The organism is uncultured Thioclava sp. (assembly GCF_913064665.1).
In the GTDB taxonomy this organism is placed as follows: domain Bacteria; phylum Pseudomonadota; class Alphaproteobacteria; order Rhodobacterales; family Rhodobacteraceae; genus Thioclava; species Thioclava arctica.
The window spans coordinates 1-43881 of record NZ_CAJYBT010000031.1 but is presented as its reverse complement, the minus strand read 5'-3'; the positions used below and the strand labels follow the sequence as shown (position 1 = coordinate 43881).

Sequence of the window (43881 nt, the reverse complement as noted above, 5' to 3'; positions counted from 1 at the left end):
TTCTGGCCGCCGACCGCGAGCTGGCCGAAGAGGCTTGGGGCGGCGACATCATGGGCATTCCCAACCACGGCCAGCTACGCATTGGCGACGCGCTGACCGAGGGCGAGGTGCTGCATTTCACCGGCATCCCCAGCTTCGCGCCCGAATTGCTGCAATCGGTGCGCGCAACCGACCCGATGAAGGGCAAGCATCTGGAAAAGGCGCTGATGCAATTTGCCGAGGAAGGCGCGGCCAAGGTGTTCAAACCCGCGATTGGTTCTGGCTTTATCGTGGGCGTCGTCGGCGCGCTGCAATTCGAGGTACTGGCCAGCCGGATCGAGCTGGAATACGGCATCCCCGTGCGTTTTGAAGCCAGCCAATTCACCTCTGCGCGTTGGGTGCAGGGCGATAAGGCGGCAGTTGAGAAACTGGTGAATGCCAACAAGCAGCATATTAGTTATGATCACGATGGAGACGTGGTGTTCCTCACTCGTCTGCAATGGGACATCGACCGCGTGGCGCGTGATTACGAGGGCGTCACATTGTCAGCCACCAAGGAGATGATGCAGTGACACCTCTGCCCCTCGAACTGGTTTCCGTGCTGTGCAAGGCCGCCGATGCGCCCGAAGATGTGCATTCGGTCGAGGCGCTTGTGGCGCTGTGGCTGGCCGATAACCGCGATGAACCCGAGGGCGAGGATTTCCCGTGGTCGGTGCTGTGCGTGTTCGAGCTGCGCGAGCATCCGGATGTGCTTTGGGCGTTCATCCGTCAGGCGCTCGCGGGGTGCAAGACGATCTGGCAGGTGGTGATGCTTTCTGCGGGTCCGCTAGAGGATTTGATCACAGATTACGGCGCGGATTTCATCGACAAGATCGAACGCGAGGCCCGCCATTCGGCGCGTTTTGCCTATGCGCTGACCGGCGTTTGGCCCGCAGATGAGGCCGACCCCGCCCTTTGGGCACGCATCGAGACGGCGCGCGCGGGCGCTATGCCCACGGGGCTGGATATGGGCGGGCCGCTGCCGGCGCGCTGATCCTTAGCCGAACAGGATCAGATGCGAGCGTGCAATCGCCCAGATCACCGCCAGCCCGAACAGCGCAAAGCCGATCATCGACCAGACCACTTGGCGCGCGATCAGGCCGGGCAACTTGCCCTTGAGGCTTGGGATGTTTGCGAAGGGCTGCAATAGTCCCGCCCCCAGCCCCATCGCTGTTGCGAAGAACAGCGGCACATAAAGGACGTAGCCGAAATACCCGTATTCCGGCTTGAGGATGCAGAACGGGCAATGGTGGTTCGGATCTTCATAGATATAGAGCGAAATCGTCGCGACAATCGCAGTCAACCCCGCCACAAACAGCGCCCCCGAAGCCAGCGCATAGATCCAATAGCCCCGCTTGCGCAGCATCACATAGGCCCCGCTGCCCGCCACCGCCAGCGCGATGACGCTCAGCCAGACCAGTGCCGTGCCCTCACCGATCGAAGCCATGTGATTGGCCAGCCCCGGATTATTGGGCGTGAACAGTTTGGTGCAGCAGGACGTGATCACATCGGTATGCAGGTTGAGGAAATAGGCCAGCTCGGTCGCGCCATCGGCAAGGATCAGCGGCGCAATCGCCAGAAGGGCTGCGTATTTCACTTTTGTCAGCGGAAAATCCCGCCCCAACCGATCGGCGTGATCCAAAATCAGCCAGAGCGTTGCGGCGAAAAACACCCCGATCTTCAGATAAAGCGCGGGAAAGCCGTAAGCGTTCACATTCAGCGTGCCCACCGCACACATCGCGCCTACAAACAGCGAGGCCATCCGGTCGGAATTGAACACGAACAGCAATAGCGCCGCGAGTTCCGCCAGCATCACCGCGCCAAACAGGGTCGAGACCAGCTCGGCCATGCGTTCCATGCGGAGCTGCGCGCGGCTCATATTGGCCATGTCCCAGCGCGCGAGCACGCGGATCGCGAAGGCCCCACTCCAGAGCGCAACCAGCGCCGCCAAAGCCGCCACCATCAGCAGCGCGAGGATCGGAGGCTGAAAGATCATGCGACATCCTCACCCAAAACGCCCTCAGCCAATTCACCCTCGACGATGCGCCCGTCACGCAGGGTGACAATGCGGTCTACGCCCTCGGCCTCCCAGATGCGCGGGTCGTGGCTGGTGAGAATAACGGTGCGTCCGGCTGCGCGTTCTTCGGCGAGGATGGCGAGAAATTTCTCGGCCAAGGCCGTGTCGAGATTGGCGGTCGGCTCATCGGCAATCAGGATCGGCGGGTCGTTAATCAACGCGCGCGCAATCGCGGTGCGCTGCGCCTCGCCGCCCGACAGGTGTTCAATCGGCATGGCGGCCTTATCGGCCAGCCCCAGCGCCTCAAGCCGCGCCATTGCCTTGTCGCGCGTCTGGCCGTAATCCGCGCCAAGCGGCACCGTGGGCAGCATCACGTTTTCCAGCGCCGTCAATCCGCGCACAAGGTTAAAGCGTTGAAACACAAAGCCGAATGTGGTGCGCCGCAGCTCGGTCAAAAAGCGTTCCGGCAGCCCCGACACCAGCTCGCCATCGATGCTGACCCGCCCCGAGGTCGGGCGCGCCATGCAGGCGAGGATCGACAAAAGCGTGGTCTTTCCCGACCCCGAAGGCCCGCGCAGCACGCTCATCGCGCCGCGCGCCAGCGTCAGGTCGATCTCTTGCAGGGCCGCGAATTCATTGGGTCGGCCCTCATTATACAGTTTGGTAACCGCGTTCAGGGTAATCATCTTGCCGCTCCTATCGCATGACCGCATCGGGATCACCCGAGGCAGTGCGCCAGACCGGCACCACGGTCGCGGCCATGTAGGGCACGACCGTCAGCAAGGCCAGCGTCATCAGTTGCACCCCGTCGATATGCGGAGCCAGCGCGAAATCAGGATAAATCACCGCCCAGCCACGCAGCACGGGCGCGAACAGCACGCCATCGAACAAGAACACATGCGCAAACCCCGCGACCGTGCCGATCAGGAATGCGCCCAGCGAGACCAGCCCGCCCTCCCACATCTTCATCGCAATCACGTCGCGCGTGTCCCAGCCCACGGCTTTCAAAATGCCGATCTCGCGCGCCTCTTCCGCCGACAGGCCCGACGCCTTTTCAGCCGCGAAAATTGCGAAGGCCAGCAGCCCCGCGCCCGCCAGCACCACCAGCAGCCCCTCGCGCCAGTCGAACAGCTTTTGATAGGTGCGTTCGATATCGGCGCGGGTGACAAAGCGCATTTGCGGCGAGGCGTTAGAGGCTTTGGTCACGATAGTCGCGACCTCATTCTGGTTGCGCACGGTGGCGACCACATCGGTGTACAGCCCTTCGGGAATGTCAAAAAACGCACGGAAATCTTGCGGGTTCATCAACACCAGATCCGCCGTCATCAGCGCCGAGTCGCGACTGAAGGTGCGATCCACGTCAAAGCGTTTCAGATCGCCCTCATAGCGCGACAGGAACAGCGGCGCGCCCTCCCATGCCAGACCACGCGCACGCGGCACGCCCTCGCCCACCGCGACATAGCCCACGGGCGGGATCAGCGCGGGATCGTCGGGCACCATAACGGTGTAATTCGCGCCGTTAATGCGGTCGTAATAATAGCCCCACAGCCGCCCCTTGGCCGAGGTCACGCCGCGAAACCCCGCGATCGTTTCCACCACATCGCCGGGGATCAGATCCTGACGCCCCATGATCAGCTTTTGCACAACGATTTCAGGCGCATCGCGCAGCACAACCGTCGTTTCATGGCGCAAGGCGGCGGCGAAAAACATCGCCGAGGACAGCGCGAATACCACCAGCGAAAAGATCGCAACCAGCGCGATATTCTTACCCTTGCGGCGCGACAGGGCGGCCAGCGTATAATCGGCCAGCGCGCGCTGGCGTCGGGCCCAGGTCATCATTGGCCGCGCTCCTTGGGTTGAAAGATTAGCCAGCCCTCGCCGGGCAGCCGGGGCACGGGCATGATTGAGCCCGATGGGAAGTGGTCAAAGGCCATCGGATGGTCCTGAAACGGGGTGTTGAGATCGGCCAGCGACGGGTGGCGGGTGTAGCGCGCTTCGGTAAACAGCGCGATGTCCGTCAAGCCAAGATCGGCCACCAACCCGGCTTCGCGATCAAGGCGCGCGCGGGTCGCGGGGCCCGCGAAAGCGACGAAATACAGCTCGAACAGCAGCGCCGCGCCGAGCACACCAAAGCCAACAAAGACCGGGCCAGAGCGGCGGCGCGGCATGTTCATATCGCCCCGCCCGCGTCGAGCACCACAAGCATATCGGGCGTCACATCGCCGAACGCGACCTCTTTCTTGCCCTTGTGATCCTTGGTGAAATCATCGGCATCGGCCCGGTTCATCAGCGGGATCAGCTCATGCCCCATCGGGCCAAGCACATCCGATCCAAGCACGTAGATCGCGTCATGCGCGTCGATCAGCTTAAGTCCGTAATATTCGGTCACGCCCATGCCAACAATCTGATCGGCGGTACGTCCACGGGCGTATTTCCCCATATCCTGCAAGTATTTGAAGAAATCCTTGGGGCCGTCGAAATGATCGGCATGGCCATCGGCAAACAGCACCGTGGTGATCCATTCGGGGTATTTCGCCACGAACATGCCGCAGACCGGGCAGGTATCTTGCGGCCCGGGAGGGGGCAGATCGACCAGCGGCGCATCCGCGCGCGCAGGCACAACTCCCAGACCCAGCGCCGCAGTGATCGCGGCAAACTGGCCCAAAACGGCGCGGCGCGAGGGCCGGGTTTCATCGCAGGACTGACACATGAGATGTCCTTTCAGCAAAGGAGGCTTGCGCGCGCCCGGCGCGATACCGGGCGCGCATCAGGGCTTAGTTACCCGCGCGCGCGCGCCGCTCGGCACGGCGTTTGCGAATGCGGATCGTGTCCTGCGCCATGCCGTTATAGGCATCCACCAGCGCGGTATCGAAATCGGCCAGCTTGGCATCGGGGCCAGCGGCGGCCTCGGCCTGCGCCTTATCGGCATAGGCGTATTTCGACACGGCCGTCATCGTGCCGGGTCGGGCGGGGTCGATCACATAGGTCATCGCGGCGCTATCGACGAGCGGCTTGACCTCGCCTGCGGCCCCGGCGTCGCCTGCATAGATCACCTTCGGCATGCGATCGAGGTTCAGCGCCAAGCTGATCGCCGCGCAATGCAGCGAGCACGTGCCATCCACCGCGTCGTCTTCATAGACGATCAGGTGGCGGGTCTGGCTGAACATCTTGCGCATCATCCCGCAATAGGGGCAGCGGGGATATTTCTCGAACTCATTGGTCAGCGGGTCGGTGTCGGTTTTCAGAAACCGGGCGAGCCCGTTCTCATCGGTCCAAGCCATCGGCGATTGCGGCATCGTCATTTCCGCATTTGCGCTTTGGGTGGCGGCCAGCAGCATCCCGGTAGAGGTAGTGATCAGAAAGTCACGACGTTTCATGGTGTTATCCTGTGAACTTAAGGCGCGCTCGGCGACAGGCCGGCGACACGAAAATAGTCAAAATGGGCAAGAGTCGCGCGGGCCCGATCGCGGCGTTTTCACGCGCGCAGAGGGCCATCGCGAAGGGATCGCGTCACAGGATTGGGGGCGCGCGGATCGGTCGAAGGGTGCGTGCAAGCAGAATTCGCGCCGGGGGTGCGGGCAAAACCACCCGCGCGGGCACGATCAACTGCGCTTGAAAAATCGGCATCGCCATCGCGGGAGGGGCATCAAAACCGCACACACTGGCGCTGGTGCAAACCGAACATTGCCCCCCGTCATGGCCGGGATGGGCGGGCGCATTGGGCACGGTGCGCCCATCGGGCGTCATCAGAATGATGCCCTCGCCGGTACAGATCTGCAAAAGGCCCAGGCGCGCTCCTGCGGGGGCACGCCCCATCTCGGCGGCTGCGGCAGCACCGATGTGATCGGCGTAAAACAGCACCTGAACGCACATCGCAAACAGCGCGAAAACGTGCACCCAAAGCGTGCGGCGCAAACGCGCAAACCGACCCCGCAAATGCGGGCCGATCACATCACCATCCGGCTTTGTGCTTTGCGTGCAGGCGGCTGTCGCATTACGTCCCATGCCCGATTGATAGAGCCGGTTTCCAGCGCAATCAAGCGTTTGTGACACCATGTGAGCGCGACATAATGCTCAGCACGCGCGAAGAGATCGCTTTTCGCCTTCGTGTCCGCGTGCATAAAATTTACGCAAGACGATCCATAAGGGGGCACGCCGCCAGAATTTCGGGTCCGGCCACCACGCTTGCGCCGCGCGCGATTGACGTCGCAGACCAAAAAGTTTCACCACTTGATCAAATCTCTGCAATACTGCGTGAATACCCGAAACAGGAGACCTGAGTCATGGCTGCCAAGACCCGCTTCAATGCCCCCTCGCGCCGCACATTTCTTCAAACAAGCCTTGCCGGAGCCGCGCTTTACGGGGCGATGCCGGGGCGCGGTTTTGCGCAAGATGCCAAGCCGCTGAAAGTGGCGGGCATCTACACCGTCCCGGTCGAGCAGCAATGGGTCAGCCGCATCCACCTTGCCGCCTTGGCCGCGCAAGATCGCGGCGATGTCAGCTACACCTATTCCGAAAACACCGCCAATACCGATTACCCACGCGTCATGCGCGAATACGCCGAGGGCGGCTATGACCTGATCGTGGGCGAAATTTTCGGCGTCGAGCAAGAGGCCCGCGAGGTCGCAGCCGACTATCCCGATGTGGCCTTCCTGCTGGGCTCATCGTTCAAACCAGACCCGGCAATCGGCAATCTGTCGGTGTTTGACAACTACATTCAAGACGCCTCGTATCTGTCTGGAATCATTGCCGGAGCGATGTCGAAAGCGGGCAATATCGGGATGGTCGGCGGCTTTCCGATCCCCGAGGTGAACCGTCTGATGCATGCCTTCATGGCGGGCGCGCGCGAGATGAACCCGAATATCACCTTTCAGGTCGCCTTCATCGGGTCTTGGTTCGATCCGCCCAAGGCCAAGGAAACCGCCTATGCGATGATCGAGAACGGTGCGGATATGATGTATGCGGAACGCTTTGGCGTATCCGACGCGGCCAAGGAAAAGGGCGTTTTGGCCATTGGAAATGTTATCGACACCCAGACCGATTATCCCGATACGGTCGTCGCCTCGGCGCTGTGGCATTTCGAGCCAACCTTGGATCACGCGATTGAGCAAATCCGCGCGGGCAGTTTCAGCGCCGCCGATTACGGCATGTATTCCTTTATGAAAGAGGGCGGTTGTTCGCTGGCCCCGTTCGGCACGTTTGAAGGCAAGATCCCGCAAGCGGCACTCGATAAGGTCACTGCGCAAACCGCGGCGATCAAGGACGGTACGTTCACCGTTGAAATCAACGACGCCGAACCCAAGTCCGCCTGAACATGACCGCGAGCGATCAGGCGCAGCAACCCGTGCTGCGCCTTAGCAATATCACCAAACGCTTTGGGGCTTTGTGCGCCAATGACGATGTCAGCTTTTCGCTGGGCCGTGGCGAGGTGATCGCGCTGCTGGGCGAAAACGGCGCGGGCAAAACCACGCTGATGAACATCCTCTTTGGCCAATATAGCGCGGATGCGGGCGAGGTTGAGGTGTTTGGCCAGCGCCTCGCGCCGGGCAATCCGCGCGCAGCCCTCGATGCGGGCGTGGGGATGGTGCATCAGCATTTCACGCTCGCGGGCAATCTGACGGTGTGGGAAAATATCGTGCTGGGAACGCAGGCGCTGACAGCCCCGCGCCTGCGCGCCCGCGCGGCCAAGGCCCGGATTGCCGATCTGTCAAAACGCTTTCATCTCGCCGTCGATCCCGATGCCAAGGTCGGCCAGCTTTCGGTGGGCGAACGCCAGCGCGTCGAGATCCTGAAGGCGCTCTATCGCGACGCGCGCATCCTGATTCTGGATGAGCCGACCGCCGTCCTGACCCCGCAGGAAAGTGACGCGCTGTTTGCCACCCTGCGCGAGGCAATCGGGCTGGGGCTGTCGGTCGTGTTCATCTCGCATAAGCTGCATGAGGTGATGGCGATTTCGCATCGCGTTCTGGTGCTGCGTCATGGTCGCCTTGTGGCCGAGCGCGCGACCGCTGACACCTCGCACGAGGAACTGGCCGCGCTGATGGTGGGCGGCGCGGTTTCGTCGCCCAAGATCGCCCCAATGCCCCCCGGCCCCGCGCTGATGCGTCTAAGCCGCGTTTCCAGCAAGGGCGAGGGCCACGCGCCGGGGTTGCAATCGGTGACGCTGACGCTGCATGGCGGGCAGATCACCGGGCTTGCAGGCGTGTCTGGCAATGGTCAGGGCGCGCTGTCAGACCTGATTTCGGGGCTGGCGATGCCCAGCTCGGGTCAGTTGGAAATTGCGGGCGAAGCGATCACCGACTGGTCGCCGCGCCGCGCCCTTGCCCGCAGGATCGGGCGCATTCCCGAAGATCGCCACCACACTGGCACAATCGCCGATTTCGATCTGACCGAGAATGCCGTTCTGGAAACCTATGCCAGCGACTTTGCCCGCCATGGCTGGCTGGACTGGGCTGCCGCGCGCGCGCATGCCGAGGCCTTGATCCAGACCTATGACGTGCGATGCCCCGGCCCTGACACCGCCATTCGCCTGCTCTCGGGGGGCAATATGCAAAAGCTGATCTTGGGCCGCGTGTTGGAGACCAGACCGCGCATCATTTTGGCCAACCAACCCGTGCGCGGCCTTGATATCGGCGCGCTCAACTATGTGCATACCCGCTTGGCCGAGGCGCGCGAACAGGGCGCGGCGGTGCTGCTGATCTCCGAGGATCTCGATGAGATCATGACGCTGTCGGATGTGATCCATGTGATCTCGCAAGGCCGCCTCAGCCCCGCTTTCGCGCGCGGCACGATGGCCCCCGAGGCGCTGGGGCGTTGGATGGCGGGCGATGGCTTTGCCGAGGTGGCCCATGCGTCTTGAACCGATCGCCAATCCCGGCCTTATGCGCCGTCTTGCCCCACCCGCGCTGGCGATTGCGGGCAGTTTTCTGGTGGCCAGCCTGCTGGCGCTGATCGCGGGGGGCAATCCGTTTGCAGTGTTTGGCGCGATCCTCAAAGGCGCGGCGGGCAGCAAATTTGCGCTGCTCGAAACGCTTAACCGCGCGACACCGCTGATCTTTACCGGGCTGGCCGTGGCCGTCGCCTTTCGCGCGCGGCTGTGGAATATCGGGGCGGAGGCGCAGCTTTACGCGGGCGCAGTGGTGACGGTGATGCTGGGCACCGGGGCGCTGCACTGGCCCAGCCTGCCGCTGCTGGTGGTGATCGGTGTGGCGTCGATGCTCGCGGGCGCGCTGCTGTTGCTGATCCCGGCGCTGCTGAAAACCCGCTTTGGCGTCGATGAGGTCGTCACCACGCTGTTGTTCAACTTCATCTTTTTGCTGTTCGTGTCCTACCTGCTCGAAGGGCCGCTGAAAGACCCGATGGGGATGGGCTGGCCGAAATCGGCGCGTCTGATCTCCGAGGCCCGCCTGCCCCGCATCATCGAGGGTTTGCGACTGCATTGGGGGTTTGTGCTGGCGCTGGTTTCGGCGCTGGTGCTGTGGGTGATCAACACCCGCACCACGCTGGGATTTGAGATGCGCGCCGTGGGGCAAAACGCCGAAGCCGCGCGCTTTGCGGGCATTCCGGTGACGCGCGTGATCCTCAAAACCGCGCTGCTGTCGGGCGGGTTGGCCGCGCTGGCAGGGTTCTCCGAGGTGGCAGGGCTGAAGGGCTCGCTCACGCTCGATCTCAGTCCGGGCTATGGCTATACCGGGATCGTGGTGGCGATGCTGGCGCTGTTGCACCCGCTTGGGGTGGTGGTCGCGGCGCTATTCGTGGCCGCGATTTTTGTCGGGGCGGATGCGATGAGCCGCGCGCTTGGTGTGCCCAGCTATCTGGCCGATATCATGCTGGCCTCGGCCCTTTTGATGATGGTTCTGGCGATCTTGCTAAGCAAATTCCGCGTGGTGAGGGACTGATGGATCTGATCGACATCCTGACCTCAGCCGCGTTTTGGGCCGCGGCGATCCGCATCGCCTCGCCGTTGATTTTCGCCACGTTGGGAGAACTGATCTGCGAGCGCGCCGGTGTTCTCAACCTTGGCATTGAGGGGATCATGGTGGCGGGGGCCTTCGCGGGCTGGATCGCGGTCTGGGCCGGGCTGCCTTTGTGGGGCGGGGTTGCGGTGGCATTCGCGGCGGGCATGGCCTTTGGGCTGTTGCACGCCACACTTTCGGTGCCGTTCGGGCTTTCGCAGCATGTTGTGGGGATTGGGGTGACGCTGCTGGCGACCTCGCTGACCTTTTACACCTATCGCGTGGTGCTCCCCGAGGTCTCCTCGCCCCCCAAGATCACGGCCTTCCAGCCGTTTGAGGTGCCGATCCTGTCGCAAATCCCGCTGCTTGGCCCGGCGTTTTTTGCCCAGACCCCGCTGACCTATGCCGCATTTTTGCTGGTGATCGTGGTGGCGCTGGTGCTTTACCGCACGCCGCTGGGGCTGGCGGTACGCGCGGCTGGCGAGAACCCGCAGGCGGTCGCGGCCCAAGGCTTGTCGGTCACCGCCATCCGCATGGGCGCGGTGATCGTGGGATCGGGGTTCATGGCGGTGGGCGGGGCCTTCCTGACCCTTTCGGCCTTTGACAGCTTCTTTTTCGATATGGTCAACGGGCGGGGCTGGATCTGCATCGCGCTGGTGGTGTTTGGCGCATGGAAGCCGGGCAAGGCGCTGCTGGGGGCGGTGCTGTTTGCCGCGTTTGATGCGCTGCAAATCCGGCTACAACAAACTCCGATCGGCGCGGTGGTGCCTTATCAGCTATTCCTGATGATGCCCTATATCCTGTCGATCCTCGCGCTGGTGGTGATGTCGCGGCGTGCCGAGGTGCCTGCTGCGCTGATGGTGACATTCAACAAAGGGGAACGCTGATGTTCGATCTACTGGTCAAGGGCGGCACGTTGCCCGACGGGCGCGTGGCCGATATCGCGATCAAGGGCGATCGCATCGTCGAGATCGCGCCCAGAATTGCCGCCGAGGCCCACGAGGTGATCGAGGCTGCGGGCGATCTGGTCGCCCCGCCCTTTGTCGATCCTCATTTCCACCTTGACGCCACGCTCAGCTACGGGCTGCCCCGGGTGAACGCTTCGGGCACCTTGCTGGAGGGGATTTCGCTTTGGGGCGAGCTGCGCGATCTGACCACCGTGGATGAGATGGTGCAGCGCGCGCTGCACTATTGCGACTGGGCGGCCTCGATGGGGCTGCTCGCGATCCGCAGCCATGTCGATACCACGCCTGATCACCTCAACACCGTAACCGCGATGCTGGAGGTGCGTGAAAAGGTGCGCGGCTATATCGACCTGCAACTGGTCGCCTTCCCGCAGGACGGGCTGTATCGCGCCCCGAACGGGCGTGAAAACCTGATCCGCGCGCTGGATATGGGGGTCGAGGTGGTCGGCGGCATTCCCCATTTCGAGCGCACCATGCAGGCGGGCGCGGACAGCCTGCGCGATCTGTGCGAGATCGCGGCGGATCGCGGTTTGCGCGTCGATATTCACTGCGATGAAACCGACGATCCGATGAGCCGCCATATTGAGACGCTCGCCTATGAGACCCAGCGTCTGGGGCTGCAAGGCCGGGTGGTGGGCAGCCATCTGACCTCGATGCATTCGATGGACAATTACTATGTCTCGAAGCTACTGCCCCTGATCGCCGAGGCTGGGATTGCCGCCATCCCCAACCCGCTGATCAACATCATGCTGCAAGGGCGCCATGACAGCTTTCCAAAACGCCGCGGGCTGACGCGCGTCAAGGAAATGCAGGCGATGGGCATTCCCGTGGGCTGGGGGCAGGATTGCGTGCTCGACCCGTGGTATAGCCTTGGCACGGCGGACATGCTGGATGTGGCGTTCATGGGGCTGCATGTCGCGCAGATGAGCCACCCCGATGAGATGGCGCGCTGCTTCACGATGGTGACCCAGAGCAATGCGCAGATCATCGGCCTGCCCGATTACGGGCTGCACAAAGGGGCGCTGGCCTCGCTGGTGGTGCTGGATGCAGCCAACCCGGTCGAGGCCGTGCGGCTGCGCCCTGCCCGGCTGGCGGTGATCTCAAAGGGCAAGGTGATTGCCCGCAGCGCGCGCGGGGATGCGGCACTGAACCTGCCGGGTCGCCCGAACACCACGCATCGCCGCGCACCCAAACGCTAGCGGCCTCGCGCGTGGGATCAGCGCCCGAACGCGGCGCGCCAACGCGCGATGAACTGCGCGCGTTTCTGGCGATCCAGTGCCACCAGCAGAACCGGAGAAATCGCGATTGTGTGCAGGGCGCTGGCGGGGGTGGCGCTGTCTTCAGGCTCGCCGCTGACCAAAAGACCCGCTGCGCGCAGGTCCTCTTGGCCGCGCGCGGACAGCAGAAAATCCAACAATTTCTGAGCGGAGTCGACCTGCTCGGCGCTCTTGGGAATCATGTAGCCGCGCGACAGGATCAAGGTGTAGTCCTGCGGCCAGACCACCCCGACATTCGGGTCGCGACGTGCATTCACATAAGACCCCAACACATTGTAAGCGATCGCATATTCGCCTTTTGAGACGCCCTTGATGATCTCGGCCGAGCAGCAGGTCGCCACCGCGCCCGCCCGGCTGAACCCCTCCATCAAGGCGCCAAAAGTGCTGGCCTCAAGGCTGTCCTCAAAGGCAAACAGATAGCCAAGGCCCGAGGCCTCTATCTCATAGGTCGCGATCTTGCCCTGATAGCGCGCCTCGGCGCGCCGCATCAGATCAAGCAGCGCAAACCGGGTGTGGGGCACGTCTTGGGGGGGCACGAGATGGGTGTTGTAGATGATCACGGCGGGTTCTTGCGTGACGCCCCAAAGCTGATCGCGCCAGCGCCGCGCGGCGGGCAAGGCGGTACTGGCAGGCGAGCGATACGACCCCGCACAGCCGCGATTGACCAGATCGACCATCTGATGCACCGCCGAGGACAGCACCGCATCGGCGCGGCTGTGTCCCGCCTCACAATCGCGCTGGCTGATTTTATAAAGCGCGTTCGATCCCCATTGCTCATAGTTCACCGCAATGCCGGGATTGCGGGCGGTGAAATCCATGAGCGTCGGCCCCAGCACGGCAATATCGGTGGTCGAGCGCAACACCATCGCGGGCCCATCCGCAGGGCCAAACCGGGCGCGCGCCTCGGGGCCGTCTTGCTGGGCAAGCGCGGGCGCCGCCGCCGAGATCAACGCAATCACCAGCATCATGAGACGGGTCATATTTGCTCCTCTTGCGCGGGCAAGGAAATCGTTGCGCGAAAGCCCTGCGCGGTGGCGCCCAACAACAATTCACCGCCAAACGCCTGCGCGACCGCGCGCGCAATCGACAGGCCCAGCCCTGCGCTTTGGCCCACAGAGGCGGCGGTTTTCTCAAACCGCTCTCCGATGCGTTCAAGCACAGCCGCGCTGGGGCCGGGGCCGGAATCTTCGACCCACAGGCAGGCGCGCGTGCCCTCTCGGCTCGCCCCGACACGCACCCGCCCTGCCCCGTGTTTCAGCGCATTTCCCAGCAGATTGCGCAACGCTTCGCTTAGCGAAAGCGTGTCCGCCATCACCATCACCGCCGCTTCGCCGATCTCCAGCACCACATCGCGGTTGGGCGCGACCAGCTCATGATCGCGGCTCTCAATGACATCCAGCGCGACATCGCGCAGATCCAGCGACACCCGGCGCGCCGCATCGGTGCGGTGAATGACCAGCGCACGCGACAGCATCTGATCCAGCAACTCCCCCAAAGACCGGGTGCGCCGTTGCAGACGGGTCAGGATCAGATCGCGCCTTGCGTCATCTTCCTCGGCACTCGCCAGTTCGGCCTGCACCCGCAGCGCTGCCACCGGAGTGCGCAGTTGATGGGCGGTGTCCGAAATCAGGTTACGCATCGCGGCCACTTGACGATCAAGACGCGCCATAAAGCGGTTCATCGCGCCCACCATCACCGCCACCTCGGCAGGCACCGCCGCGTCCATCGGCGTCAGATCATGCGGGTCGCGCCCAGCGAGCTGATCGGCAATGTGGCGCAGCGGACGCATCGCGCGCTCAATCACCCACACCGCCGCCGCCAGCAGCGCAATCCCCCCAATCGCGGCGGCAATCAACGCATCGCGGGTCAGCCCAAGCGCCATTTCGGTGCGCGCGCGCAGGGTCTGGCCCACCGTAACCGACACAGTGCCGGAAAAACTGCGCTCGGCAAAGCGGCGCGACAGCGTGACAAAACGCGCGCGCTCATCGGCCATGCTGGCATCGAAAAAACTGGGGCTGTCGGTCGGGGTCGGGTTTGGCAGCGCGCCGGTCGCCCCGGTCAGCACCTCTCCGCCCGGCCCGCGCACCGAGTAATAAATCCGATCATCGGGCGCGAGGGCCAGCAGTTGGAACGCCGCCACCGGCAGATCCACCACCGGCGCGCCATTTTGAATCGAGATCGCCTCGGCAATGTCATTGGCCGCGCCCAAAAGCAGCCGATCATAGCTTTCGCGTGCCGCCGCCCGGCCATACCCGAATGCCGCCAGCGCCGCGACCGCGCCCCCCACCAGCAACAGCGCCAAAACACCGATGATAACGCGGCGTTTGAGCGAGGCAGTCGCGCCCTCGATCGCGGCGGACCTAGCCATCAATCTGCATCCGATAGCCCAAGCCCCGATGGGTTTCGATCACCACATGCGAGCCCGCCAGCTTTTTGCGCAGCCGCGCCACATAAAGTTCAATCGCATTCAAACCGACATCGACATCGGCAAAGGAAAACAGCCCCTCATACAGATTTTCCTTGCTCATGATCCGGTCGCTATTGCGCATCAACAGACCCAGCAAAACCGTCTCGCGCCGGGTCAGTGCAAGGGGCGTGTCATCAAGGCGCGCGCTCAGCGTTGCGGGGTTCCATGCCAGTTGCCCCAGCGTGATCTCTTCGCTTTTGGTGTCGGCACCGCGCCGGATCAGGGCACGCAAACGCGCCTCCAACTCGCGGTGATCGAAAGGTTTCACCAAGTAGTCATCCGCGCCCAGATCCAGCGCAGACACCCGATCATCGACCGAAAACAACGCCGTCAGCATCAAGACCGGCATGCGTTCACCGCGCGCGCGCAAATCGCGCAACAGCGCGGTTCCGGGGCGATCGGGCAGATGGATATCCAGCACAATCGCATCATAGCGCGTCACCGCCAGACAATCCTCGGCGCGCGCGCAATCATTGGCCACATCGCAAGTCATGCCGGCACGATGCAGATGCGTGCGCACCGCCTCGGCCATGTCTTGCGCATCTTCGACGATCAACACGCGCATCGCTTGATCTCTCCTCGTTCGGGGCGCGGCGCCGGGTGACAGGTTGTTGACAGCTTGGCCGCGTAACGTCCGTTCTAACTGATCGCGAGGAGACCGCAAAGTGCGGTGCGATCGGGGAATGCGGATCGGGCCCGCGACAACTGCCCGCAATGATGACTGGAGGACTTCACATGATCTTCAAGGCAACCCGCCTTGCGTTTGCAACGGCTGCTTTGGCTGTCGCTGGCTTTGCAGCCCCGGCAATGGCCGCTGATTTCACGGCCGAAAACCCCGAATGTATCGCGCCGGCCAATCCCGGCGGCGGCTGGGACTTCACCTGCCGTCAGGTCGGCAAAACGATGCAGGACCTCGGCCTGATCAAACAAACGATGCAAGTGTCCAACCTTGCCGGTGGCGGCGGTGGCGTGGCATTCGCCGAGGTCGTGAACAAACGCGACAGCGACAATGATCTGATCGTGGCGGCCAGCTCGGCCACCGCAACCCGTTTGGCGCAGGGCGCTTATCCGGGCAACAACATGTCTCAGGTGCGCTGGCTGGCCTCGATTGGCGCCGATTACGGTGTGATCGCGGTGGACAAGGACAGCCCCTACAAGACCCTGCCCGATCTGCTGAACGCGGTGAAGGCGGACCCGACCTCGGTCGCGTTTGCGGGTGGGTCGGCTGTTGGTGGCTGGGATCACCTCAAGGTTCTGATCGCGGCCAAGGCCGATGGAATCACCGATGTGCGCAAGGTCAAATATGTCGCCTTTGACGGCGGCGGCGAGGCGATCACGCAATTGCTGGCAGGTTCGGTGCAGGCCTTTACCGGCGATCTGTCGGAAACCAAGGGCTTCATTCAGTCGGGCGATGTGCGCGTTCTGGCCGTGCTGGCCCCCGAGCGTCTGGGCGGTGAGTTTGCCGATATCCCGACGGCCAAAGAGCAGGGTATCGACGCTGTCGGCGCGAACTGGCGTGGCTTCTACGCTCCGGGCAAAATGTCGGATGCGGCCTATGATTACTGGACCAAAGAGATCGCGGCTGTCTATGCTTCGCCCGAGTGGAAGAAAGTGATGGAGGCCAACGGCCTTGCACCGCTGGATCTGCAAGGTGCCGATTTTCAGAAATTCGTCGCCAATTCCGTGCAGCAAATTCAGGACATCTCGAAAGAGATCGGCATACTGAAGTAATCACAGATCTTCTGGGGCGGCGAAAATTTTACCGCCCCAGAGCATCGTTTTGCGCGCTGGATTACCAGCGCGCCGCCTCACTTTGACACCATTGGAGGGTTTTATGAGCGACCGGTTTTTCGGCGCCTTTGGCTTGGCTTTGGCCATCTTTTACGCCTACGCCGCCAGTCAAATTCAGGAAAGCTTCCTGAGCGATACCGTTGGCCCCAAGGCATTTCCCTATATCGTTGCCGCGATCTTTGGCGGGGCCTCGGCCTATATTGAGCAGCGCCCTGATCACGAACCGGTCTGGCCGCCCCTGGGTCGTCTGGTTGAAATCGGCGCGGCTGTGATCGTGCTGATGCTCTATGCCCAAGTCCTGCCCGAGATCGGTTTCGTGTTCGCCACCGCCTTTGCCGCCGCCTATCTGAGCTGGCGTCTGGGGTCGGGGCTGCTGTCTTCGGTCATCGCGGGCGTCTCGATTTCGGTCGGGATTTATATCGTCTTTCACCTGATCCTCGGGCTGTCGCTGGCCCGTGGCCCGTTCGACTTCTGAAGGGAACGCGCGATGGATACCCTTGCTCAACTTGCCCACGGATTTGATGTTGCTATGACGTGGCAAAATATCGGCCTGGCGCTGATTGGCTGCCTGCTGGGCACGATCATGGGCGCGCTGCCCGGTCTTGGCCCCTCTAATGGCGTCGCGATTCTGATCCCGCTGGCCTTCACGCTGGGTCTTGGCCCGACGCCCTCGATGATCTTGCTGACGAGCGTTTATTACGGCGCGATGTATGGCGGGCGGATCAGTTCGATCCTACTCAATATTCCCGGCGACGAGCCTGCGATGATGACCTGTCTTGATGGCTATCCGATGGCGCAAAAAGGCATGGCCGGCGAGGCGCTGTCGATTTCGGGGATCGCCTCTTTCGTGGGCGCGTTTCTGGCGACTTGGGGGCTGATCCTGCTCGCCCCGCAGCTGGTCAAGATCGCGCTGCTGTTCGGTCCGGCTGAGTATTTCGCACTGTTCGCGCTGGCCTTCATGACGCTGGGCGGGGTGAGTTCGTCCAATCAGGCCAAAGCCGCGTTCGCCGCCGCTTTGGGGCTAGGTCTGGCGATGATCGGGGTGGATACGCAGACCGGCGTGCCGCGCATGACCTTTGGCGAGGTGCATCTATACGACGGGATCGATTTCCTTGTCGCGATTGTCGGGCTGTTTGCGCTGTCCGAGGTCTTCGTCTTTCTCGAACACCGCCACGGCGAATCCGATGCGGCGGGGCGCAAGGTCGAGATTGGGCGCATCACCCCGCCTTGGGCGATGGTGAAAAGCTGCTTCCCGACGATGCTGCGCGCCTCGGGGCTTGGCTTTCTGGCCGGCGTCTTGCCGGGCGCTGGCGCCTCGCTGGGATCGTTTATTTCCTACTCGATGGAAAAGCGGCTGGTGGATCGCGAAGGCACATTCGGCACGGGCGATCCACGCGGTGTGGCCGCGCCTGAGGCGGGCAATAACGCGGCTGCTGGCGGCGCGCTGGTGCCGATGCTGGCCCTTGGCGTGCCGGGATCGGGCACCACAGCGGTGCTGCTGGCAGTGCTGCTGAGCCTCAACATCACGCCGGGGCCGCTGCTGTTCACGCAAAACCCCGATGTGGTCTGGGGGCTGATCGCGGCGCTGTTCATCGCCAACTTCATGCTGCTGTTGCTCAACATTCCGATGGTCGGGGTGTTCACCCGCCTGCTGCTGATCCCGCCGCGGATCTTGATGCCGATCGTTGCGATGGTCAGTTTCGTCGGGATTTACGGCATCTCGGGGTCGAGCTTTGATCTGATGGTGATGATCGGCTTTGGCGTGGTCGGCTGGGTGTTGCGCAAGTTCGACGTGCCGCTGGTGCCGGTGATCCTCGGGATCCTGCTGGGCAACCCGATGGAAAGCAATCTGCGCCGCGCGGTGCAGATATCCAACGGCGATTGGTGGGTGCTGGTGGGCAGCCCGCTGGCGATCGGGCTGTGGATCATCGCAATCCTTGGCTTCCTCGCGCCGATCTTCTTTGGCCGAATCCTGCGTGATCGCATGAAAGCGCGCAGCGACGAAGAAGGCAGCCTGCGCGATTAAGACAATGCGGGCCGCGCGGACATGCGCGGCCCGTGTTTCGGATTGAGCACCGCGCTCTCCTCCTGCCCCACGAATGAGCAGCTTTTTGACCGGACGCGACTGCGGGGCTTGGCGGCCCCGGTTTGCGGCGCTATCACGGCCCTTCGATAATCGCAGGGAGCCCCAAATGACCGCCGTCACAGACCGCATCGCCCGCACCATCGCCAGTGACATTGGCGCCCGCCCCGAGCAGGTCACCGCGACGGTCGCGTTGCTGGATGGCGGCGACACCGTGCCCTTCGTGGCGCGCTATCGCAAAGAGGCGACCGGCGGCTTGGACGACACGCAACTGCGCCAATTGGCCGAGCGGCTGGACTATCTGCGCGAGTTGGAAAAGCGCCGCGCCAGCATCCTTGGCGAGATCACCTCGCAGGGCAAGCTGACCGACGATCTGGCGCGCGCGATTGCGCAGGCGGACACCAAGGCGGTGCTTGAGGATCTGTATCTGCCCTTCAAACCCAAGCGGCGCACCAAGGCGATGATCGCACGCGAAAACGGGCTCGAGCCGCTGCTGCGCGCTATTCTGGCGGATCGGCACGCCGAGCCAAAACTGCTGGCAAGCGGCTATCTGAGCGAGGCAGTCGCCACTGAAAAAGACGCGTTGAACGGCGCGCGCGACATTCTGGTCGAAGAGCTTGGCGAAAACGCCAAACTGCTTGGCCGTTTGCGCCAGGTCTTGCAGCAAGACGCGCTGATCACCGCCCGCGTCATCAAGGGCAAGGAAGAGGCCGGCGCGAAATTCTCGGATTATTTCGATCATAGCGAGAAATGGGCCACGATCCCTTCGCATCGCGCGCTTGCCATCCTGCGCGCCTCGAAAGAGGAAATCGTGAGCGTCGATATCGGCCCCGATCCCGAAACCTGCCTGCCCCGCATCCTTGATATCATCGCCGCCGAGATCGGCATTCCCGGTCAGGCCCCCGGCGATCTCTGGCTGCGCGACGCCGCGACTTGGGCGTGGAAGGTCAAGCTCAGCCTGTCGATGTTCATCGAGCTGATGGCCGATCTGCGCAAGCGCGCCCATGACGCGGCGATCGACGTTTTCGCGCGCAACCTGCGTGATCTGCTGCTGGCTGCACCTGCGGGCGCGCGCGCGACGCTGGGCCTTGATCCGGGCATCCGCACGGGCTGCAAGATTGCGGTGGTCGATGAGACAGGCAAGCTGCTCGAAACCGCCACGATCTACCCGTTCCAACCGCGCAACGATCTGCGCGGATCGGAAGAGACGCTGAAACACCTGATCGCCAAGCATGGCGTGGCGCTGATCGCGATTGGCAATGGCACGGCAAGCCGCGAATCCGAGCGTTTGGTGGGTGAAGTGCTTAAACACCTGCCCGCCGGGGTGACGCGCCCGACGCCAGTGATCGTGTCCGAGGCCGGAGCGTCGGTCTATTCGGCCTCCGAACTCGCTTCGCAGGAATTTCCTGATATCGACGTGTCGCTACGCGGGGCGGTGTCGATTGCGCGCCGCCTGCAAGACCCGCTGGCAGAGCTGGTCAAGATCGAACCCCAAGCCATCGGGGTCGGGCAGTATCAGCATGACGTCGATCAGCGCCGCCTGGAACAATCGCTCGCCGCTGTGGTCGAGGATGCGGTGAACGCGGTGGGCGTCGATCTCAACATGGCCTCCGCGCCGCTGCTGTCCCATATCGCAGGTCTCGGGCCATCGCTGGCGCAAGCTATCGTGGCCCATCGCGACGCCAACGGGGCGTTTGCCAGCCGCAAGGCGCTGCTCAAGGTGGCGGGTCTCGGGCCCAAAGCGTTCCAGCAATGCGCCGGTTTCCTGCGCATCAATGACGGGAGCGAGCCGCTTGATGCCTCCTCTGTCCACCCCGAGGCTTACGGTGTGGCACGCAAGATCGTGCAGGCCTGCGGGCGCGACATTCGCGCGATTATGGGCGATGAAGCCGCGCTGTCGGGCTTGCGCGCCGAGCAGTTCGTCGATGACACCTTCGGCCTGCCCACCGTGCGCGACATCCTGAGCGAGCTGGAGAAACCGGGCCGTGATCCACGCCCAAGCTTTAAGACCGCCACCTTCGCCGAAGGCATCGACGCGATCACCGATCTCAAGCCCGGCATGTCGCTGGAAGGCACCGTGACCAATGTCGCGGCCTTCGGGGCTTTCGTCGATATCGGCGTGCATCAGGATGGCCTGGTGCATGTCAGCCAGCTTGCGGATCGTTTCGTCAAAGACCCCCATGAGGTGGTCAAGGCGGGCGATGTGGTGCGCGTGCGCGTCACCGAGGTCGATGTGGCGCGCAAGCGGATCGGTCTGAGCATGCGCAAGGACGGGGGCGCTGCGCCGGCCTCGGATACGCCGAAAACGGCCAAACCCAAACACACGCCGCGATCCGCGCCCGCCCCAAAAGCGCCCCCCGCCAGTCAGGGCGCATTCGGCTCCGCCCTTGCCGAGGCGTTAAAGCAGTCGCCCAAAACCCCGCGCGGTTGAACACCCCGCGCGCGCCCCTAAATCCAATCGCATGATTGGGATCGGCTATCACAAACGGCTGCGCAATTGGCGCGATGCGGCGATCCGGCGCGCCAAATACCGCCCGGTCTATGCCCATGCGCTTGTGACGGCGCATATGGGGGGCCATCTGATTGCCGACGATCACCCCGGATGGGCGCGTATTGAAGGCGCAATTGCGCGTGCCCGCGCGGGCGAGCCTGACGCCATCGACTCGATCGAACGCGAGATGCTGCGCATGCGCGACAAGCACGTCTAACGCAGAGACGCGCGCCACGAAGTCATCGCGACTGAGCCTTGAGGCGCGATCCTGCGCATCCGTTCCAACAGGTGCAAGACGCCGCTCCTCACGCCGTTGGAGAGCTTCAAACATGCCGGTTTTGCCCACCTTTATGCGCCCTCGCCCTGCCCTCACCGCAAGGGCGCCTGTCGCGGTTGTTCGTGTTCGGCCAGATTGCCGGGGGTGTGGCGGCAGGGGCCCAGGGCGAAGGCGCGCGCAGGCTGGCACGGGGCGAGTTCATTTCATGCCGCCCCAGCAATTCAGCCGCATCCTGATCGCGTAACGGGGACCCAACTGGCGCAAGCGCCTCACGACATTCGAGCCCCGCCTGATCGCGGCGACATCGATTGCGCAGGTGCATCGCGCGACGCTGCCCTCGGGGCTGCGCGAGATCGGCTTTGTCTCGGGCACGCAAACTGGCATCGCCCCCCCCAACTGCGCCAGCCGCGCCTGTGGAACATCGCTGAGCCCATCGTCAAACAGGCGTAGCGTATCGCTCACTGTGTCACGCAGCCCGCCAAAAGCCGCGCATTCACATCGCCCGCATGCCCGCCGCAGGCCCTGCATTGCTACGCGCTGGAATCAAGGCAGAATGCGGCCTGAACAGCGGGCGTTTTCGCAGCGGGGGCGGGGTGAACCCGCGCCAGGCGCGCGCTCTACGGCGCGCTCTGCGGCCTCTTGCTGCGCCAGATCAATCCGAAGATCGAGTCCCGGCTCAAGCGGCGCGGTATGGCGTTGCAGCAACGCGGCCTCCCATACCAGCGCGAACACCAGCATCTCAAAGGCGACCGGGTCGCGCGTATCCTTGGGAAGCCGCACGACAAAGCCGCAAAACCCCGCCAGCCCATGCCGCCCCGGCGACAAATCGCGCAGCGCAAACGCGCGCCACGAGTCATAGGGCGAACCGCCCGCCGAGGGCCAGAGCGCCTGCCCCGTATCAAAATGCCCACCATGCCCAAAGGCCGATCCGCTCTGCAATGAGATCGGGCCAATCGATACCGGTCTGGCAAAAGCCAGATCCTCGGGTGTGATCCGGACCTGCGCCACCCATTTGCGCCTGCTGGCGCGCGAGGATGCGGGGCTTGCGATCACGCCCGCGGGCGTGCTGGCCGATGAGTTACGCGAGGGGCTGCTGGCCTCGGCCCCGTTTGATCTCGAGATCGTCGAGGCGCCTTATGCCGTCACCTTGCAGCGGCGGTTTCCCAATGGCGTCATCAACGAATTGCTCGGGCACGCGCATTCACTGCACGCTCCTGCGCCGCTGGTTTGAGCCATGAAAACGGGGCGCAGGATCCTCCCGCGCCCCATATCGGACTAATCTGCGCCACCCAGATCAGGTATCGGCGACAACCTCGGCGCGCTGCTGGCCAAGGCCTTCGATTTCCAGCTCGACAATATCGCCGGGGCGCAGGTAGCGCGGGGTGGGCATGCCCATCGCGACGCCGGGCGGAGTGCCGGTTGAAATCACATCGCCCGGATGCAGCGTCATGAATTGCGACAGATAGCTCACCAGCTTGGCCACGCCAAACACCATTGTCGCGGTGGAGCCGTCCTGCATCACCGCGCCATTGACGCTCAGTTTCATCGACAGGTTTTGCGGATCGGCCACCTGATCGCGCGTCACAAGCCACGGCCCGAGCGGGCCAAAGCTGTCGCAGCTTTTGCCTTTGGTCCATTGCCCGGCGCGGTCTTTTTGATAGCTGCGCTCAGAGACATCATTGGCCAGCACGAAACCTGCGACATAATCGAGCGCGTCCGCCTCGCTGACATATTTCGCCGCCGTACCAATGACGATGCCCAGCTCGATTTCCCAATCCAGCGTTTCAGCGCCGCGCGGAATCACGATCGGGTCGTTGGGGCCTTGGATCGCAGAGGTCGCTTTCATGAAAATCAGCGGCTCGTCAGGCACTTTCGACCCCGACTCGGCGGCGTGATCGGCATAGTTCAACCCGATGCAGATCATCTTGCCTGTGCCCGCAATCGGCGTGCCCAGACGCGTGCCTTTGGCCACCTCCGGCAGCGAGCTCGGATCAAGGGCGGCAATCGCGGCAAGCCCGTCATCTGACAGCACCGCGCCACCGATATCGGCCACCTGTCCCGACAGGTCGCGCATCACGCCCTGATCATCCAGCAGTCCCGGTTTTTCCGCCCCTTTCGGGCCAAAACGTAGCAGTTTCATCGCCTATCCTCCCTGATTTCGCGCCATAAATGCAGCGTCGCCGGGCAAGTTCAAGACCTCAAGCGACATGGGCAATGAATATCCCTGTGAGCACCACAATCGCGATCAACAACGCCACGAGCACCACATCGGGCCAATTCCGGCTCAGCCCGTCCAGCTCGGCCTCGGCATCAATGCGTCGGCGCAAAAGATGCATCCGCAAAAAAGCGAGCACCACCACCAAGCCCCCCGAACCGATCATCGCGACATCCGACCAACCGGGCATCTGCGCCCCGGTCAGCTTTGACGCGGTCAGGCCGACCCCCACGATGGCGATAGCGGTGCGCAACCACGCCAGAAAGGTGCGCTCATTGGCGGCGTGGTCCTTGAAATTGGGGATCATCAGCCCTTCTCCTTGCCCTCGCGGCGCACCAATCCGCGCACGCCCCCTGAAATCAGCACATTGACCTCATATAGCACGCGCGGAACGGCCAGCCCGCCGGGGCTCGCCAAATAATGCGGGGACCAGACCGGGTCCCATTTTTCCTTGAAACTGCGCAACCCCTCAAATCTGTAAAGCCGCTCGCCATGTTCATACAGAAACCCGCCCAGCCGGTTCCAGACCGAGGCAAGGCGGTGACGCTCGATCCCCGAAAACGGCGCATTGCCAAGGCGGAACCATTTGAACCCGTTGGCCTGCGCCCACAGGATCAACTCGGTGAACAACTGGTTCATGCCATCGCCCGGACAGCCCGCATCATAGCGCATCAAGTCGATGCACAGCTCGCGCCCATGGCCCATCAAAAGGTTGGCAAAAGCCACGATCTTGCCGTCTGGGTCTCGCAAGACGGCGCAGTCGAAATTGACGATGTAGTCATCGGTGAACGCGCCCAGCGCAAAGCTTTTCTCTTCGCCCTGCTTTTGCGCCAGCCACGCATCGGAGATGGCGCGCAGCGCGTCGAGATGCGCGGGCACCTGCGCGGCGGGAATGATCTCAAACGTGAATCCGTCGCGCCGGCCTTTGCTCAGCGCGTAGCGGAAGTTTTTCTTCTTCGGGCCGTCCAGCGTGAAGGTCTCAAGGTCGATGCGCGCGGTCTCACCGATTTTCACAATTGACAGGCCCATATCGAGGAAAGTGGGCAAAAAGCGCGGCGAGACACCATAAAACGCGCAAAGCCGCCCGCTGCGATCGGCCTTTTCGCGCAAGGCCCAGATTAGCGAAATCGCGGCCTCCTCCTCGCCCACGGGATCAGAACGCGCAATCAGCGCCCGCCCGGTATCGGCATAGGCGATAAAGGCGCGGTTCTCGGGATCGAGCAGCACCTCTTTGTCGCCCATCAGGGTCAATTGCGCCTCGGCATCATCTGATTGCGCCAGAATATCGCGCACCGCTTGGGGGATTTGCTGGCGCATGCGCAGGCGTTTGCGCGCACTCAGGATCGAGCCCAGCGCGATGATCGCCAGCGCCACCGAGGCCCCCACCGTCGCGCGCAAGAACCGCGAGGCATCGCTTTTCCATGCGAATTGCCACCATAATGCGTCGCGATATTCGACATGTTTATAGGCGAAAAACCCGATCCATGTGATCGCTGCGACCAACGCTGTGACGGACACGAACCACCGCAGATCGAGGCGAAAGATCGACGCGTCCTGCACCCGGTAAAAGGCTTGGCGAAACAGGATCAGCAGCGCGCCCGAAATCGCCATCGTCAGTGCCTGCCCCCATTCCAGCCCCTTCACCAGCGAGGTCACCATGCCAACGCCCAGCAAGATCAGCGCCATCACCCAAGCGCGCGTCAGCCGTTGAAACAGCCCGCGCGCCAGCACGATCAGCATCACCCCCGTCACACTTGCGGTGAGATGCGAGAATTCGACCACCGGCAGCGGCAAGACATCGCGCAACAATTCAAGGCGCGAATGCTCGGCCGGAACCGAGCCCGACAGCATCAACAAAACGCCCGACACCAGTGCCACGCCCGCCGCCAAAGGCGGGATCAACGGCCCCATGATCGCAAGCGCCAGATCGGCGGCGTGATCAAGGCGATGGCGCTGCGCCCACAGCCACCCCGCCGCCAGCCCCAGCGTAGCGATTGCAAACGGATAAAGCGTGTACACCACGCGATAAAGCACCAATGCCGCCAGCAAATCAGGGCGCGCGCCAGCCCCGAGGCCCGCGATCACCGTCGCCTCGAACACGCCCAAACCGCCGGGCGAATGGCTGGCAATGCCAAGGCCAATCGCGGCCATGAAGATCACGAAGAAATAGGCGAAATTGCCCCCCAGATCGGGCGGCAGCAGCACCCAGAGCGTAAGTGAGGCAAACAGCAGATCGGCCATACCCGCCAGCATCAACAGGCTGGCCGTCGAGGCGCGCGGCAGATCCGCCTCGATCCCGCGCCAACGCACATGGCGCGCGCGCCGCCCCAAGAACACCATCACCGCGCCTAGCCCCGCAATCAGCGCAACGCCGTTGGCAGCCTCAAGCCCCGGCGCAATCGGCAGCACCGCCGAGAGGCCCTTGGGATGAAACATCATCAACAGGCCCAGCAGCGCGACAAGCCCGGTCCAAAACCCGCTCCATGAAGTGCCAAGCGCGAGGGCTGCGCGATGAAACGGCACGCCCGCGGCAACATAGGTGCGCAGCCGCACTGCCCCGCCCGTCAGATAAGACACGCCCAGCAAGTTCGAGATTGCATAGCCCGCTCCGCCCACCAGATAGGCCACGCGCGCCGCCACGATGCCCGGCGCAACCGCGCCCAGCGAAATCACATCGTAAAAGGCAATCGCAAGATAGCTGAGCGTGGTCGCGCCCAGAGCAAGCAGCAGCGCCTTGGGACTGGCCGCGGAAATATCGGCCACGACGCGTTTCGGGCTGACATCGCCCGCCAGCCTGTGCAGCACGAAAATCGCCACACCCAGCACCAGCAACGGCAAACCCAGCTTGATAAGCGGATGTTCGGCCCAGCGCTGAAGTCGGGCAAAGGGGGCTGTTTGGGCCACATCCGGGTGCGCATCGGCGCGCAGATCGGCGGCGGGATCGGCGTTGCGGGCCTTGGTCGGGTTTGCCTCGGGTTTTTGCGTCATCGCCCTATCCTTACTCACACGGGCCTCACTCACACGGGCCTTACTCACACGGGCCTCACTCACACGCTCAGGCCGTCCCTGTCACAAGCTAAAAATACGCCTTTGCGATGGCGTTTTACGCCTCCTTTGGCAAGAGCCTTCGTGCAATCTCGAACAGTGTTGATCACCACAGAATCAGCCCTGTCGGGATGGTACAAAATGACCGGGACCAAAGCGGCGCCGCGTCCCCGAGCGCGCGTCAGGAGGGTGTCATTTGACACGCCCTCAAGCCAGATCACGCGGTATGTGAGGCCAATATCACGCAGATGTGGCGTATTTGTAATCGTTCCAGCAGCCTACAGAGTGTCAAAACCGTCGACCGTGAGCCAATAAAACAAGGCGTATCGAAAGCTGCAGGCATCTCCCGTTTTTCGCCCCGCTCGCGCCGCGATCAACACCTATCATGATTGCGTGAGGTGGAGTGGTCGCGGCGCTGTGAGCACACCACCATAGCGCAGATTGAGACGCGGCCCGCCGCCGCGCCTTTGTGATCGGATCTCATCGCGCGGGGCAGTCTGCCCAATATGTGCAAAAATATGAATATAATGAATCCGATCACGCGGGCGTGATGTCTCAAAAACAATAACCGCTAACCGGGCAAGGGAGGCACGAGCAATGACGCATCATTTCGTTTTCGACCTTCCGCACCCGGGCCCTGTCTGACACCGGAGCCAGCCTATGCAAATCACCCCCACGCTCGGCCTGTTGCTTACCCTAAGCTTTGTCGTCTCGCTTCTGGCGTTGTCGGCATTGATCTGGGCGATCGCAAACAAACAGGTTCACGCGCCTGACCAAGACGATGCCCGCTCGATTTTTCAGCCCGGTGAAGGGGCCGAGATCGCCCCCCCCACCCAACCCCACCATTTCGATACCGAGCGCAGCGGCATCGACAAATCATCCTCGGGGCCAGTGATGTGGCTAATCGGGATGGGGGTATTTTGGCTGATCTACGGCTCGATTCACGGGCTTGCGGCGTCGCTGGAACTGAACCTGCCCGATTTGATGAGCGGCTCGGCGCAGATGACCTTTGGGCGGATGCGCACCGTGCATCTCAACTCGGTGATCTTTGGCTGGTCGAGCCAAGCCGGGCTGGCCGCGATCTTCTGGATCATCCCGCGGATCTTTCACACGCCGCTGCGGCTGGGCTGGATGGTCAAGCTGGGCACGCTGATCTGGAACCTCGCGCTGGTTGCCGGGGTGGCAGCGATTGCCAATGGTTGGACCGACGGGCTGGAATGGCTGGAAATCCCGTGGCAGATCGACATTGCGTTGGCCATTGGCGCGGCCTGTTTCGTAGCCCCCCTGATCGCGACGACGCGCGCACGTACGGTGCATCACATCTACGTCTCGGGCTGGTATTTCCTGGCCGCCGTGCTGTGGTTTCCCGTGCTATTCGTCATCGCCAATATCCCCGGCCTGCATTGGGGGGTGGAGCAAGCCACGATGAACTGGTGGTTTGCCCATAACGTGTTGGGCCTGTGGCTGACGCCGCTGGGCGTAGGCACGGCCTATTACTTCATCCCGAAAATCATCGGCAAACCGATCTATTCCTACGCGGTGTCGCTGGTGGGGTTCTGGGCCTTGGCGCTGTTTTACAGCCAGGTCGGCATTCACCACCTGATCGGCGGGCCGGTGCCGACATGGCTGGTAACGCTGTCGATCGTGCATTCGATCATGATGTTCGTGCCCGTCATCGCGGTGGCGATCAACCAGCACGTGACGGTGGCGCGCAATATGTGGGCGCTCAAGGCGTCGATGCCGCTGCGCTTCATCTGGTTTGGCGCGCTGAGCTACACCATCGCCTCGTTCCAGGGCTCGATTGAGGCGCTACGCTCGGTCAACACGATCACCCATTTCACGCAATACACGATCGGGCACGCGCATTTGGGGGCCTATGCCTTTGTCAGCCTCGTGCTGTTCGGGGCGATCTATCAGATCGTGCCACGCGCGACGGGCAAATACTTTCCCTTCCCGCGCCTGATCGGATGGCATTTCTGGCTGGTGGTAGTGGGGTTCGCGATCTACTTCTTCTCGCTGACCATCGGCGGCGTGCTGCAAGGTCTGGCGATGATGGATGCGACGCGCCCCTTTGCTGATAGCGTGACGCTGCTCAAACCCTATCTCGAAGGACGCTCGCTGGGCGGAGGGCTGATGACGCTTGGCCATATCCTGCTGGCGGTGAACCTGATCGCCCTCGCCTTCACCAAGCGCACGCGTGACCTTGAAACCGAAACCATGGTGGCTGCCCAATGAACCGCTATCTTCCTCTGGCGATTGTATCGCTGGCCATTTTGGCCTTTGCCACTCTGTTGCTGGTGATCGTGCCGGGCATGCAGATTGCCGCCGACGGGGTGGCCCCCGGGCTCAAACCCTACACCGCGGCCGAGGCGCGCGGGCGCGCGGTTTATGTCTCGATGGGCTGCCTTTACTGTCACAGCCAGCAGCCCCGCGATGAGGCGCAGGCCCCCGATGGCGAACGCGGTTGGGGTCGGGCCTCGGTTGCGGGCGATTACGCCTATGACGCGCCCCATCAGCTGGGCACGATGCGCACCGGACCCGATCTGATGAATATCGGGGATCGCCTGCCCTCGCAGGATTGGCAGTTGACCCATCTCTATCAGCCGCGCGCAATTTCGAACTGGTCGATCATGCCCGCCTATCCGTTCCTGTTCACCCATAAGGACAAGGCAGGCCCTACGGATGTGGTGGTCAAACTGCCCCCCGCCTACGCGCCCAAAACCGGGGTGATCGTGGCCAATCAGGATGCGCTTGATCTGGTGAGCTACCTGCAAGGCATGAAGCATGATTATGCCCCGCCCGGCGATGGGCTGCGCGACAATGGCTATGCCCAGATCGACGCCCGGCAAATGCCGCAAACCGATGCCGCCAAGGCTGCGCAGTGAGCCAAGGGAGACGAGTGATGTCCAAAAAGAACAAGCAAGACCCGCGGCTCCCCGATGAGACGTTCGAACCCTATGAAGAGCCCCGCCTGATCCCGCTGCCGGTGTATTGGATCGCGATTGCGCTGGCGATCTGGGGCGTTGTGACCTTGGTGCAAACCAGCAATGCGGGCCATTTCGCCGATAAGGAACGCGCCGCCTTGGGCGAGAAAACGGCCAGCGTCGCAAGCCCCGCCGCCAGCACGGCTGCGCCGGACACGGGCGCGGGCAAGGCGCTGTTTGCCGATAACTGCTCAAGCTGTCATGGCGATGCGGGCGAAGGGGTCGCCGATGCGATCCCGCCGCTGCATGCCTCGGATGTGATCAAAGCCGGTGGCGCGAGTGCCATCAGCCAGATCGTGATGCGCGGCATCGGCGGGCCGCTGATCGTGGACAAGGCGAATTACGACGGCGAGATGCCCAGCTTCAGCTCGGTCCTTAGCGATACCGAGATCGCGGCTATCGCCGATTACGTCGCCACCGATCTCAACGGCATGAACTCCACGGTCTCTCCAGATCAGGTGGCCGAGATCCGCACGGCGAGCGAAGATATGGACCCTTGGGATGGCGGCGCAGGTCTGGCAAGCCTGATCAATGGCCTCCCCCCGCAACCCGCCAGCGAAAACGCCAGCGCCCCAAGCCCCGAGGCCACCGCTACGGCCAGTCTGGCCAGCCAAGGCACGGCCAATATCTGGTCTTGCGCGAGCTGCCACGGCGACAAGGGCGAAGGCACGCAAACCGTGCCCCGCCTTGCCGGGCTTGCCCCTGCCTATCTGGCCAAACAACTGCATGATTTCAGCAAAGGCACGCGGATCAGCGACTCGATGGCCTATGTGGCGAAATCGCTGAGCGAGACGCAAATTACCGAGTTGGCGAATTACTACGGCGCGATGAGCAGCCCGTCGGGCGCACAACCCGCGCTCAAGGGCGATCTGGCACGCGGAGAGCAACTCGCGCTTTCGGGCGACTATTCCAAGAACGTGCCCGCCTGCTTCACCTGCCACGGCACGTCGGGCATTGGTGTGGGGGCACAATTCCCCGGCCTGGCCGCCCAGCAACCTGCCTATATCGCGCATCAACTCGCGATGTGGGCCGGTGGTGCGCGCCACAATTCCCCGCTTGGCCTGATGGCCGGGATTGGCAAAGCCTTGAGCGATGAGGATCGCCGCGCGGTGGCGGATTATCTCGCCTCGCTGCCCCCTGCTGCGGGAAATGCCAAGACGGCACTGGCCGTTTCCCCTACCCTCAAGGAGACCACGAATGTCCAGTAAGCACCCCTCTGACACCACGCCCCCTGGCCCAGATAGTGCCAAGGGCGGGCGCACCGCGATCCGGGCGATCCTTGCGGTCGGCGGGGGGCTGACGCTGGCGGTTCTGGGTTCGCTTGTGCTTGAGTTCGGCCTTGCCCCAAGCTGGTTGACGGGACAGAAATCCGTGCCGGCGGCATCGCCCAAGGGCGCGATGGCCGACCTGTTCACGCCGCCCCCCGAAAGCACCATCCCGAACGACGAATTCGGGGCCTCGGTGCGCCGCGGCATGGCGATTTTCACCGCAACCGGGACCAATGCGCATGACTTCGTGGGCAACAACCTGAGCTGTTCGAACTGCCACCTCGATGCCGGGCGACAAGCCTTTTCCGCGCCGATGTGGGCGGCCTATCCGGTCTATCCGAAATACCGCTCCAAGAATAAAATGGTGAACACCATGGAGGATCGGATCAAGGGCTGCTTCACCTATTCGATGAACGCGCAAGGCTCGCCCTCGGGTGGGCCGCCGCCCTACGGCTCGGATGTGTATCGCGATTTGCAATCGTATTTCTACTGGATGTCCAAAGGCTTACCGATTGGCGAGACGCCGGATGGCGCAGGCTTTGGCAAGATTGACAAACCCGCACTGCCCCCCTCGCGTGAGCGCGGGGCACAGGTGTTTGCCGCCAACTGCGCGGTCTGTCACGGCAAGGACGGACTGGGCCAGACCGATGTAAACGGCAAGACGGTTTTCCCACCGCTTTGGGGCCCGCATAGCTTCAACTGGGGGGCTGGCATGCACAAGGCCAGCTCGGCTGCGGCCTTTATCCAGCACAACATGCCGCTGTCGGAACCCGGCAAACTCAGCGCGCAAGAGGCGTGGGACGTGGCGACCTTTCTCGACAGCCACCCCCGGCCCAAGGATCCGCGCCAGACCGGGGCGATCACGCTGCAAGAGGCCGATAAGAAATGGCACAAAAGCAGCGAGGATTTTTACGGTGAAACGGTGGATGGCGTGGTTCTGGGCACCGGCTATCCCAAGCCCGCGCCCGCCGCGAACTAAGCCATTGCGCCAAATATGAAGCCGCGCCCGAGGGGACCCTTGGGCGCGGCTTTCTTTATTCGATCAGCCCAGCATCCGCGCCGTCATCTCTGACAGGTCGCGGCTCAGACCCTCGGTCTGCGCGATCCGCATTAGTTGTGCGCGCATCAGCGATTGGCGCTGCAAATCATAGCGCGCCCAAGTCTCGAACGCGGTCGACATCCGCGCCGCCACCTGCGGGTTGAGCGGATCAAGCCGCAGCAACCAGTCGGCATAAAAGCGATAACCCTCACCGTCTTGACGATGAAACCCAGCGTGATTGGCCGAGAACCCAGCCATCAAAGACCTGAAACGATTGGGATTTTTCCAATCATAAAGCGGGTCTTGCACCAAGCTTTGCGCCCGCGACAGGGCCGGATCTGGCTTGCTGGCGATGAGTTGGGTGTTGAACCATTTGTCCATCACCAAGCGGTCGCCCTGCCAACGCGCGCGGAACTGCGCCAGCGCCGACTCGCCCACGCCCGCACTGATGCAAAGGCCCAAAGCGGCAAGGCTTTCGGTCATGTTATCGGCCGCGTCAAACAGGGTCCGCGCGCGTGCGCCACCGTCGATCCGGCTTAGCAGCGAAAGGGTCGCAAGACGCAAGCTGCGCCGCCCTGCCGGTTCGGGATCGGGGCGATAAGGGCCGGTAACGGCCATCGCCTCATACAGCTCGCTCAGCGCCGCCTCATGGGCCACAGCCAAAGCCTGTGCAAGCGTTTCGCGCGCCTGATAAATCGCCTCTGGGTCGGGCGATTTACCCGCCTCATGCAGCGCCTGCGCGATCTGATCTTGCGAGGGCAGATGCAAGCACAGCGCGCTAAAGGCCGGATCGGCGGCCCCATCCTTGAGCAGCGCCCCGATCGCGGCACTGTAGGACGGATCCACCGCCCCGCCCTGCGCCATCGCGACGACCGTCTGCAACGCCAAGCGCCCGCCCGCATCCCAGCGGTTGAACGGGTCGCTGTCATGGGCCAGTAAGAACGCCAGATCGGGTGCGGCCTCCGGCGCGAAATCCAGCTCGACGGGTGCAGAAAATCCACGCAGAATTGAGGGCACGGGCCGCTCTGCCAGCCCCTCGAAGACAAAGCTCTGGCGCGCCTCGGTCATCTCCAAAATCGTAGTTTCGATCAAATCCTTGCCCTGCGGCGAGAGCAATCCGACCGCAATCGGGATATGGCGCGGCGGTTTGTCGTCCTGACCGGGTGTCGGAGCGGTTTTTTGTTCAAACTCAAGCGTGTATGTGCCGTTCTTAAAGCTATCCGCGATCGTCAGACGCGGGGTTCCCGCGTCCGTATACCAGCGCTTGAACTGGCGCAGATCGCGCCCCGAACTGTCCTCGAACACTTGCAACCAATCTTCGATCGTGCAGGCCTGCCCATCATGGCGTTCGAAATACAGATCCAGCGCCGCGCGATAGCCTTCTTCCCCGACCAGATGGCGCAACATCCCCACAATCTCAGCGCCTTTTTCATAGACGGTTGCGGTGTAGAAATTGTTGATTTCCTTGTAGTGATCGGGGCGTGGCGGATGGGCGAGCGGGCCGCGATCCTCACGGAACTGACGCGCGCGCAACGCCATCACATCCTCGATCCGCTTGACCGGGCCCAGCCGCATATCGGCGGTGAAATTTTGGTCGCGATAGACTGTCAGCCCCTCTTTGAGGCACAGCTGGAACCAATCCCGGCAGGTGATCCGGTTGCCTGTCCAGTTGTGGAAATACTCATGCGCGATGATGCCCTCAATACGCTCATAATCGCCATCGGTCGCCGTCTCGGGCGAGGCGAGAACCCATTTAGAGTTGAAAATGTTCAACCCCTTGTTCTCCATCGCGCCCATATTGAAGTCATCGACGGCGACAATATTGAAAATGTCCAAGTCGTATTCGCGACCGTAGACCTGCTCGTCCCATGCCATCGAGCGCTTCAACGCCTCTAGCGCAAAGGCACAGCGGGTTTCATCCCCCGCCCGCACCCAGATATTGAGCGCAACCGCGCGCCCAGACATCGTGGTGAATGATCCCGAATGCGCCACCAGATCGCCCGCGACCAGTGCGAACAAATAGGCGGGTTTGGGCCAAGGATCGAGCCATTCGGCGCGCCCAGCCTCTTGCACTACCGGGTTGCCATTGGATAACAGCACCGGCCCCGGGCCCGAAACCGTCACATGAAAGCGCGCCATCACATCGGGGCGATCGGGATAATAGGTGATCTTGCGAAACCCCTCAGCCTCGCATTGCGTGCAATACATGCCGTTCGACATATAGAGCCCCTCAAGCGCGGTATTGGACGCGGGCGCGATCTCGACCTCAGTTTCCAACATAAAGGGTTGCGCGGGCAAGGCTGCGGCATGGATCACAAGGCCCGTGTCACTTTGGCTATATTCGGTGCGCGCCAGCACGCGGCCATCGACCGAAATCTTGCGCAGCACCAAGCCCTCGCCGTCAAGTTCCAGGGGCGCGGCCGCACGCAACGGGCGCATCGAGATGCGCGCGCGCACCTGCGTCGCCTTGGGATCAAGTTGAAAATCAAGCCGCACCATTTCAAGGTCAAACGGGAAAGGCTGATACTCTGACAGCAGCTTTGTGACGGTGTTTTGAGACATGATCACCTCTGGGTCAAACCCGCGACTCGTGAATGTGCCCCATCAGTTAAAAGGCGACCTTGCATTTCACAACCAACAACGCGAACAAGAAACAGTTATCCTGCGCGTGCAGGCGCTGGTGCCACCGTGTCGCACGCTTATAAACGGGGTATCTTTGGCCAAGCTAGCGCGAAATAGTTCAAAAATCTATAAATTGGTCTAACTATTTTACCAATATTCGCAGTTGAAGCGGAAATTTTCTGGACTCTTGCGCCGTCGCGCCACATCTATGGCTTAAACATATCAGGAGGAGAGCATGGCTCAACGGGTAGAACGCGCCGGGCTGAAAGTCGCGGTCGAATTGGCGTCCTTCATCGAGGATCAGGCGCTCCCGGGCACCGGGGTTGAAACTCAGGCGTTTTGGGACGGTTTCTCGCAACTGCTGCACAGCTTGGCACCAAAGAATCGCGCGCTTTTGACAAAGCGCGAAGAAATCCAATCGCTTTTGGATGATTGGCACGCCCATCATCGCGCCAGCGGGTTTTCGTTCGACGCCTATAAGGCGTTTCTGATCGAGATCGGATATCTGCTGCCCGAAGGCCCGGATTTCACCATCGAAACCCCGGCGACCGACCCGGAGTTCGCCAGCGTTTGCGGCCCCCAGCTTGTCGTGCCGATCACCAATGCGCGCTATGCTTTGAATGCGGCCAATGCGCGCTGGGGCAGCCTTTACGATGCGCTTTATGGCACGGATGCCTTGGGTGATCTGCCTCAAGGCAAAGGCTATGACCCCGAGCGCGGGGGCCGTGTTGTGGCCCGTGCCAAAGCGTTTCTCGACGAGGCCGCGCCGCTGGCAGGCGGTTCTTGGGCCGATGTGACCGCGCTGCGCGTCGAGAATGGCGTGTTTTTCGTCGAGAATGCGGTGGGCGAGACCGGGCTGGCCGATCCAGACCAGTTTGCCGGGTTCAATACCGATGCCGAAGGCGCGTTGTCGCAGGTTTTGCTCGCCCATAACGGGTTGCATATCTGTATCGTGCTGGACCCTGACACCGACGTTGGCCAATCCGATCCGGCCGATATCGCCGATGTGATCCTTGAGGCGGCGATCAGCTCGATCATGGATTGCGAAGACTCGGTGGCCTGTGTCGATGCCGAGGACAAGGTGCAGGCCTATGCCAACTGGTTGGGCCTGATGAAAGGCGATCTGCGCGAAGAGGTGCGCAAGGGCGATGAGACCTTCACCCGCCGTCTGGAGGGCGATTTGCGCTTTACCGGAGCGGGTGGTGAACCGGTCACACTCAAGGGGCGCGCGCTGATGCTGGTGCGCAATGTCGGCCATTTGATGACCACCCCTGCGATCCTGACCCGCGACGGGGGCGAGGCCCCCGAAGGGCTGATGGATGCGATGCTCACGACGCTCTGCGCAATGCATGATCTGAAGAAAACCGAAGGGCCGCGCAACTCGATCACAAATTCGGTTTATGTTGTAAAACCTAAAATGCACGGGCCAGAAGAGGTCGAATTCGCCTGCGAAATCTTCGATAATGTTGAAAAAGTGCTAGGTCTGCCCGCCCATACCGTCAAACTTGGCATCATGGACGAAGAACGGCGCACCTCGGTCAACCTCAAGGAATGTATCCGCGCGGCGCGCCATCGGGTGGCCTTCATCAATACCGGTTTCCTTGATCGCACGGGCGATGAAATTCACACCTCAATGCAGGCAGGTGCGATGCTGCGCAAAGGCGAGATGAAGGGGCAACCCTGGATCGAGGCCTATGAAGATCGCAATGTCGATATCGGGTTGGCTTGCGGGCTGGCCGGGCGGGCGCAGATCGGCAAGGGAATGTGGGCGATGCCCGACCGGATGGCCGATATGCTGGCGCAAAAGATCGCCCATCCGCTGGCGGGCGCAAATTGCGCCTGGGTGCCCAGCCCGACAGCGGCGACGCTGCATGCCACGCATTACCACAAGGTCGATGTGCCAAAGCGTCAGGCCGAGATCGTGGCGATGAACCGCCCTGCCCGTCTTGACGATCTGCTGACGATCCCGCTGGCGGCAGGCAAGAACTATTCCGAGGCCGAAATCACCGCAGAGATCGAAAACAACGCGCAAGGCATTCTGGGCTATGTCGTGCGCTGGATCGATCAGGGCGTGGGCTGTTCGAAAGTACCCGACATTCATGATGTCGGCTTGATGGAAGACCGCGCAACCTGCCGGATTTCAAGTCAAGCGATCGCGAATTGGCTCGAACATGGCGTGGTCAATGAGATCCAAGTGATGCAAGCGCTGCGCAAGATGGCCGCGATTGTGGACCGCCAGAACGCGGGCGATCCCAGCTACACGCCGATGGCGCCGGGCTATGACGGGTTCGCCTTTCAGGCCGCGTGCGATCTGTGTTTTCTAGGCACCGTTCAGCCCTCGGGCTATACCGAGCCGGTGCTGCATCAGCGCCGCGCCCAATTCAAGGAAGAGCAACTATGATCACCCTCAAACAAGCGCAAACGATGATCGATACGGCCCTACAAACCGGGGTCGATGCGGGTTGGAAGCCGCTCTCTGCGGTGGTGCTGGACGCGGGCGGGCATTTGCAGGCTTTTGCGCGCGACGATGGCGCGGCGCCGGGGCGGTTCGAGATTGCGCGCGCCAAGGCTTACGGCGCGGTGATGCTGGGCATGGGCGGCAAGGCGCAAATGGCACGCGCCGAGGCGCAGGGCTATTTCATGGCCGCTGTGAACGGCATTTATGGCGGGCAGACCTGCCCCGTCCCCGGCGGCGTCTTGATCCGGGGCGAGGATGGCGCGGTGATCGGCGCGATGGGTGTCACGGGCGATACCTCGGATAATGACGCTGAGGCGGCTTTGGCTGGAATCGCAGCCGTAGGGTTGACGGGCGAAGCATAAGACGGGGCGCGCAGGTCAGGCAGAAAGGGGGGCCTTGCTTGGCCGTTGATTGTCATATCGTAGCGCCTTGTTTCTGAGGGCAGCAACATTTTGAAAGCCCGCCAGAACACTGGCGGGCTTTAACGATCCATTGCGCGCGATTAGCCGCGCGGGGAAGAAGCGATTGCCGTTCAGCTGTCCTTGCTATCCGCTGCACTCTCCTTAGGCTTTTCCCGAGGCGTGGCCTGCGGTGCCGCAGGTGAGGGCGAAGTGGGGGCCTCCGGTTCGGGAGGTAGTTGCGCGAGGTAATCCGCAATCCGCTTGCTGTCAGCGGCGCTGGACGCACCAGAGAGTGTTTCGAGGAAGGCCTCGACCTGAACGCGCGGCGTCTTGTCGAGCCACTTTCCGAAGGCGTCAATGACATAACGGCGCCGACGCAATTGCGCCTTGTGCTCTTTTTCTGCCACCTGTGCGACCTTGTTCTGGAGACTCAGATATTTCTGAAAGATGCGATCTTGCTGCGATTGAGGAAATTGAACGGTCATGTCGTGCTCCTATGTTTGCGGCGGGTTCGAAAGCAAAAATGGAGCCCCTGACCCCGCACGAAAGCCAATTTAGCGGTTTTTTTGATCGTTATTTTTATTGTTGTTTTTCAATTTCTTGTTCGTGATTTCGACCGCCCTTTTTTCGATCTGCGTGTCTGCGATGAAATGTTTTCGCAGGCCTGATGGGAGAGCTGCAAGCATCTTGGCGCGCAGCTGGTCGAGGGCTGTTTCCTTCTGCTCGACCGCAGCCAATCGCGCGGCGACAGACTTTTCTGCCTGTTGGGCTGCCCCTTGTCGGAAGGCTCGATAGGCACCGCCCAGATGGATCAGTAGTTTTCGTGCCGAACTGCCTGGTGCTAATAGTAAGCGCTCCAAACGATCGCGCTCCCGCGACTTCGAAGGAACGCGCGGTGAAACCGTCATTCGGTCGTTTTCGGCCGGAATGAGGTTTCCTGCTGCCGCGTGCTCGGCAATCTCGATCACTTCGTTTGCGTTAGTTTCGCGCGCTTCGGCGCGCTCGGTGGCCGCGATCAGAGATTCTCGTTGGCGCTTGGCATCACGCAGCAATTGTTCCGAGCGTTCGCGTTTCGCTTCGAGCTTCTTCTTCTCGGCCTCGACCTTGGCCTTTTCTCGCGCCAAGCGGACCTCTTCATTCGCCCGCCAGATATGCGCCGGGACATGTTTCTTGCGACGCGGAATGATGACGGCCGGGTCGTTCTTTTTCGCTTTCTTCGCCTTTCGGCGCGCCGCTGCCTGACGTTCCCCACGCGTCAGCCCCAGTGAGGCGAAAAACGCGCCGATGTCGTCCTGCGCTTTCTCGTAATCCTTCAAGAGCGGATGAGATGAGGGTTGGATAAGCCGCTGTGTGCCGCTGCGTTTCGAGTGCTTCTCCGTCCAAGGGGCGATCACCCCATGGATGTGGAATGTCGTCTCGTCGCGATCAGCGCGCGCGTGCAGAACCTGGTTGCCGAAGCGCGATCGCAGCCATTCAATCGCCAAGTCCTGAAACTGAGCTTCGCGTTCCTCGATCAGTTTCTGTCGCGCGGTCGCCTTTTCTTCGTCTGTCCCGACAAAGCGGGCGTCGTCCTGCGAGGGAACGAACCACTCTCGGCTTGCGGTGATGATGAACTCACGCAACGGACCGGATTTCGATTTGCGCCACGGATCGCGCGGCCCCTCAATCAAGCGCCGATCCGCTTCCTTGTGGCGCTTGGCCGCGCGAAGCCCCTCGACTTCCTGATTGATATTCTCAAGGCTCGCGAGGCGGACTGCTTGCGTCAGCTATTTGTGCCAGTTCGGGGAGCCGAGGATCTGCCTGTTCAGTTGAGTGCGGCTCGGATCGACATGGTCCAGTCGATCTTCCTGCTGTTTGCGATCACCGTGCATCCGATAGCGGTTCAACTGCTGCGGATAGAGTTCGGCGAAGCGCAGCACGACGGGACGGGGTGATGATACCGACGCACCAGCGGATGCGTCGATAGATTGATGCATGGACATGACGGCCTCCTGATTGGGTTGCCGTCGGGAAATGGGCGGAGGGGATGAAAGTGAAAGTTCGATTGGACAGATGGGGGGGTGTTCTGCCTTTACAGCTACGCACGTGCAGGTCGTAGCGGTGCAGCTGATGCGGGAACATCTCGCGAAAGATGAGGACAATTGGGTGCGCGCCCGATACTGGGTCAAAGCCTCCGAGCGATTGATGAAAGGACATATCGATCTCCGTTTCCGAATGGAAAAAGGAGATCGGTCGGTATGAATGGATTCTAAACCTGAGGGTGCGAAGAACGTGGCATTGTAGCTTGCTACCATCGTAGCTGAGTGTAAACTCGAAGAAAGCACAATGATCGCATTAAGAAGAGGAATCCTTATGTCATCCGAAAAAGAAATGGAGGAAATCTTACAAGACGAACTTGATGATATCAAAAATGTTCAGGACGATTCTGAGGCTACCGACGAAAGTGGATCCGGGCTGCTTTTTACTATTTCTTCTTTCGGTGTCGACCATACTGTAGAAAGTTTGGTTAAGAAAATTGAGCGCGAACAATATTATATACCAGTTTTTCAAAGGAAATATGTTTGGTCCCAGAATGACGCTTCTAAATTCATCGAGTCCTTGCTTCTAGGGCTGCCGGTGCCGGGAATTTTTCTTTATAAAGAACAGGATTCACAGCGTCATCTTGTGATAGACGGGCAGCAAAGGCTTAAGTCTCTCGAAAAGTTTTACAAAGGGTTGTTCAATGATCGGAAGTTTAAGCTTACCGGGCTAAAGACTGATTGGGATGGGAAGACATATGATGAGCTGGATGAAGACGACCAGATGCGGTTAGATGATGCCGTGGTTCATGCAACTATTTTCAAACAAGATACGCCAACAGATAATATGGATAGCGTTTATGAGGTCTTTGAGCGCATCAATACCGGCGGCATGAAACTTTCGCCACAGGAAATCAGAACCTGTGTTGCGCACGGAGATTTCAATACTCTACTTTTTGAGCTTAACGACGATTCGAATTGGCGAAGTATATTTGGCAAGAAGAGCGTTCGTCTCAAAGATGTGGAGTTGATCCTACGTTTCTTCACCTTCTATAATGAACGTCAGAAATATTCGCGACCGATGAAGAATTTTCTGACGAATTATATGACGAAACACAAAGATATTGCGCCAAAAGATGCCGACGAGATTAAGAGGGTCTGGGCTAGACTTAACGATGTGACAGTTCGCGCCTTGGGTCCGAAGCCGTTTCGGCCGGGAGGTCGCGCCCTGAATGCTGCGTTCTATGATAGTTTCAGCGTGGCGCTCGCTATTGCGCTTGAAACCAGCGCAAACGAAGATCTTGAGGCTGTCAGGGCCGCATACGCTGCGATTGAGAAAGATACGGAATATTTAGATGTGATTTCTAGTAGCACGTCTCTTGAGGATAACGTAACCAAACGATTTGACAAAGCACTTCAGGCTTTTTCCGATGCCGCTCCCTCTTGAGATACGCGCAGATATAGATCGGCTGCGTTCGATGTTAGATACCGCAAAGTTTTTGCCTGATGAGTTCACGGGTGAAGCCAATAGTATGATTTACGAATATCTTTGCGTGGCAATCGCGGGTCGCCTTGAACAAAATATAAAGCAGGTTCTCGTTTTGCATGCGAATAATAAGTCAGATGCAAAAATGGGTGCAGCTGTCTCTCGCCTTTGTCAACAGTTTCAGAATCCAGATAAAGAAAAAATCTTGTTGTTAATTGAGCTATTCGACAAAGATTACTCTCGCCGCTTGAGGCAAGATTGGAGCGAGGAGGGCTCAGTCGGCAATACGATCTCTGATCTGGTTGGCTTGCGAAAGGCTATCGCTCATCAAACTACAAACTCAAGGAATGCCACACGAACTAAAGTGGAACGTTTTTTTCAGGCATATAGGAAATTCATTGGAGATTTTGGCGCCCATTTTCTGGGGTAGATTCATTATGCAGACCGTTTTGGGTTTCCTTACGGAGAATGTTCGATCGAGGTCTGCCTGCTTCTTGCATTTTATCGATTGCGCTTCGCCGATTCAGTTTCGAAAAATTAGATGATCGTCGCTATTTTACATCTCGTGTTTTGACGAGCTTCCGAAACCTTCTTTCTTGCCCCCCCTGCTGTCGTCTTGTTTCGAGAAAGCTTTGCTCAGGAGAACGAATACGCGACTAAGGCATACCATTACTCACTAAGCATCTGACACTCCGGGCCGTTGGCCCTGCGTATCAGATGCCGTTCGCCGGGGCGCTGCCCCGGACCCCGCGCCGTCCGCGGGACCGTTGGGGCGTCGTTCGCCACTCCCCCTCCGGCCTCCCCCTGGCGTCTTCCGACGGACCATAGGGGCGCTCGGCGCCCCCTCTGGACACCCCCCGGCCGCTGTCTGCGCGACCAGAGGGTCGTCGTTCTGCACTCCCCCTCTGGACACCCCCTTCGCCCGGGGGAGGCCGCTTGGGCGCGCCTCCCCCGAACCCCCACCAGCATTGCGCCGGATCCTGACGGACCGCGGGCCAAGGCCCGAGCGGTTGCGCATGAATTGCCACCGAGGCGTCCAGGTTTTGCTCGCGCGGTCGGGATGACGCGCGACCAAAACCCGGACACCCCGTGGGGGACGGAACGGGAGCGTGTCGATCTTTCCCAAAAATGGAGAATCCCATGTTCGACAACCTTCCTGCCGCGCCCGAGAAAGCAACGCAGGCTTGGTCCGAGACCGTGCGCTCTGGCGACATCGTCTCGTTCCACTTTCCGGCCAACGAGGGCAAGAGCGGCCCCACACCAAAGGCCCGTCCTTGTCTCGTCCTTGCGGCAGCCACGATTGCCGGACAGCGCTGGCTCACCATCGCCTACGGCACCTCGGTCACCGAAAAGGTCCGCAAGGGCTATGCGATCCCGCTTGGCTCGCGCGATGCGCGGCTGGCCGGGCTTGAACGCGCGACGGCGTTTCGTGGTGATCGCATCGTGATTGTGCGCACCAACCATTCCGCTTTCGCCGTCAGCCCGATCTTTCGCACCCCGGTTCTGGGGCGCTTGACCGGACGTCCGCTGGCGCGGATGCGCGAGATCCAGGCGCGGCTTCAAGCCGAGGCCGATATCGCTGCCGAGCGTCGCGCGGAACGCCGCCGTGCCCGCGTCGATGAGCGCAAATCGCTGATTCAGGCCCGCGCCCGGGCCGCAGCGCGGGCGGTCATCACCGGCACCTGACGCTGATGCCTTCCGGCAGCGTCAGTTCGCCCGACGCTGCCGCCTTTCCCTCTCTCAACAGGAGTTCCCAAATGCGCGTTTCCAACATCATCCCCAGTGGCAATACCCACCGGATCATTCTTTCATCCCCCGATCAGCGGACCCCGGATATCGACCGGATCCAGGACATCGCAGCCGATGCGACCGGCGCCCTGCGTGCAGCTCTGCAATCTGTCTCCGAGCTATCCGAAGGGGTCGCAGAAGACATCGCCACCGAGCTGACTGCGCTCGAACGCAGACTCGAGTTGCGCGACACGATCCGCGACGGGGTTCGGGCCGAGATTACGCTCTGCATCTACCGGCTCGAAGCCTTCCTTCCCGACGAGACGGTAGAGGCGTTTCGCGATGCTCTCACGACGGCGCTGACCCTCTCGCAGCGCGTCGCGGATCTAATCGCGGCGGAGCAAGATCTCCGCCGTATTCGGTGGGGTAGCAGATAAGCCAAACCACCCAACTTGGGGCGCGGGTTCTCCAAGGGATCTGCGCCCCCTTTTTTCGAGAGGTCAAACTCGAAAATACAACGAATTTCGAATTTTCTTTTACGCAGAATCAAACAGTTAGGCCTGCACGCCTCATTTATTCCGAAAACTCGCTTTGATCAAAGGGGCCACGCGGAATGTTCGTGAATCTACGACACGAACTTTGAGGAAAAAACATGCAGGCACCAACGACCACACTGACCGCAGCCAACGATAACCCCGGCGGACCCACCCGGATCGAGATCGCGCCGACCGGCCTTGTCTCGCTTCTCGGCCGCGCCGCCGCCCGGCGTTTTGTCGAGACCGCCACGCCCGCCAACAGCACCACCGCCCCGACCGAAAGGACCGCCCAATGACACGCGCCGCCATCTACGCCCGCTACTCGTCGAGCCTGCAAAGGCTACCTCCATCGAAGACCAGATCGCCATGGCGCGCCGCGAATGCGACCGCAACGGCTGGACCGTCGTTGCGATCTTTGAGGACCGCGAGAAGACGGGCCGCAACATGCGCCGACCCGGCTTCCAGAAGATGAAGGACGCGATCGGGCGAGGCGAGGTCGATGTCGTCGTGGTGGAGGCGCTGGACCGTCTAACCCGCAAGGTCGCCGATGCGCTCGGCTATTACGATCTCCTCCAATTCCAGGGCGTCGATCTGCATTCGGTGAAAGAGGGGCCGCAGGATTTCTGCAAGGTGCTGCTTGGCGGGTTTGGCGCGCAGCAGTTCTCGGAGATGATCGGAGCTCATACGCGCCGCGGTATGCAGGGGGCTGTCTCGCGAGGACGCTTGCACACCAGCGCCTA

Annotated in this window: 42 protein-coding genes and 1 pseudogene; 25 read left to right on the top strand and 18 right to left on the bottom strand. The window is 61.6% G+C overall.

Annotated features, from left to right (window positions below; all coding sequences use genetic code 11):
• Nucleotides 1–551: pseudogene (prfC, locus tag QZ571_RS13210) on the top strand (peptide chain release factor 3); the annotation flags it as partial.
• Nucleotides 548–1012, top strand: a complete 465-nt coding sequence (locus QZ571_RS13205) for a DUF6869 domain-containing protein (protein WP_295535628.1) — start codon at nt 548–550, stop codon at nt 1010–1012. The pseudogene prfC and the gene QZ571_RS13205, both read left to right, overlap by 4 nt.
• 3 nt (nt 1013–1015) lie before the next feature.
• On the opposite strand, the gene QZ571_RS13200 is transcribed toward QZ571_RS13205, so the two are convergent.
• The 7 genes from QZ571_RS13200 to QZ571_RS13170 all read right to left on the bottom strand — a co-directional run bounded on the left by QZ571_RS13200 (nt 1016) and on the right by QZ571_RS13170 (nt 6091).
• Nucleotides 1016–2014 (bottom strand): hypothetical protein, encoded by a 999-nt coding sequence (locus QZ571_RS13200; RefSeq protein ID WP_295535626.1) that lies wholly within the window; start codon nt 2012–2014, stop codon nt 1016–1018.
• Complete coding sequence (locus QZ571_RS13195; protein WP_295535623.1) at nt 2011–2721, bottom strand: ABC transporter ATP-binding protein; 711 nt, start codon at nt 2719–2721, stop codon at nt 2011–2013. The genes QZ571_RS13200 and QZ571_RS13195 overlap by 4 nt, the downstream gene beginning before the upstream one ends.
• A 10-nt stretch (nt 2722–2731) precedes the next feature.
• Entirely contained in the window at nt 2732–3874 is a 1143-nt protein-coding gene (locus tag QZ571_RS13190; protein WP_295535620.1) for an FtsX-like permease family protein, read from the bottom strand.
• On the bottom strand, nt 3871–4209 hold the full coding sequence (locus QZ571_RS13185; protein WP_295535617.1) for a hypothetical protein: 339 nt from the start codon (nt 4207–4209) through the stop codon (nt 3871–3873). Before QZ571_RS13185 ends, QZ571_RS13190 begins: the two co-directional genes overlap by 4 nt.
• Nucleotides 4206–4745 carry a nitrous oxide reductase accessory protein NosL gene (locus tag QZ571_RS13180; RefSeq protein WP_295535615.1) on the bottom strand — a complete coding sequence of 180 codons (540 nt, stop codon included), beginning with the start codon at nt 4743–4745 and terminating at the stop codon, nt 4206–4208. Before QZ571_RS13180 ends, QZ571_RS13185 begins: the two co-directional genes overlap by 4 nt.
• 64 nt (nt 4746–4809) lie before the next feature.
• Nucleotides 4810–5412: a nitrous oxide reductase accessory protein NosL gene (locus QZ571_RS13175; protein ID WP_295535612.1), complete on the bottom strand. Its 603-nt coding sequence runs from the start codon at nt 5410–5412 to the stop codon at nt 4810–4812.
• Nucleotides 5413–5545: 133 nt separating this feature from the next.
• On the bottom strand, nt 5546–6091 hold the full coding sequence (locus tag QZ571_RS13170) for a hypothetical protein (RefSeq protein WP_295535610.1): 546 nt from the start codon (nt 6089–6091) through the stop codon (nt 5546–5548).
• A gap of 227 nt (nt 6092–6318) precedes the next feature.
• Here QZ571_RS13170 and QZ571_RS13165 point away from each other — a divergent pair, with 227 nt between their 5' ends.
• The 5 genes from QZ571_RS13165 to QZ571_RS13145 are packed head-to-tail and all read left to right on the top strand — an operon-like array spanning nt 6319 to nt 12154.
• A complete protein-coding gene (locus QZ571_RS13165; protein WP_295535607.1) occupies nt 6319–7347 on the top strand; it encodes a BMP family protein in 1029 nt (342 codons plus the stop codon).
• A gap of 2 nt (nt 7348–7349) precedes the next feature.
• Complete coding sequence (locus tag QZ571_RS13160) at nt 7350–8894, top strand: ABC transporter ATP-binding protein (RefSeq protein ID WP_295535605.1); 1545 nt, start codon at nt 7350–7352, stop codon at nt 8892–8894.
• Nucleotides 8884–9933: an ABC transporter permease gene (locus QZ571_RS13155; RefSeq protein ID WP_295535602.1), complete on the top strand. Its 1050-nt coding sequence runs from the start codon at nt 8884–8886 to the stop codon at nt 9931–9933. Before QZ571_RS13160 ends, QZ571_RS13155 begins: the two co-directional genes overlap by 11 nt.
• Nucleotides 9933–10877 (top strand): ABC transporter permease, encoded by a 945-nt coding sequence (locus tag QZ571_RS13150; protein ID WP_295535599.1) that lies wholly within the window; start codon nt 9933–9935, stop codon nt 10875–10877. Before QZ571_RS13155 ends, QZ571_RS13150 begins: the two co-directional genes overlap by 1 nt.
• Nucleotides 10877–12154, top strand: coding sequence for an amidohydrolase family protein (locus QZ571_RS13145; protein WP_295535598.1), 1278 nt, complete (start codon nt 10877–10879; stop codon nt 12152–12154). Before QZ571_RS13150 ends, QZ571_RS13145 begins: the two co-directional genes overlap by 1 nt.
• A 17-nt stretch (nt 12155–12171) precedes the next feature.
• Here QZ571_RS13145 and QZ571_RS13140 read toward each other — a convergent pair whose 3' ends face one another.
• The 3 genes from QZ571_RS13140 to QZ571_RS13130 are packed head-to-tail and all read right to left on the bottom strand — an operon-like array spanning nt 12172 to nt 15264.
• Nucleotides 12172–13212, bottom strand: coding sequence for an ABC transporter substrate-binding protein (locus QZ571_RS13140; protein ID WP_295535595.1), 1041 nt, complete (start codon nt 13210–13212; stop codon nt 12172–12174).
• On the bottom strand, nt 13209–14600 hold the full coding sequence (locus tag QZ571_RS13135) for a sensor histidine kinase (RefSeq protein WP_295535592.1): 1392 nt from the start codon (nt 14598–14600) through the stop codon (nt 13209–13211). Before QZ571_RS13135 ends, QZ571_RS13140 begins: the two co-directional genes overlap by 4 nt.
• Entirely contained in the window at nt 14593–15264 is a 672-nt protein-coding gene (locus tag QZ571_RS13130; RefSeq protein WP_295535589.1) for a response regulator transcription factor, read from the bottom strand. The genes QZ571_RS13135 and QZ571_RS13130 overlap by 8 nt, the downstream gene beginning before the upstream one ends.
• A gap of 170 nt (nt 15265–15434) precedes the next feature.
• Here QZ571_RS13130 and QZ571_RS13125 point away from each other — a divergent pair, with 170 nt between their 5' ends.
• The 5 genes from QZ571_RS13125 to QZ571_RS13105 all read left to right on the top strand — a co-directional run bounded on the left by QZ571_RS13125 (nt 15435) and on the right by QZ571_RS13105 (nt 21281).
• Entirely contained in the window at nt 15435–16430 is a 996-nt protein-coding gene (locus QZ571_RS13125) for a tripartite tricarboxylate transporter substrate-binding protein (RefSeq protein WP_295535587.1), read from the top strand.
• 103 nt (nt 16431–16533) lie between these two features.
• Nucleotides 16534–16965, top strand: coding sequence for a tripartite tricarboxylate transporter TctB family protein (locus QZ571_RS13120; protein ID WP_295535585.1), 432 nt, complete (start codon nt 16534–16536; stop codon nt 16963–16965).
• A 12-nt stretch (nt 16966–16977) separates the two neighbouring features.
• The gene (locus QZ571_RS13115) at nt 16978–18516 is read left to right on the top strand and encodes a tripartite tricarboxylate transporter permease (RefSeq protein ID WP_295535584.1); all 1539 of its coding nucleotides are present in this window, start codon (nt 16978–16980) and stop codon (nt 18514–18516) included.
• 166 nt (nt 18517–18682) lie between these two features.
• Entirely contained in the window at nt 18683–21004 is a 2322-nt protein-coding gene (locus QZ571_RS13110) for a Tex family protein (RefSeq protein ID WP_295535582.1), read from the top strand.
• A 31-nt stretch (nt 21005–21035) separates the two neighbouring features.
• The gene (locus QZ571_RS13105; protein ID WP_295535579.1) at nt 21036–21281 is read left to right on the top strand and encodes a hypothetical protein; all 246 of its coding nucleotides are present in this window, start codon (nt 21036–21038) and stop codon (nt 21279–21281) included.
• Nucleotides 21282–21884: 603 nt separating this feature from the next.
• Here QZ571_RS13105 and QZ571_RS13095 read toward each other — a convergent pair.
• Nucleotides 21885–22349, bottom strand: a complete 465-nt coding sequence (locus tag QZ571_RS13095; RefSeq protein ID WP_295535573.1) for a hypothetical protein — start codon at nt 22347–22349, stop codon at nt 21885–21887.
• Here QZ571_RS13095 and QZ571_RS13090 point away from each other — a divergent pair.
• Nucleotides 22330–22572 (top strand): hypothetical protein, encoded by a 243-nt coding sequence (locus QZ571_RS13090; RefSeq protein WP_295535571.1) that lies wholly within the window; start codon nt 22330–22332, stop codon nt 22570–22572. The two genes, QZ571_RS13095 and QZ571_RS13090, sit on opposite strands and share 20 nt — an antisense overlap.
• A gap of 63 nt (nt 22573–22635) precedes the next feature.
• Here QZ571_RS13090 and QZ571_RS13085 read toward each other — a convergent pair whose 3' ends face one another.
• From QZ571_RS13085 to mprF, 3 genes are read right to left on the bottom strand one after another with little or no spacing between them, the layout of a single operon-like run.
• A complete protein-coding gene (locus tag QZ571_RS13085) occupies nt 22636–23481 on the bottom strand; it encodes a fumarylacetoacetate hydrolase family protein (RefSeq protein ID WP_295535569.1) in 846 nt (281 codons plus the stop codon).
• 58 nt (nt 23482–23539) lie between these two features.
• On the bottom strand, nt 23540–23863 hold the full coding sequence (locus QZ571_RS13080; RefSeq protein ID WP_295535565.1) for a DUF202 domain-containing protein: 324 nt from the start codon (nt 23861–23863) through the stop codon (nt 23540–23542).
• Nucleotides 23863–26544 carry a bifunctional lysylphosphatidylglycerol flippase/synthetase MprF gene (gene mprF / locus QZ571_RS13075; protein ID WP_295535562.1) on the bottom strand — a complete coding sequence of 894 codons (2682 nt, stop codon included), beginning with the start codon at nt 26542–26544 and terminating at the stop codon, nt 23863–23865. Before mprF ends, QZ571_RS13080 begins: the two co-directional genes overlap by 1 nt.
• Before the next feature lie 717 nt (nt 26545–27261).
• Here mprF and QZ571_RS13070 point away from each other — a divergent pair.
• Genes QZ571_RS13070 through QZ571_RS13055 form a run of 4 tightly spaced genes read left to right on the top strand, consistent with a single transcriptional unit; the run spans nt 27262 to nt 31832 of the window.
• On the top strand, nt 27262–28836 hold the full coding sequence (locus QZ571_RS13070) for a cbb3-type cytochrome c oxidase subunit I (protein WP_295535560.1): 1575 nt from the start codon (nt 27262–27264) through the stop codon (nt 28834–28836).
• On the top strand, nt 28833–29486 hold the full coding sequence (locus QZ571_RS13065; protein WP_295535558.1) for a cbb3-type cytochrome c oxidase subunit II: 654 nt from the start codon (nt 28833–28835) through the stop codon (nt 29484–29486). The genes QZ571_RS13070 and QZ571_RS13065 overlap by 4 nt, the downstream gene beginning before the upstream one ends.
• A 17-nt stretch (nt 29487–29503) precedes the next feature.
• On the top strand, nt 29504–30793 hold the full coding sequence (locus tag QZ571_RS13060; RefSeq protein WP_295535555.1) for a c-type cytochrome: 1290 nt from the start codon (nt 29504–29506) through the stop codon (nt 30791–30793).
• Nucleotides 30783–31832: a c-type cytochrome gene (locus QZ571_RS13055; RefSeq protein WP_295535552.1), complete on the top strand. Its 1050-nt coding sequence runs from the start codon at nt 30783–30785 to the stop codon at nt 31830–31832. Before QZ571_RS13060 ends, QZ571_RS13055 begins: the two co-directional genes overlap by 11 nt.
• 63 nt (nt 31833–31895) lie before the next feature.
• On the opposite strand, the gene pepN is transcribed toward QZ571_RS13055, so the two are convergent.
• Complete coding sequence (gene pepN / locus QZ571_RS13050) at nt 31896–34454, bottom strand: aminopeptidase N (RefSeq protein WP_295535549.1); 2559 nt, start codon at nt 34452–34454, stop codon at nt 31896–31898.
• A 295-nt stretch (nt 34455–34749) separates the two neighbouring features.
• Between pepN and QZ571_RS13045 the strand changes: the two genes are divergently transcribed.
• Entirely contained in the window at nt 34750–36915 is a 2166-nt protein-coding gene (locus QZ571_RS13045; protein WP_295535546.1) for a malate synthase G, read from the top strand.
• Nucleotides 36912–37334, top strand: a complete 423-nt coding sequence (locus QZ571_RS13040; RefSeq protein WP_295535543.1) for a heme-binding protein — start codon at nt 36912–36914, stop codon at nt 37332–37334. Before QZ571_RS13045 ends, QZ571_RS13040 begins: the two co-directional genes overlap by 4 nt.
• A gap of 170 nt (nt 37335–37504) precedes the next feature.
• On the opposite strand, the gene QZ571_RS13035 is transcribed toward QZ571_RS13040, so the two are convergent.
• The 3 genes from QZ571_RS13035 to QZ571_RS13025 form a co-directional block, all read right to left on the bottom strand.
• Nucleotides 37505–37858: a hypothetical protein gene (locus QZ571_RS13035; protein WP_295535541.1), complete on the bottom strand. Its 354-nt coding sequence runs from the start codon at nt 37856–37858 to the stop codon at nt 37505–37507.
• Between the two features lie 69 nt (nt 37859–37927).
• Entirely contained in the window at nt 37928–39043 is a 1116-nt protein-coding gene (locus tag QZ571_RS13030) for a hypothetical protein (protein ID WP_295535538.1), read from the bottom strand.
• A gap of 96 nt (nt 39044–39139) precedes the next feature.
• Nucleotides 39140–39355 (bottom strand): hypothetical protein, encoded by a 216-nt coding sequence (locus tag QZ571_RS13025; RefSeq protein ID WP_295535536.1) that lies wholly within the window; start codon nt 39353–39355, stop codon nt 39140–39142.
• 343 nt (nt 39356–39698) lie between these two features.
• On the opposite strand from QZ571_RS13025, the gene QZ571_RS13020 reads away from it, so the two are divergent.
• From QZ571_RS13020 to QZ571_RS12995, 6 genes are all read left to right on the top strand, one after another.
• The gene (locus tag QZ571_RS13020) at nt 39699–40838 is read left to right on the top strand and encodes a DUF262 domain-containing protein (protein ID WP_295535534.1); all 1140 of its coding nucleotides are present in this window, start codon (nt 39699–39701) and stop codon (nt 40836–40838) included.
• 31 nt (nt 40839–40869) lie between these two features.
• Complete coding sequence (locus QZ571_RS13015) at nt 40870–41307, top strand: hypothetical protein (protein WP_295535532.1); 438 nt, start codon at nt 40870–40872, stop codon at nt 41305–41307.
• A gap of 710 nt (nt 41308–42017) precedes the next feature.
• Nucleotides 42018–42563 carry a hypothetical protein gene (locus QZ571_RS13010; RefSeq protein ID WP_295535529.1) on the top strand — a complete coding sequence of 182 codons (546 nt, stop codon included), beginning with the start codon at nt 42018–42020 and terminating at the stop codon, nt 42561–42563.
• 71 nt (nt 42564–42634) lie between these two features.
• Nucleotides 42635–43042, top strand: a complete 408-nt coding sequence (locus QZ571_RS13005; RefSeq protein WP_295535526.1) for a hypothetical protein — start codon at nt 42635–42637, stop codon at nt 43040–43042.
• 215 nt (nt 43043–43257) lie between these two features.
• A complete protein-coding gene (locus QZ571_RS13000) occupies nt 43258–43437 on the top strand; it encodes a hypothetical protein (protein WP_295535524.1) in 180 nt (59 codons plus the stop codon).
• A gap of 70 nt (nt 43438–43507) precedes the next feature.
• A partial coding sequence (locus QZ571_RS12995; protein WP_295535521.1) for a recombinase family protein occupies nt 43508–43881 on the top strand: 374 nt, incomplete at its 3' end.

What these genes read in the sequence shown, in the direction of transcription:
- QZ571_RS13060 (WP_295535555.1), top strand. Translation starts at nt 29,504, where the DNA reads ATGTCCAAAAAGAACAAGCAAGACCCGCGGCTCCCCGATGAGACGTTC.
- QZ571_RS13035 (WP_295535541.1), bottom strand. Translation starts at nt 37,858, where the DNA reads ATGACCGTTCAATTTCCTCAATCGCAGCAAGATCGCATCTTTCAGAAA.
- QZ571_RS13150 (WP_295535599.1), top strand. Translation starts at nt 9,933, where the DNA reads ATGGATCTGATCGACATCCTGACCTCAGCCGCGTTTTGGGCCGCGGCG.
- QZ571_RS13025 (WP_295535536.1), bottom strand. Translation starts at nt 39,355, where the DNA reads ATGTCCATGCATCAATCTATCGACGCATCCGCTGGTGCGTCGGTATCA.
- QZ571_RS13080 (WP_295535565.1), bottom strand. Translation starts at nt 23,863, where the DNA reads ATGATCCCCAATTTCAAGGACCACGCCGCCAATGAGCGCACCTTTCTG.
- QZ571_RS13180 (WP_295535615.1), bottom strand. Translation starts at nt 4,745, where the DNA reads ATGTGTCAGTCCTGCGATGAAACCCGGCCCTCGCGCCGCGCCGTTTTG.
- QZ571_RS13165 (WP_295535607.1), top strand. Translation starts at nt 6,319, where the DNA reads ATGGCTGCCAAGACCCGCTTCAATGCCCCCTCGCGCCGCACATTTCTT.
- QZ571_RS13010 (WP_295535529.1), top strand. Translation starts at nt 42,018, where the DNA reads ATGTTCGACAACCTTCCTGCCGCGCCCGAGAAAGCAACGCAGGCTTGG.
- QZ571_RS13135 (WP_295535592.1), bottom strand. Translation starts at nt 14,600, where the DNA reads ATGGCTAGGTCCGCCGCGATCGAGGGCGCGACTGCCTCGCTCAAACGC.
- QZ571_RS13055 (WP_295535552.1), top strand. Translation starts at nt 30,783, where the DNA reads ATGTCCAGTAAGCACCCCTCTGACACCACGCCCCCTGGCCCAGATAGT.
- QZ571_RS13045 (WP_295535546.1), top strand. Translation starts at nt 34,750, where the DNA reads ATGGCTCAACGGGTAGAACGCGCCGGGCTGAAAGTCGCGGTCGAATTG.
- QZ571_RS13110 (WP_295535582.1), top strand. Translation starts at nt 18,683, where the DNA reads ATGACCGCCGTCACAGACCGCATCGCCCGCACCATCGCCAGTGACATT.
- QZ571_RS13005 (WP_295535526.1), top strand. Translation starts at nt 42,635, where the DNA reads ATGCGCGTTTCCAACATCATCCCCAGTGGCAATACCCACCGGATCATT.
- QZ571_RS13015 (WP_295535532.1), top strand. Translation starts at nt 40,870, where the DNA reads ATGTTAGATACCGCAAAGTTTTTGCCTGATGAGTTCACGGGTGAAGCC.
- QZ571_RS13195 (WP_295535623.1), bottom strand. Translation starts at nt 2,721, where the DNA reads ATGATTACCCTGAACGCGGTTACCAAACTGTATAATGAGGGCCGACCC.
- QZ571_RS13130 (WP_295535589.1), bottom strand. Translation starts at nt 15,264, where the DNA reads ATGCGCGTGTTGATCGTCGAAGATGCGCAAGACATGGCCGAGGCGGTG.
- mprF (WP_295535562.1), bottom strand. Translation starts at nt 26,544, where the DNA reads ATGACGCAAAAACCCGAGGCAAACCCGACCAAGGCCCGCAACGCCGAT.
- QZ571_RS13190 (WP_295535620.1), bottom strand. Translation starts at nt 3,874, where the DNA reads ATGATGACCTGGGCCCGACGCCAGCGCGCGCTGGCCGATTATACGCTG.
- QZ571_RS13105 (WP_295535579.1), top strand. Translation starts at nt 21,036, where the DNA reads ATGATTGGGATCGGCTATCACAAACGGCTGCGCAATTGGCGCGATGCG.
- QZ571_RS13085 (WP_295535569.1), bottom strand. Translation starts at nt 23,481, where the DNA reads ATGAAACTGCTACGTTTTGGCCCGAAAGGGGCGGAAAAACCGGGACTG.
- QZ571_RS13145 (WP_295535598.1), top strand. Translation starts at nt 10,877, where the DNA reads ATGTTCGATCTACTGGTCAAGGGCGGCACGTTGCCCGACGGGCGCGTG.
- QZ571_RS13020 (WP_295535534.1), top strand. Translation starts at nt 39,699, where the DNA reads ATGATCGCATTAAGAAGAGGAATCCTTATGTCATCCGAAAAAGAAATG.
- QZ571_RS13160 (WP_295535605.1), top strand. Translation starts at nt 7,350, where the DNA reads ATGACCGCGAGCGATCAGGCGCAGCAACCCGTGCTGCGCCTTAGCAAT.
- QZ571_RS13170 (WP_295535610.1), bottom strand. Translation starts at nt 6,091, where the DNA reads ATGGTGTCACAAACGCTTGATTGCGCTGGAAACCGGCTCTATCAATCG.
- QZ571_RS13200 (WP_295535626.1), bottom strand. Translation starts at nt 2,014, where the DNA reads ATGATCTTTCAGCCTCCGATCCTCGCGCTGCTGATGGTGGCGGCTTTG.
- QZ571_RS13155 (WP_295535602.1), top strand. Translation starts at nt 8,884, where the DNA reads ATGCGTCTTGAACCGATCGCCAATCCCGGCCTTATGCGCCGTCTTGCC.
- QZ571_RS13070 (WP_295535560.1), top strand. Translation starts at nt 27,262, where the DNA reads ATGCAAATCACCCCCACGCTCGGCCTGTTGCTTACCCTAAGCTTTGTC.
- QZ571_RS13140 (WP_295535595.1), bottom strand. Translation starts at nt 13,212, where the DNA reads ATGACCCGTCTCATGATGCTGGTGATTGCGTTGATCTCGGCGGCGGCG.
- QZ571_RS13040 (WP_295535543.1), top strand. Translation starts at nt 36,912, where the DNA reads ATGATCACCCTCAAACAAGCGCAAACGATGATCGATACGGCCCTACAA.
- pepN (WP_295535549.1), bottom strand. Translation starts at nt 34,454, where the DNA reads ATGTCTCAAAACACCGTCACAAAGCTGCTGTCAGAGTATCAGCCTTTC.
- QZ571_RS13000 (WP_295535524.1), top strand. Translation starts at nt 43,258, where the DNA reads ATGCAGGCACCAACGACCACACTGACCGCAGCCAACGATAACCCCGGC.
- QZ571_RS13120 (WP_295535585.1), top strand. Translation starts at nt 16,534, where the DNA reads ATGAGCGACCGGTTTTTCGGCGCCTTTGGCTTGGCTTTGGCCATCTTT.
- QZ571_RS13065 (WP_295535558.1), top strand. Translation starts at nt 28,833, where the DNA reads ATGAACCGCTATCTTCCTCTGGCGATTGTATCGCTGGCCATTTTGGCC.
- QZ571_RS13125 (WP_295535587.1), top strand. Translation starts at nt 15,435, where the DNA reads ATGATCTTCAAGGCAACCCGCCTTGCGTTTGCAACGGCTGCTTTGGCT.
- QZ571_RS13185 (WP_295535617.1), bottom strand. Translation starts at nt 4,209, where the DNA reads ATGAACATGCCGCGCCGCCGCTCTGGCCCGGTCTTTGTTGGCTTTGGT.
- QZ571_RS13175 (WP_295535612.1), bottom strand. Translation starts at nt 5,412, where the DNA reads ATGAAACGTCGTGACTTTCTGATCACTACCTCTACCGGGATGCTGCTG.
- QZ571_RS13115 (WP_295535584.1), top strand. Translation starts at nt 16,978, where the DNA reads ATGGATACCCTTGCTCAACTTGCCCACGGATTTGATGTTGCTATGACG.